We start from the raw sequence: 57,671 nt of genomic DNA on the forward strand, positions 1-57,671 counted from the left end.
ATCCTTTTGGTTTCCGCGAATTAAAAGACCTGCAAAGAATCCTGATTATCGGTTTTTTCCTTTCTGTTATCCTGTCATTTGTTGTAGGCTGGAAATTCTCCAACTATATGTTAATGCCGCTCCGGAATATCATTAAAAGTGTAAAAAGGATCAAAGCAGAGAATCTACACCTGCGGTTGGATGTAAAAAAAGGGAACGATGAAATGTCGCAATTGGCCCAAACCTTTAACAACATGCTTAACCGTTTGGAAACCGCTTTCGAAACGCAGAATAATTTCATTAGCAATGCTTCGCATGAATTAAGAACACCCCTAACCATTATCAGTGGCGAGGTGGAACTGGCCTTAAAAACCATTGATGACCAGCAGAAACAGGAGAAAGCTTTATCGAAAATTAAAGATGAGGCCGAAAGGCTCGAACATATTTTAACCAGCTTATTGGGATTGGCACAATCGGGTTTTAACGGCAAAAACCAGCCTTGGGAAGAAGTGCGTATGGATGAATTGCTGTGGGAAATTAAAGATTCAGTTAATCAGGTTCATCCCAATAGCAAAATTGAGATTGATTTTAGCAAACTTCCTGATGATGAAGAATTGCTTTCGTTAAGGGTTAATAAAAACCTGATCAAACTGGCCATCAGTAATATTGTAAGCAATGCATGTAAATACTCAAATGAAAATTTGGTAAGCATCAGCATAGAAAGTAATGCCAATATGCTTTCTATCGCCGTAACCGATCGCGGAATCGGGATCCCACAAACCGATATCCAGCACATATTCGAACCCTTTTACCGCGCATCAAATACCAACGATTTTAAAGGCTACGGCGTTGGTTTACCCCTATCTTTAAATATCATCCGTCTGCACCGGGGAAGTATCGCCATCAAATCGCAGGAAGGCGTTGGTACAGAAATTAAAGTTTTATTGCCTACGAAAAGTTAATGGTTAACTGGTTAATCGTTTAAATCGGTTAACTGTGGTTAGACGATTTGTACAGTTAACCAATTAACCAGTTTCTACAATTAACCAACATAGCAGTTAACCAATAATTATTCTAAAAAGGAGTACACTCTAATCTCATTCTAATCTCGCTCTTATTTCGCTGTAATAACATCACGCTAAACTTGTATAAATAATAGTTCAGTTCATTTAAACAAGATATAGCCATGAAAACAGTATTAATACCAACCGATTTTAAATTAGAAAGCATTAAAATCATCGATGCGCTTGTTCAGCACCAATCAAATGAAAAGTTAAATATCATTTTTGTACACGCATTTAAATTATCAGATTCTATAACAGATATGTTAATGCTTAGTCGCCGCAGCCGCGATTACGAAAATGTTAGCGACGAATTTTATCAGCAGCTAAATCAGGCTAAGACAAAATACCCTAATCAGATCAATACCATAGGCATTGAATATTTTTATGGAAGTACAGTAGCTGCCTTCAAAAACTTTATAGAAGCATTTGATGTATCGAGCATTGCCTACTTAAAAACCTATTCCTTTACACCGATCAACAAATACAGTATCGATCCCAAATTCTTAACAGAACGGGCAGGTTGCGAAGTGATCCAGTTAAATACCTTAACAATACACAGCAAAGAAAACCTGATCGATACCAAAATACAGGAAGCGCAGTTGCAGGAAGCAAACGCTTAATTATTACACCTATAAAAATTTAATATCATGCTGTTACGAAATAATATTCCGCTCACTTATATATTCGGAAAAATCAAAAAAGAACTCCTGTTTGTGATAGGCTACTCAGTAGGTATTGTGGTGTTATATGAGAATTTTCATGTTACCCGCATATCAATTCCTGTGGCGGTGCCGGCATTATTGGGAACCATTATTTCCCTTTTACTGGCCTTTCGTTCTAACCAGGCATACGATAGATGGTGGGAGGCGAGGATTCTTTGGGGCGCCATAGTTAACGATTCGAGAACCCTCTCCCGCCAGATATTGTCTTTCGTTGAAAATCCTTATGGATTGGATGAAATTGAGGAATTTAAGGCCCGTTTTATCAAAAGACAGATTGCCTGGTGTTATGCCTTAAGTCAATCGTTAAGAGGTTTTAATGCCCGAAAAGGTCTGGAAGAATACGTGAGTGCAGAAGAAATTGCTTTTATCAAAAAACGTAAAAATGTAACCGCTACCATATTGGAGTTGCATGCCATGGATTTGAAAAAGGCGTTACAAGAAGGCTGGATCAATAAATACCAACAGATAGAAATTGATAAAACCATTACTGGTTTATGTAACCACATGGGTGGATCGGAAAGGATTAAAAACACCGTTTTCCCGGTTACTTATAGCAAATACATCAACATGTCTATCCATTTGTTTATTGTATTGCTACCTTTTGGCCTGATTGAATATTTTGGTTACATGGAGGTACCTTTAGTGGTAGCCATTGCGGCATTCTTTTTACTGGTTGAAAAAATGGCCGTTCATCTTCAGGATCCTTTTGAAAATAAACCTACGGATACGCCAACCACAACCATCTGCAGAACCATTGAGCGCGATCTTTGCCAAATGCTCGATGACAATAAAATATATGAAGACAAGCCACAAACAGAACTGGCTCCGGTTGGGTCTTACTACATTTTGTAGTAGCCCTTCGTTAAGATAAATCTCATTAATTTGAGGTGGTTAGTTAATGCCATTAGCTTTCTTTTTGGATAAAAAGAATCTGTGGACCAATAGTGTATAAATGAGACAAAAGCCATTCGAATTTGAATGGCTTTGTTTTTTATCGTGAAGTCAGATGTTACCATCTGACTATTCTAAAAATTAATTCGACGTGTCTCCAGTGTCAGTTGGGAACAGCTGACACCACAATAAAATCTTAAAACGACCGCTCGGTGAAGTCAGATGTTACCATCTGACTTATTACAACTAAATTTATCCAAACTAGAAAATTCAATATAGTGTAAGATGGCAACATCTTACACCAAGATAGAACAAAAAACCCTCTTCAAGACTTTTAACTTGAAGAGGGTTCTTATATTAAAGTCCCTTTAGGGAATTTAGCGCTTAAGCATCAATTTTTGCATATTTTGCATTACGTTCAATAAATTCTCTGCGTGGAGCAACCTCATCACCCATCAACATCGAGAAAGTATGATCACATTCTGCAGCACTTTCGATAGTAGCCTGCAATAAAGTACGTGTTGCCGGGTTTAAAGTAGTTTCCCACAATTGTTCTGCGTTCATCTCACCTAAACCTTTATAACGCTGGATGTGTACGCTATCTTCTTTACCTGCACCTTTTAAACGTTGTACAGCAGCATCGCGTTGCACATCATTCCAGCAATATTCAAATTCTTTACCTTTTTTAACCTGATAAAGTGGTGGAGAAGCAATATAAACATAGCCCGCTTCGATTAAAGCCCTCATATAACGATAGAAGAAGGTTAAAATCAACGTGGTAATGTGTGAACCGTCGATATCCGCATCCGTCATGATTACGATCTTGTGGTAACGCAGTTTCGTTAAATTTAATGCTTTATTATCTTCAGGAGTACCAATGCTTACGCCAATGGCCGTAAACATATTTTTGATCTCATCATTTTCGTAAATTTTGTGCTCCATCGCTTTTTCTACGTTCAGAATTTTACCTTTTAAAGGCAAAATGGCCTGAATGTTTCTGTCGCGGCCTTGTTTAGCGGTACCACCCGCCGAGTCACCCTCAACCAGGTAAATCTCGCATCTTTCCGGATCACTGTCTGAGCAATCGGCCAGTTTACCAGGTAAACCTGAACCACCCATTACACTCTTACGCTGTACCATTTCGCGCGCTTTACGTGCCGCGGCACGTGCAGTAGCCGCTAAGATTACCTTATTGATAATCATTTTGGCTTCTTTAGGATTTTCTTCCAGGTAATTACCCAAAGCCTCACCTACGGCAACATCTACAGATCCCATTACCTCACTGTTACCCAGTTTGGTTTTGGTTTGCCCTTCAAATTGTGGTTCTTGTACTTTTACCGAAACCACTGCGGTTAAACCTTCCCTGAAGTCATCACCGGTAATTTCCATTTTTACATTCTTTAACAAACCTTCCTTATCGGCATAGTTTTTTAAAGTACGGGTTAACCCCCTACGGAAACCGGCAATGTGTGTACCGCCCTCGTGGGTATTAATGTTATTTACATAAGAGTGTACATTTTCTGAATAACTATCGTTATACTGGAAAGCAAGCTCAACCGGAACACCATTTTTAATCCCCTCAATATAAATCGGCTCAGCCAGAATAGAAGTACGGGTATCATCTAAAAAGGCAACAAACTCTTTTAAACCACCTTCTGAATGGAAAGTTTCTGAAAAATAAGAACCGTCATCCAGTTTCTCACGCTCATCAGTTAATGTTAATTTAATCCCTTTATTTAAGAAAGATAACTCGCGCAAACGGCCAGCTAAAGTATCATATTTGTATTCGGTAGTTTGGGTAAAAATGGTATCATCCGGAGTGAATGTTACAATTGTACCACGTTTATCGGTAGTTCCAACTTCTTTAACATCATACTGTGGAACGCCAATTTTATACTCCTGCATCCAGATCTTACCTTCGCGGTGCACTTCTGCTTTTAAATCGGTAGATAATGCGTTAACGCAACTTACCCCTACACCGTGTAAACCACCCGAAACCTTGTAAGTATCTTTATCAAATTTACCACCGGCGTGTAAAACCGTCATTACGATTTCTAGTGCCGATTTGTTTTCTTTCGTGTTGATTCCGGTTGGAATACCACGACCGTTATCTTCAACCCTGATGGAGTTACCTTCTAAAATGCGAACGTCGATGGTATCTGCATGACCGGCCAAAGCCTCATCAATCGAGTTATCTACAACCTCGTAAACCAAATGGTGTAAACCTTTAACACCAGTATCACCTATATACATTGAAGGGCGCTTACGCACCGCTTCTAAACCTTCTAAAACCTGTATATTATCTGCCGAATAATTTGACTTTAAATCCTGTTCTTCGCTCATATTTTAATTAAAAACAATAAGTATCAAAAATACGGAAATTTTGGCATTTAAACTAATATGTGGATAAATTTTGAGCTGTTAAGAGATTACTGTTAAAGCGATTAAAACAGGTTTAAATCAGGTTTTGGAAAGCAAAACTTATGTTCCAATTCATGTCTCCTCCCGCTTTCCATTACTCCCGACTTTACATAGGGATTCATTTTGGGTTTAGGCGGCCTAAATAATGGTAAATATGAATGGATTATTCACCAAACGTTCCTCCGGAACGAAAAAACATTACATTTTTTTTCTACCGGGGATACGTCACATACGAGACGTTTTGTTTTAAAAGGCCGTCCCATTGGGGACGATTCATGGGTAGAAAACGCCAAATTGTTTAATTGGCGTTTTCGTTCCGTAGGAACGTTTGATGTTTTAAAATTTGCTATTGCCGCCCTGCAACCCCAGATAGTAGCACCCTGCCGTGCCACCTAAACCCGATGGAAGCGAACATGAAATAAAGCGGACAGCGGGATTAATAACCGTTTGAAACACCATCCTCGCTTTTCAAAACACAACTATTAGATGGAGTCTTTAGCATGTGTATTTAACGTTGGGCAAATTAAACGCTTAGTGCCCAAGGCAAAACCAATTTGCAGCAACATGTATCGCATAGGCCTTTCTTTAAATTGGATATAAAAACTAATTTATATAAGTTTGCTAAAATTTATTAAACAATAATGGAAAGAAGAACCTTTAAAACCTTTGGTTTACTTGCAACAGCAACTTTAATAACTGCTTTCTCTGCATGTCAGAACAAAGACACTAAAACTACTGAAACTAAAAAAACAGAGACTACTGCAGCAGTTTCTCCAACTGAGAAAATTGTGTATGTAAACTCAGATTCGTTACTTACGAAATATGAATACTTTAAAGATCTTAAAGTGAAATTTGAAGGAAAGACCAAAAATGCACAGGCAGATATGCAGGCTAAAGGTCAGGCTTTTCAAAGAGAAGTTGCTCAGTATCAACAATCGGCTTCTACCTTATCTGCCGACCAACGTAAAAGTACTGAAGAGCGTTTAGCACGTAAACAACAAGAATTACAAACTTATCAACAAAATGCAGGTGGTGCTTTACAAAATGAGCAGGCTACTGAAAACGAAAAATTGTATGATAAAGTTGCTCAATATTTAAAAGGTTATGCCAAAGAAAAAGGTTATAAAATGGTTTTAACTTACTCGAAAGGTAATAGCACTATTTTATTTGCTGATGAGAGCTTAGATGTAACATCTGAAGTAATTAAAGGCTTAAATGCAGAATACAGCAAAAAATAAGCTAAAAGATATTTAAATGAGGATGCCCCGCATAAAATCGGGGCATTTTTTTTGTGCTGTTATTTTGGAAATTTTAACGGCGAGGATACATTAATAAATTCAACATGGAGAATGAACATCAGGAATATATGCAGATGGCAATTGACCTATCTGTACAAAATGTAAGTGAAAGCATAGGTGGACCTTTTGGTGCTGTGGTGGTAAAAGATGGTAAATTAATTGCCAAATCTGCCAATAAAGTAACATCAACCAACGATCCTACTGCACATGCAGAAGTTTCGGCGATCAGGTTAGCCTGCACGGCGCTGAATACTTTCGATTTAAGTGGCTGCGTAATTTATACCAGTTGTGAGCCTTGCCCTATGTGCCTGGGTGCTATTTATTGGGCAAAAATTAACACTATTTATTATGCTAATACTAAGGCAGATGCCGAAAATATTGGTTTTAGCGATAAGTTTATTTATGAAGAGTTAGATAAACCGATGGAAAAAAGGAGCCTTCCGGTAATCCAAATGATGCGGGATGAGGCCTTGTCGGCTTTTAAATTATGGGAAACTTCTGCAATGCGGATAGATTATTAAACGAAAAAAGGTGCTGTTTAATCAGCACCTTTTATCATTAAATTGAGAGGTTTATTTACTCGATTCTTTAGGAGCCAACAAACTGATCATCGAATCTATTTCTTTCACCACACCATCATCAGAGCCTGAAAAACCCACGGCTTTAAACCTGATATTTCCATCACCATCGATTACGAACTTGGTTGGAATTCCATCCACTTTATAGGCGCTTACTACATCAAATTTTGAGGGATCTTTTGCATTTTTAGTATCGTAAAGCACGTTAAAATTGTATTTCTTTTCGGCAATAAAATCGGTAACCACTTTTTCTCTGTTATCCTCATTTTGCCAGGTATTTACAAACAAAAACACTACATTAGGATTAGCCGAATATTTCGCCATGGCTTTTTGCATACCCGGAAAAGAGGCTACACAAGGGCCGCACCATGTTGCCCAATAATCTAAAATCACAATTTTCCCTTTTAAGCTGGCTAAGCTTATTTTTTCGCCTTTAAGATTGGTTAAAGAAAACGCAGGCGCGGGGATACTGATCATTTTTTTGGTCCATTCTGCTCTTTCTTTTTCTAAAGCTGCTTTTTCTAAATTGGCAATATAGGTTTCGTAAGTTCCTTCTTTCTTTAAAGTGGCATAAAGCCTTTTAAAATCAGCTTTTAAAGAATCCGTTGCTTTACCATCTTTAATTAATTTTTCAGCTTCAATATAAGCTTTATCATTTTGCCCATCTTTAATCAGGTAGGTAATGTAGCGGGTTGATACATCAGGAGGAACACTTGCATACATAGGTATGGCTTTCTCCTGTGTGGTCAATGCTTCTTTAAATTTACCCTGGTGATAAAGCAATAAAGCATAAGTATCAGCATACATACCATAAGCACCATCTAAATATTTGAGGTAATCTTCTTTGCTGTTGTAATATGTTGGCATCTCATCATTTCTTGATGCTTCTATAAGTTCCAGCGACTGCTTAGAAAGTTGGGCAGCTAAGTCTACATTTTCTTTTTTCTCGGCAGCTGGCCAGGCAAAACTATTGTTATAAAGGCTTGCCCTTGTCATTTTATCGGTTACTTTCCCTGCATAAAGCTGAAATTTATCCAGATCCTTAGCTTTTACTGCACTATTTGCCAAAATGCCATAAACTGCATTAAGTTTGCTAGCATCAGCCTTTTTACTTTGATCGAGTTTAAATCTTGTGATTAATTCTTCCGCTTTTTGTGTTTGCGCAGCAAAATCTTTTGTGCCGTAAAGGGCATTCATCCCATCATTCCAGGCGTAATTTCCAGTAGGATATTTTTTAAGCACAATAGCTTTAACTGAATCGGCCTGTGTTTTTTTCTTTAACAATGAATATAGCCCAATAACAGTGCTCAAATCTTCTTCTTTAGGTTCTTTTAATTTAGATAAGGCCGAAATATTCTCGTTGATCAGCTTTGTTCCATTATCCTTATCAGCTTTGTACTCTAGCGACAGGTATTGATTTAGGTTTTTCTTTTTCAGTTCGGGCTTTAGGGCAAAAGCTTGTTTATACGAAGCAACAGCTTTTTCAGGATCCAGGGTAAGTCCGAGGTAGTAATTACCGGCCAATCCGTATAAAAAGGCTTCGTTAAGATAGGCTTCAGCCGGTACTTTTCCACCTTTGGTAAATTCAAGCACGTAACCCGCAGGCGCTTCATCTTTCTGATCGCCAACCGAAAAAGCAAGTCCAACTATGGTAACACTATCTGGAGTGGAAATTTCTCCTTTATAAACCGAACCGTCTTTAACGAGTTCTATTTTAGAATTTTTTGGATTGGTTTTCGAAAAAAAAGTATAACTGGCACATTTTACATCAGCCAGATTTTCCAGATTGGTTCCTTTTGGATCATAGGTAAATTTAACGGTACTTCCTGCCGCAGGTTTATCAGCAGAAAACTTTACCCCTTGAGCATTAGCAGCTCCCGCAGCCAATACCAGTAAACAGAACAATTTTAAGGTTTTCATAATGAAAGGATTAAGTTTTAATTAGGTAAACTAAATATATAGTTTATTATTCTTTTTTCATAGTTAATTTGTGTTAAATTTTAAGGAATAATTATTGCAGTAAATAAGCATGACTTACGAACAAAAAATAAATAGTGAATTGGATTTCTGGAAGTTTAAAACCTTACAGAAACCTTCTCTTTTTAATAAAGTGACAGACAAAGTTCAGAAGAAAATAAACAGCTACATTCCTGATAAGGTCCATAATGCCATTACAACTGCCATTAAACAAATGGTGAAGGCTGTACTTTTTGGCTCAACATTTACTACATCTAAACCCATTACCGATTTAACCTTATTACACCGCGAAGCGTTGGTGAAGCAAAAAATCGATAATTATAAAAAAACGGGCGCTGCGGAGGGTGGGATTACAGGTGCCGGAGGTTTTTTAATGAGTCTTGCTGATTTCCCTTTATTACTGGGCATAAAAATGAAGATGCTTTTTGATATTGCCGCGGTGTACGGATACGATGTGAAAGATTACCGCGAGCGTTTATACATTTTACACATTTTCCAACTGGCATTTTCGAGCAAAGAAGAAAGCCAGAATGTGTTTTTTAAAATGCAGAACTGGGATGATAAAGCACATCTGTTACCTACCAACATTGATGAATTTGATTGGCTTACCTTTCAGCAGCAATACCGCGATTACATCGACCTGGCAAAACTTGCTCAAATGCTTCCTTTTGTTGGCGCAGCAGTAGGAGCCGTTGCAAATTATAAACTGATTGAAAAACTGGGTAAAACTGCTATAATGAGTTATAGAATGAGGCATTTTAGTCTTCAATCTATAGTCTTGAGTCATGAGTCGACTAGCGATTTCCGACTTGAGAAAGGGAATTGAGTATTTTAGTTTTGAGTCTATAGGCATAAGTAGAACAGACTACCGACTTTGGACTCAAGACTTTGGACTAACAACTATTCCTCTTCAAACATTCCCCCAATTAAATCATCTGTTTCGCGACGGTCTTTTTTGGTCGGACGCCCTGTACCCCTATCGCGTTTTAAGCTAGGCGCATGGAACATCGATTTAAAGGCGTGGGTATCCTCAACAGGTGTTAAATCTTTATATTTTGTTAGGGCAGTAGGTGAATCAGTTCTGTTATACGAAAGTTCTACCACCTCTATAATTTTCTTCTCTATCCCTTTTGATACCTGATAAACCTCCCCAACTTTTACAATAGCCGATGGTTTAATATTCTGGCCTTTCAACTTCACCCTTCCGGCTTTGCAGGCATCAGTAGCAAGGCTTCGGGTTTTAAACAACCTGATCGCCCATAAATATTTATCTATCCTAAGTTTTTCTATCTCTGTCATAAAGCTTCAAAAGTAAAGAATTGTTAAATTGTTTTATTGCTTTATTGTTAAATCATTCTCATCATTTAAACCCGTTAAGGCCAGCAACCTGAACAATCGAACAATTCAACAATCTTTTGCACTAACCTAACTACAAAACAATTTAAACAATTAGCCCTTTAATAAACAAAAATTGATTTATTTTGCGTAAAATTTAAAAACATCATGTATTCAGATTTAAAGAAATTAATTGAAGCCGCCTGGGAAGACAGAACCCTTTTACAATATAGCAACTATTGCGAAGCCATCGAAACCGTAATTCAGGGTTTAGATAAAGGCGAAATCCGCGTTGCTGAACCAGTTTTAAACTCTTGGGGCATTAATGAATGGGTAAAAAAGGCGGTAATTTTATATTTCCCGATTCGCGAGATGAAAGAAATTAAAAGTGGTCCTTTTGTTTACCACGATAAAATGGAATTAAAAACTGACTATAAAGCAACTGGTGTACGTGTTGTGCCTATGGCAAGCGCACGTTACGGTTCGTTTTTGGCAAAAGGTGTAATCATGATGCCTTCGTACGTAAACATCGGTGCTTATGTTGATGAAGGTACAATGGTTGATACCTGGGCTACTGTTGGTTCTTGTGCACAAATTGGTAAACGCGTTCACTTAAGTGGTGGTGTGGGTATTGGTGGTGTTTTAGAACCTGTACAAGCTGCTCCGGTTATTATCGAAGATGATTGCTTTTTGGGTTCGAGAGCGATAGTTGTTGAAGGTGTTAAACTAGAGAAAGAAGTTGTTTTAGGTGCCAATGTGGTATTAACGGCATCGACAAAAATTATTGATGTAACTGGTCCAACCCCAGTAGAATATAAAGGTATTGTTCCTGCACGTTCGGTAGTAATTCCTGGCAGTTACACTAAAAAATTCCCTGCCGGAGAATATCAGGTTCCTTGTGCTTTAATTATCGGAAAACGTAAAGAAAGTACAGATAAGAAAACTTCACTTAACGATGCGTTGAGAGAAAATAATGTAGCCGTATAAAATTTGTTGAAAGGTTGGAATATTCAAACGTTGCAACATTCCAACCTGCAACTTTACAACAATGAAAATAGGATACGATGGCAAGCGTGCCGCGAATAACTTAACCGGATTGGGCAATTACAGCCGGTCGTTAATTGAACATCTGGCGAATCAGTTTCCCCAAAATCGTTATCTGGTATATTCTCCAAAAGTAAAAGCAGCCAAACAGATCGATGCCTTTCTTGAAAAAGAAAATATCGAACTAAAATTACCCCAAAACGGAAATTTTCTGTGGCGGAGCCTAAACATCTTAAAAGACCTTGTGCGTGATGAGGTTAAGATTTATCATGGCCTTAGTCACGAAATTCCATTAGCCATACAGCATACCCGCATCAAATCCATTGTTACCATTCATGATTTGATTTTCCTTCGTTTTCCTCAATACTATAAATTTATCGACCGGAAATTATACGCATGGAAAAGCAAATCGGCCTGTAAAAGGGCAAATAAAATTATTGCCATCAGCGAGAAAACAAAGGAAGATATTATTGATTTATACGGGATCAGTGCTGAAAAAATCGAAGTGATTTACCAAAGTTGTGATGATAGTTTTAAAACCCCATTCGCTGCAGCAACATTAAGTTGCATAAAAGCAACCTATAAACTGCCTGAAAAATACATCCTGAATGTTGGAACCATTGAAGAACGCAAAAACCTTAAATTGGCTGTACAGGCTTTAAAAGAGGTTAGTGATGAACATAAGTTGGTGGTAATTGGCAAACAAACAGCTTACTTTAAAACTGTAGAGAAAGAAATTGAAAAACTTGGCTTAAAGAACAGGATCGTATTTCTAAAAAATATTCCCTTTGCCGATCTGCCAGGTATTTACCAGATGGCCAGTGTTTTTATATATCCGTCATTTTACGAAGGTTTTGGCATTCCTATTATCGAAGCCTTATATTCGGGCATTCCGGTGGTTGCGGCAACAGGTTCCTGCTTAGAAGAAGCCGGCGGACCAGATAGCTTATATATTTCGCCAAATGATGCCAGCGGACTTGCAAAAGCCATTAATCAAATTCTGGAAAATCCTCAGCTGCAAAAAGAGATGAAGGAAAAAGGATTGGAATTTGTTCAAAAATTTAACAGTTCTCTTGTTACACAGCAATTAATGGATTGCTATTTAACACTTTAGTAAGTTATCTTTTATTCGCATTCATATCCTCTGAATGTGTAATTTACTCAGGTCGATTTACAGAAATTTAGCTTTTATATTTGAAAAGCAAGGTTGGTGTTGCTATTAAACGTTAGTCCTGCCAATGCTGCAAGTCCTCATCCGATGAAGGATCGGATTCCGGGCTTTCCGCGAATGTCAGGCTTAAATTGGTGCAGACTGTAGTAGTAATAAGGAATATTAGCTAAAAAACCACAAAAGAAAAAGGGCCGGAATTTATTTAAAATTCAACGGCCCTCTTGTTATCTTAATTTAATATTTACAACTTATTTAGCAGCAGTAACATTTGGTGGGTATTGCGCCAATATTTCTTTTACGCCGGTGTACAAACGTTGTTCTCTTTTATTAAAGTTATCGAGGTTAAAACCTGATCCCTGTCCGTGCCAGAATAAAATCTTTTTAGCCGGATCAAGAAAATCGATGATAATGGTACCATCAATATACTGGTTAACGTAGGTTCCGCCGCCGCCCCAGCCACCTCGCCAGCCACCCCAGCCCCAACCCCAGCCACCGTAGTAACCTGGGCCGTAAACATCAGTTTTTTCTCTGGCCACTACTACCAAATTCACCAATAAATCAGGTTTTGCTGATTTGGTAAATCCTTTAGCATTCATTTCTGCCTCTACAGCAGCCAAAAGCCTGCGCTTATCAAGGTTATTCAATTTAACCCGCTCTATGCCTTTATCGTAAAAATTATAAGTTTTGTAACCGCTTAAATCAACATTTTTATCATAATCTGATGCGGTGCGGAGTGTTGTACATCCTGCTAATGCCAATACCACTGTAAAAAGCATTAGTAATTTTTGTGTTGTTCTCATTTTGTGCGCTGTTGTATAAATAACCTGACATAAATATAACGATTTTGGGAACCAAATGGCAAATCATTTAACATTTTTTACAATCAGATTGTTATCTGTACAACGATTTCTATTTGATTATGTTTTGACGTTATATCACTCAGACTAAATATTTTACAATTGGATTAAATCGATCGATTAGTAAATTGGCGGATATTCTGATAAGATTTGCTTTACAGCCGAATTTATCCTTTCCTCTCTATTCTCATAATCATCAAAATTAAAACCCGATCCTACCCCATGCCACATAATGGCTTTGGTCTCAGGATTCAAAAAATCAATGATAATGGTACCCGTTTGATATTGTTTGCTGGTATTGAGCGGACCGAATTGCGAATCTCTCCATTGATATGAAGATGAAGTTGCATCCCATTGATAACCTCCTCCGCTGTAACCCCAATCGGCCCTGGCTTTAATGCTGCTCAACACCGCAATATTGATTAAAAAATCTGGCCGATCTGTTTTATCGAAACCTCTTTTTATCATCGCACTTTCAACGGCATTCAACATCCGCGGTTTGTCGAGATTGTTCAGTTCTAACCTTTCAATTCCCTTTTCGAAGTAGGCAAAGGATTTTAATTTGGAAAAATCGATTTTTCTGTCGTAATCTGATGCAGTAAGCACAGAAATACAACCGGTAAATGCCATTACAATAGTAAACAGCATACCCCATTTAAGTGTGTGTTTCATTTTATGTTTTATTTAATAACCTATTACTAAAATACTAGTTTATTGTATTAAATCACATCAGTTGAGGTAAATAAAAGATAAAGAATATGTTACGAACATAAAAATTCCTTTATCTATATTTATGAGTGTCAGATAGAAATATCTGACAGGATAGGAAATACACATTAAGATTATTTAACTTCCTCTTAATAAATTAACTTTGTAAAATGCTAAGAGATGAGATTAACAAAGCTTTTGAAGTATTAAAATCAGGCGGGGTGATCCTCTATCCTACCGACACCATTTGGGGCATAGGCTGCGATGCCACCAATCCTGAAGCCGTAGATAAAGTGCTTAAAATAAAAAACCGTCCCGCCGAAAAAAGCCTAATTGTTTTATTGGATGTAGACAGCAAATTGCAAAGTTATGTTGCCGAAATACCCGATGTGGCTTACGATCTGATCGAATATGCCGAAAATCCGCTGACTATTATTTTTTCGGATGCAAAAAACCTGGCCCAAAATGTAATCAATTCCGATGGCAGTGTGGGCATCAGGATTGTTAAACACGATTTTTGCACCCCTTTAATTCAGCGTTTCCGGAAACCTATCGTATCAACCTCTGCAAATTTAAGCGGACAGCCTTCGCCAAAATTCTTTGATGATATTGATCCGGCTATTCTTGATGCAGTTGATTACGTAGTAGATTTTGAGCAGGAAAACCGAACCAGCAGAAAACCATCAACCATTATGAAACTTTCTCCGGGCGGGCAGTTTGAGTTTATCCGCAGATAAATCCCAACCCCTTGAGGGGCTTTTAATTCCAGGTAGTCTTTACCGACCAAATGTTTTGCTTAATTTTGAACAATTGAATTACCCTTATATATGCAGTCTGATTTAAACGAAGGGAACCCCAAGTCCCTTTCAGGGGATTTAGGGGTTCACCTACAAAACCCTATATTTAAAACCTTATCAACAATAGCAGATAAGAACAATACCGAAGCTTATGTAATCGGCGGCTTCGTTCGCGATTTATTTTTAAACCGCCCATCAAAAGATATTGATGTGGTGGTGGTAGGCAGTGGAATCGAATATGCGGAAGCTGTAGGCAGAAAATTAGGAACAAAAGTGGCTGTATTTAAGAATTTTGGTACGGCAAACATCAAACATCAGGATTTAGAAGTCGAGTTTGTAGGTGCTAGAAAAGAATCATACCGGTCAGATTCGCGCAAACCCATTGTTGAAGATGGCACTTTAGAAGACGACCAGCTCCGCAGGGATTTTACCATCAACGCCCTGGCCATTAATTTAAATGCCGATCATTTTGGCGAACTTTTAGATCCCTTTGATGGCGTTAAAGATTTAGAGAATAAACTGATCCGTACGCCGCTCGATCCGGAAATTACTTTTTCTGATGATCCGTTACGCATGATGCGGGCCATCAGATTTGCCTCACAACTTAATTTCGATATCGATCCGGCAGCACTTCATGCCATTAAAACACAAAAACAACGCATCAGCATTGTATCAAAAGAGCGTATTACCGATGAGATGAATAAAATCATCCTATCTAAAAAACCATCGGTGGGTTTTAAGCACCTTTTCGATACGGGTTTATTGCACCTTATTTTCCCTCAAATGGCACAGCTCTATGGCGTGGAGATCATTAAAGGGAAAGGTCATAAAGATAATTTCTACCATACTTTAGAGGTACTGGATAACATTTGTGCAGATACCGATGACTTATGGTTACGCTGGGCAGCTATTTTACACGATATTGCCAAACCGGCAACCAAACGTTTTGAGGAGGGCCATGGCTGGACCTTTCACGGACATGAGGATCGTGGTGCACGCATGGTCCCGAAAATATTTTCGCAATTAAAACTTCCTTTAAATGAAAAAATGAAATATGTGCAAAAACTGGTACAGCTTCATTTAAGGCCAATTGTGCTTGCACAGGAAATTGTAACCGATTCGGCCGTTAGAAGATTACTTTTTGATGCAGGTGAAGAAATTGAAAGCCTGATGTTACTTTGCAATGCCGATGTAACCACAAAAAACGAATACAAAAAAACAAAATACAGAAACAACTTTGAGCTGGTAAAACAAAAGCTGAAAGATGTGGAAGAACGCGATAAAATCAGAAACTGGCAACCCCCTATCTCCGGTAACGATATTATGGAAACTTTCGGACTTGAAGCGGGTAAAGAAGTCGGCATGATTAAAAATGCTATCCGCGAGGCTATACTAGAGGGCGAAATCACAAACGATTATCAGGAAGCATTCAATTTTATGCTCGATCAGGCAAAACAAATGGGATTAAATCCTGTTAATAAATAATTTAATTGCCCTAACTCCAAAATTAACGTACCTTTTATGGTGCCTGATGTTTGTGGTAATTATAAATTAACTTTATTTTTACGGTTCCAAAATACAATAATGGCTATTTATAAATTTAGAATTACTTTCGAAGATTTTGATGATGTTGTGAGAGAGATCGACATTAAATCAAACCAAACATTTGAAGACCTGCACAAGGCCATTCACCGATCTACAGGTTATAATGCCGAAAAATCTTCGTCTTTTTACGTAAGCACTGATAACTGGTTAAAAGGGGATGAAATTGCTTATTTACCAAATGAACGTAAAAAAGACCGTGTAGTTTTAATGGAAAACTCTAAATTGAGTGGCTTTATTGAAGATCCGCACCAAAAGTTTTACTATATCTATAATTTTGACCGTCCGTACGATTTTCATGTTGAGCTTGTAAAAATAATCTTGGATGCCGATCCTAATATCGAATATCCATTTTTGGCCAAAAGCAGTGGCGAAGCACCTAAAATTTTCGAAAGCAGCAATGCGCCTATTACCGATCCAGGTGTAGCTGTTGGTGCAACCGCAAGTGAATTTGATTTCTTAAATGAAATGAATTTTGTACCGGAAGATACAGATGAACTGGAAGCCATGGGAGAAATGGGCATCAACGAGGAAGAAAGAGATGAAGATGAGGAAAGTGAAGAAGATGAATTTGGAGATGAATTTTCGGACAGTGATAACTTCGAAGATGATAGCCACAAAGATGACTATTAATCAGGAATAATATTTTTAATTTTCAAAAAGCTGTCAAATAAAAATTGACAGCTTTTATTTTATACGAATACTGCTATGCTCCATAAAAAAACCTTAATCTCTATTGTTGGTCCCACAGCAATAGGCAAAACGGCTTTGGCTATTCAAATTGCCCGGCATTTTGGCACAGAGATTATCTCTGCAGATTCGCGTCAGTTTTTTAAGGAAATGGCCATCGGCACGGCCAAACCTGATGCAGAGGAGTTAGCAGCAGCAAAACATCATTTTATCGATTCACATTCGGTATCGCAATTGTTCAGTACCGGAGATTTTGAAATAGAAGGTCTTAAAACCCTTGATGAGATCTTTCAAAATCATGATGTAGCCATTATGGTTGGAGGATCAGGCCTGTATGTAAATGCCCTACTAAATGGTTTAGACGAAATGCCTGATATCGATTTATCGATCAGGGAAAAATTAAATAAACAGTTTGAAGAAGAAGGTTTAGCTGTTATACAAAATCAACTGGCTAAATCAGATCCTGAATATTTTGCTAAGGTAGATCAGCAAAATCCACAAAGAATGATCAGAGGCCTGGAAGTTTTCCTTTCAACCGGGCAGAAACTTTCATCCATGCTATCGGCTACCAAAAAAGAAAGACCTTTTAACATTATCAAAATCGGACTAAATACGGATAGGGCCATTTTATACAATAGAATAAACCAAAGGGTTGATCAAATGATTGCCAATGGATTATTGGAAGAAGTGAAGTCTTTAACACCTTTTAAACAGTATAATGCTTTAAATACCGTCGGATACAGTGAAATTTTCGATTATTTTGATGGGAAGTTATCATTAGAGGAGGCTATAGCTGCTATTAAACAGAATACCCGTCGCTTTGCAAAACGCCAGCTTACCTGGTTTAGAAGAGATGAGGAGATTAACTGGTTTGAGCCTGATGAAAGCAAGAAGGTGATAAACTATATCAGTGCGAACATCACAAATAGTAAGTAAAAAACTACAAAAACGTCATTTTAAAAGATGTTAATAATCTAGTTACACTTACATTATCAACAGAAAAATATTTAAGTTTGGTCAGGAAAACTTAAATATGAACCTATGAAAAACAAAAATCATCCCCTTAGGCTTTTGGCCGTATTATTTTTAAGCCTAACATTCTTAGCATCCTGTAAAAAGAACGAAACTTTAGCTGAAGAATCAAAGCCCGACATCTACAAAAACATCAAATTTATCAACGATTGGATTCCCCAAGAAGGAGTAGCGTTAGCTAAGGGTCCAAACAAACTTGCCGCCATTAAGGGCAGTCCATTAAACGACATTTTAACTTCCTGGGTAGCGCAGGGAAATATTTTCCAGCCCGGTAAAAATTTAAAAGTCGGTTTTCTAAATAACCCCAGCGTAATGAATGCTGAAACAGCAAGAGATCAGGTTTTTAATGGCATCAGGGCATGGTTTGCAATTAATGTTCCAAACATCAGTGTAAGTATCAGTTATATTACCAACGTTCAATCGGCAGATGTTAAAGTTGGATGGTATAAAGGCAATCATGGTGATGGTGCAAATAATGCATTCGACGGTCCGGGAGGAACACTTGCCCATGCTTTTTATCCAACAAACGGCGTTATCCACTTTGATGATGATGAAAATTGGTCTGCATCTTTATTTGGGCCAGAGCCTGGCACCATCGATTTAGCATCAGTGGCTGCGCACGAATTTGGTCATACAATTGGATTAAATCACTCAGAATGTAGTAATGCGACCATGACCCCTTATTATTTTGGATTAGCCATGCGAACCTTAAGTATTGACGATGTAGTGGGATCGAGAACCATTTATGGCAATAACCCGAATTATGAGAATGGAATGATCGGCAACCTCGATATGCCCGTTGGTCAGGAAGTTACCTTTACACTGTTTTACGGGTACGATTTTATATTCTCTCCTATCGGCAATCCACCTATCATGACATACAATCCCAATAACCAGCCACCTTTTAGGTATTCATCCTTAAATTGGGTAATGCCTCCGGGTGTTGATCTGATCAGTGGTCAGGTAACTTCTCAGGTTGTGATCAAACCAAACGGACAATTTACCGGAGATGTAATCATGAAAGCTTACATTTCTGATTGTAATGCAACAACTGAAATCAAATCAATGGTTGCAAATATTCATTATTAATTCTCAAAGTGATTAAAACAAATAAAGCCAATTCTGAATTCAGAACTGGCTTTATCATTACAGTGATGTAATAAGCTTACTTATCAGGAAATTTCACAGCCCTGTATTGAGTAATATCAATTGTTGGAATGGTAGAACCATATTTTGCATTAATCGCATCAATAAATACATTGGCAATTACTGCATTTCCGCGTGGGGTTAAATGGATACCATCTAAAGAGAATGCACCGCCCGTAATAAATGCTGCATTGATACCAACTCCCTGAAGATTTATTCCTGTTTTAACCTGGTTAAAATAAGTATAAGTATCAGCTATGGCTAAGCCTTTACTTGTAGCTAAAGATTTAATACTGCTGTTATAGCTGTTTACATAATCTTTTACTTTTATTACTTCATCTTTATCCAATACCCAGTTATTTGCAATTGGGTTTAATGGGTGTAAACCATAAGGAATAGCACCTGTGCCAAACAAACCAGCCGATTGGAAAGGCAAACGGATTAAATCTTCTGAAGTTGCTGCCCTTACCGCACCTGTTCCAGTTTGGATGTAAATTGCTGCCGCTGCCGGGTTAATGGCTTTAGCTGCATTTAACAAAGCTGCAGGGGTAACAGTATTAAAATATGGCACAGCAGTTACATCTGGAATGGTTGCCACAATACCTTTCTGACCACCAGCGGTTAAGGCATTTAACAAATTAGAATATAATGATGAAAATGTTACTTTATCTGTTAATACAGTAGTCGGATCACCAGTAACAGTAACTGCACCATTGGTGGCATAACCCAATACATCATTATTTCCTAACCAAAGCGAGAAAAAAGTATGGTTTCTGCCTTGAATAAACTGAAAATAATTGGTTTTACCTACCTGAGCATCGGTTAACAAACGCTCAAAATATGGATTGGCGGCACTAAAAGTAAGCGTTGGGTCGAAAGATAAATCGACGCGCATACCTGGAATACCTAGATTCTGTACTTCACCCGAATATTTAAACAAACGACTATTTGTTGGCGCATCTCGCCAACCATTACCTAATACTGGAGTTAAAGTTGGTGTACCATTTACTAAAGCAGTAAGTGAAATATATCCCGAACCGTTAGCTTGCGCATCAGTAAAAAACGGAGAGGTAAATGCTCCGCCACCAACTGAAGCCATTTTAGCTGCAATTAAATTTGGATAAGCGACTTTTTGGCCTTCTAAATATAAACCTCCATCAGCAAAACCTGAAGTCAAGGAGTTACCTACGGCAATGTATTTGCTAAAGTTAGCTTGTCCGGCAGTTGTACCTGCTGGTGTTTCAATTTCTGGTTTACAAGCTGCTGTAAAAAGAATGGCAGCAGCTACGAAACTATTTAATATATATTTTTTCATTTGTAATTTCTCCTACCATTTATAAGTTAACGAAATACCTGGTGCATAAACCAAAGTTTTAAAAGTACCATCTAAGCCAGTTTCGATGTTTTTCTGTTTACGTGATTTTACATCTTCAAAGAAAAAAGATGCATTCACCTCGAAATGACTTGTTGGCGTATAACCTAAACCCGCACTTAAAATATAACGATCAGCATCTGGTGCTTCTGGTGTTACGTAACCATCCTGTACCGGAGAAAAAGCATAACCTACACCGGCTCTTAATGCCAGTTTTTCTGAGGCCTGATGATTGATACCTAGTTTAAATGATGAACCATCACGGTAATTACGTGCCGATTTTGTATCAGCCAATGCAGAAGTATTTGTTGCATAATCAAACGCCAGGTCTTTGTAAATATGCCATTGTACCCAGCTAGCATCAAATGCTAAAACGGTACTTTTTGATAATGGTATACCTACACCTAAGCTAGTGGTTGCAGGCAAAGGTAATTCAGCATTAAAGGTATTACCTGCAGGGAAAGAAGATCTCAACGAATTTGGAACATCGAATTCTGCTGTACCACCATCTAACTTGGTAATTACTTTAGATTTATGTACGATGGCAAAAGAGATATTGCTTAATGTTTTAATGTATAAACCTGCATTCCATCCATAACCTGTTCCGGTACCATCTAAAGTAACATGACCAGAACGACCATCAGGATAGTTTACCGGAAGCGCCCTTTGAAGGTTTACATCACCATGGTTGTAAACAAAACCTGCTCCAATACCAATGCGATCAGTAATTTTAATACTTAAAGTTGGCTGAAAATAGATTGCTTTTAAATTTAATGAAGTTAGCGCATATTTACCCGACCAGTTATCGCCCCAATCTACCAAACCACCAAATGGTGTATAAACCCCCAGGCCTAGCTTCCACTTGTTTGATTTTGGTCCCCAAACGGCATAAAACTCGAAAGGCGGAGCAATTTTGTTTTTTACATCTTCTGTAACATTCGAACCGCTTTGTTTAAAAGCTGATTTAAATAATAATGGGTTTACACCTGCGGAAACTGAGTTTTTCTCTAAGAAAGTTACTGCACCGGGATTGTAAAATACAGAAGCCTCATCTAAAGCCAATGCAGAACCTGCACCAGCCATACCAATTTGTTTCTGACCTTGTAAATTAACCTGGAAACCCTGCCCCAAAACCCAAAGTGGGGCAGAAAGTAATACGCTCAATAAAATTTTTTTCATTTATAAATGGTTATATCACAAATATATACTATGCTAACATAGTAAGCAAATATTTGTTTGTAAGAATTTTATGCGTTTTAGGCTTGGGCAGTCGGCCCACCAAAACCCATTGGGAAAGGCGGTTCTTCTTGTGCTTTAATCCTGCCGTTTACAGCCTCGAATTTCTGAATGTTGTCTTCTAACGCTGATAATAAACGTTTTGCATGTTCCGGTGTCAAAATAATCCTCGATTTTACTTTTGCTTTAGGTATTCCGGGCATTACACGGATAAAATCCAATACAAATTCGGTATTAGAATGAGTAATAATGGCCAGATTAGAAAAAATTCCTTCTGCAATTTCTTCTGATAACTCTATGTTTAGCTGATTTTCGTTTTGTTGTTCTTCCATAATAGTTCAAAAATAAAAAATTCCGCTGCTTAATGGCTGAATTAAAAATATAAAGTGCTAAATAAATAAACCCGAGGCGCAAAGAGTTTCTTACTTCTCTAAAAAATCAAGCTCAGCAATTGCCAGGGTCTTTTTATTGCCTGCAATTGTAGTTGCCTTTAGCTGTATGTACTTTGTCGAAATTACATTTTTAAAGTAATGTGTTCTAGGTGTAGGGTCGTTAATCAGGTTACCAAATCCGAAGGTTTCAATATCTTTCCAGTTTTTACCATCATTACTGGTTTGCAGTATGCCTTTTTCAAGCATCCCATCGGCAAAATCGGTAGGTGGCGTATAAATAAAGCCTGTTAAATTGTGGTTACTGCCTAAATCAACAGCGATTTGATGTTGGCCATCATCATTTGATAACCAATAAGTTTCTTTTTCCGCATCTATAGCCATTGAAGCGGTATGATTTGCTTTCTCACTATCGCTGGTCAATAATATCCAGTCTTTCTTCACTATTCCAAATGTTTCAGTAGCCAAAGGCCCTTTTTCCTTATTGGTGATGGCAATCGCTTTTATCTCGCCTTTTGTAATCTGAAACGGTACGCTGTATTTCTTTGCTGATACATTGGGTACACTCCCATCGGTGGTATAATAAATTTCGATGCCTTTATTCAGGTTGGCCGTAGCATTTTCTCCGTGGGGTTTCCAGCCAAATTCATGTGTTTTTGGCGAAATGGTGGTTAAACCGTTTATGTCCTGGGCAAATTGCAATTGCGGTGGACGGGTGCGATAATAATGTGCCGATATGGTAGCTATGGCAGGATTAGCCCTCGATGATAAAATTGTTAAACGAAGTTTTGAGGTGGTTACTTCAGGGAAACGCAAAATGCGTTTATAGCCAATATTTGTTGCTTCAGCAATTTTTTGCCATTTGTTATTAATCCACGCCTCTATCTGGTGCTGCTCTACCCGTTCGCTATAGGCAGCAATTGCTTCCTGTAAAACAATCCGGTTTATTGTAATGGGTTTAGCAGTACTTATTTCTATGCTTTTCTGTTTATCATTTAACAATTGAAAGGTATTAATATTCTGATCTAATATTGCTTTCGGTCCATTTGCACCGGTAAATAGATTTTTACCATAGGTTTCGCTGATCCGTTTACCCACTTCATTGAGTACACTTACATCTTCATCAGAAAATTTTCCGTTCCGGTTAGGTGGAATATTGAGCAAAAACGTAGAGTTCCCTCCTACCGAGCGTTCGAAAATATCAAATACATCATCAGCACTGCGTACTTTTTGTTTCTCATCGTCACGGTAAAACCAGCCTTCTCTTATTGATGTATTGGTTTCGGCCTGTTGATAATGCAGGTATTTAGCTTTATAGAGTTGATTGTTGCTACCCAAATCTTTAGCTGTCAAATCCGGAAAATGTGCTGCTGTATCAGGATTTTCGCTATAGGGTAATACATTCCATTCTGTTTCGCGTGTTCCTCCAGCTTCGTTTCCACACCAACGGATATCTTCTTTACCAAAAATTACCGCTTTTGGTGCCAGGGTATGAATGAGTTTTTTCCAGGCCTGATAATTGTATTTCTGGCCGCCTTTGGTTTTAGGATGTGCACCATCAAACCATACCTCATCAACCGGACCGTATTCGGTTAACACTTCAAATAACTGGTTCAGAAAATATTCGTTATAATCGTCAACTTCGAACTTAAATTTGGTTTGGTTTGCAAAAGGCCGCCCAGCTACTTCGCGTGGAATAGTTCTGGTAGTTATTTTACTCAAATTGCCATACAATCCTTCAGGATTTTCAATCTGGTATAAATCTGCCGGAGATAAATAAATACCCAGTTTAAGACCATATTTTTTACAAGATGCAGATAGTTTTTTTAAAATATCACCTTTACCATTTTCAAAGTTTGAAGACATGATGCCGTGCTTGGTATACCTGCTCTGCCACAGTACAAAACCATCGTGGTGTTTTACGGTAATGATTACCATTTTCATGCCCGCCGATTTCATGCTCTGGCACCATTGATCGGTATGCAGTTCTTTTAAATCAAAAACCGTTGGATCTTCTTTTCCATTGCCCCATTCCATCTTTGTAAAAGTATTTGGGCCCATGTGAATAAATGCAATAAATTCATTTTTTAATGCACTTAACTGATTGGATGTGGGTACTACATGGCTTGCTTTCGCAATGATAGTGGCTTTACTATCTCCGGGGGTAACCGCAATAGTATTCTGTAATTTTAAGTTACTACTTTGCGCTACCGCAGTGGCAATAAATGACGCCATTAAAGCCGATGTAAAAATTAGTTTTCTCATTAAATTGTTTTGTACCTAAAATTACGTCTTGATTACAGCTGAACCATAAAGCATTTTGGCTGTTTATTAAGGTAAATTATCAAAAATCGATTTTCAGATCACTTATTTTTTAAGCGCTAAAATTTTTCGGATGACCTTTTCATAAGCATCTGCATATTGCATCATACCAAAATCGTTTGGGTGTGTACCATCAATCGTGCTATTATCGGTAAAGCCGATCTCCTTCGCTGTTAGGATATAAAGGCCTTTAATCCCCGATTGCTGCAATTTTTGATAGGTATTATTTAAAATCCCGGAGGTCCAGATGTATCTTCCTGTTAATTCGCTATCTAAATTCACCTGTGGTAAACCAGAGCTATGCTCAACCAGTAAAATAGGCGTATGAGGATGTTTTTCTTTTAAACTTTGCACAGAACTGGTAATTCGCTTCTCAATTTCTGCAGCAGGATAAATCTTTTGATCATACAGGTTAGGCTGGCAATCGAGTACAAAGAGCCTGGCATCTGTTTGATTCATTAAATCAATCAATGGGTTTTCTAACCGGCCATTACCTGAAAAACCTAAATTGATCACTTGCAGATTTAATTTCCTGCCCAAAATATTGAGCCAGGCCATTCCTGGCCTGCTTGCACTGGCTCCCTGCATAATAGAGGTCCCGTAAAATACTAAAGGTTCTTTTTCATTGGCGTCTTCTACCTTAAATTCATCATTTACACCCACTCCTATTTTTAACCATTTTGGCGTGTTGTAAAGCGGCAGATACAAGCGGAATTTCTTGATTTTTACTGCCAAATCAAAATTTGTATAACTATAAGTAACCGTATCTCTAAAGCTGTATGCGGCTTTTACCCAATGCCAGTTATTCTGCATATCCTGTGCATATAAATCGAGGCCGCTTACCCCCAGGGTTGGCATGTTATCTAAACTTTTGCCTCCTTTGAGCTGATATTTTACCACAATTTTCTTTGCAGTAGTTTTAAAGTCGAGGTATTCGCCTGCTGTATTTTTAGCTAATTCCCATACCTCTTTTCTCACCAACTGCTCTGCGGCTGTGAGTAAACGGTTATAATAATTTGCACTGTCGGTATTTTGCCAGGCTTTGCCTTTTAATTGAGAATTGATGCTGGCCTGTGGGTTAAACCATTTGAGATCACCTTGCGCATAGCTGGCTTTACAGTAGAGCATAGTAACAAATAACCCGGGCAAAATAACATTTAGTCTCATTTGTTATTGATTAAGCAGTGGTTTAACGCGTTGTAACATTTCATCAGCCGTAACGGTAGATAAGGATTTAATATTAAAATTTTCGAGTGCTTTATTTAACTCGGCAAGTGCTGCTGAATTTTTATTTTTGGTATATAATTGTTGTAATTGCTTAATTTTCTCAAAATCTTGTGCACCTTCGATCATTTTTTCGAACCTTACAGATGTTAACGGCCCTGGATAAACCATATAGGTGTCGCCAGCAGGCCAGGCAGTGAAACGGGTATCGATTAATGGATTTTTTGTCCAGCTGTTATAGGCCCAGCGTAAATAACCATTCATGTTTTTGCTGGCGGTGTACCAGCCCATCCATACCTGTTCTGCCGGAGAAGAAAAACTGAATGCATTTGGATAAGGTTCTGTACAGCAAGTGTACCAGGTACTGGTTTTACCTTCTGCATTACGTTTTTGTAGAACATCATCCGGAAATTCCCATTTAGATGCAATGCAATAATTATCGATATCTTTTTCTATTTCCTGGTGATATTCTCCTGCCAAAGCAAGTTTCCAATCTTTATCAACACTTTTTAATAGTTTGATTATAGCCTGCATGGCTTTCATCGGACGTTCGTCCATAGCAATATAGGTCTTCTGAAACCAGTTTTTTGATTTTAAATGTTTGGTGAAATCCGTAAGCATCGTTCTCCAAAAGGCATCGTAGGCAGGTGTACCTATGGCGTCAGTAAAAACTGCCTCTTTTTGGGAGGCTTCATCCCAATAGCTAAAAGCAATTTTCCATGGCACCATACTATAACAATTGATTCGCTGATTGATACCTGTGGTCATTACGAAAGAAACGTATTTATCAAATAAACTATAATCATAACTCCAGGTGCCATCCTTTTTCTTCGTCCATTTAATTAAACTTGGGTAATCATCAAAAGTTTGGTGCCCCCAGGGTTCGTTTACAATACTTGCGGTAATGGTTTTCTGGCCGGCATTGGCCAACATTGTATATATGGCTTCATTAAGGTAAAATGTTCATCGCTCCACAACTTAACCTGATGCTTACGGGCGATAGCCGCCGGGTGCTGCCATAAATCGAGGTCATATTTCCATAACGCAGGAGCGGGTAAAGTTTTATCAAGTACCTGAATCTTAATCGGCAGATCATATTCCTTTTCAGCTCTAATTTTGATCACCCCTGAGTAAATCCCTGCTTTAGTGGTGGAAGGAATTTTTATGCTCAACCAAACCGGTTGCGTATTCCTGGCATTAACGGCAATATTATTTGTTTTTGTATCAATGAGGTCGGCCACATAAGATGAATCAAAATCTGCGGCTTTACGGTATCCACAGCCATCTTTAAACTCATCGGTAATGACATATTTGATTATGCCTACGGTAATATTTTCTTTTTTAATGTCGTTGCCTTTTTGATCTTTGAGATCAGACAATTGTATACTTAAGTTTGCAACATTATTGTTTGCCCATAGTAACAACTGGGTGTGTATTTTTTCGCCTTTCCAGGCCGAGGCATTCCATGTATTTTGAACTGAAACTTCTGGAGGTACTTCTTTCGCAAACCTTACGTTACTGCTGGTGAAGCTAACATTTAACCCTTTAGTGGTGTTTTCCCATTGTTTGTTTAGGGTTTCGCTGCCTGGTCGTTTTGGTTTTTGAAGAGCCAAACTTACATCCTGGGCGGCACTTGTTAAACCTAAGCCCATCATTAATATCACTGATAAAAACTTCATAAACCTAAGTTAATGAAACCGATCAGAATAAGATTAAGAGATTGAAAAGCGGCGCTTACGCAAACGTTTGACGGATTGTAACGATATGGATAGATAAGATATCGATAGTAAAATAGAAAGAATTATTTAATCATAAAATTTACAATTCCTATCACAGATCCGATAATGGCTAAAAATTGAATTAACCCTACAACATAAATTGTTTTCTGCATACTAGCTATATCTTCTTTAGTAGCTAAAACATCACGTTTATTATCAAATTCATATTTAACCTCGCCTTTTAAAAAAGAAACCAATTGCCCTGCTTCTTGTTCGCCTAGTTTAGCTTTTAAGATCTGGAAAAGTTGAATTTCTGTAACACTCATGGATATAAATTTACATTAAAATACAAAATTTAAGGCAAAAAAAATCCCGATGTTTCACATCGGGATTAAAATTACTATTAGATTAAAATCTAAGCTTCTACTTCTTCTTGTTTCGAAGCTAATAATTTATCGTATTCTTCCTGAGAACCAACGATGATTCTTTCGTAACCACGTACACCAGTACCTGAAGGGATTAAGTGACCAACGATCACGTTTTCTTTCAAGCCTAACATATTATCGCGTTTACCTGCAATTGCTGCCTCATTTAATACTTTCGTAGTTTCCTGGAACGAAGCCGCAGAAATGAACGATTTAGTACCTAATGATGCACGTGTAATACCTTGTAAGATAGAACTTGCAGTTGCTGGTCTTGCATCTCTAACCGTGATCTGTTTTAAATCTTTACGTTTTAACTGAGAATTTTCGTCTCTTAATTTACGTAATGAAACAATCTGACCTGGTTTGATTTCTGTAGAATCACCTGCATCTTCAACAACTTTCTTGTCGTACATTGCATCGTTCTCATCGGCAAAATCCCAACGGTCAACAGCATTGTTTTCTAAGAAAATAGTATCACCCGGATCTTCAATGTGAACTTTCTGCATCATCTGGTGAACAATTACCTCGAAGTGCTTATCGTTAATTTTCACACCTTGTAAACGGTAAACCTCTTGAATACCATTTACCAGGTATTCCTGAACCGCTGCAGGGCCTTTAATTGATAAGATATCAGCAGGAGAAATTGAACCATCTGATAATGGCATACCCGCTTTCACAAAGTCATTATCCTGTACAAGGATGTGTTTAGACAATGGAACAAGGTATTTTTTAACTTCACCATCTTTTGATTCGATTGTGATCTCACGGTTACCACGTTTAACGCCACCTAAAGTTACCACACCATCAATCTCAGTTACTACCGCTGGGTTAGATGGGTTACGCGCTTCAAATAATTCCGTTACACGAGGTAAACCACCCGTAATATCCCTGGTTTTACCAGTTGCACGAGGAATCTTAGCGATAATCTGTCCAGTTTGGATAGTCTCACCTTCATCAACTGAAACGTGGGCTCCTACCGGAATGTTATAACCTTTGATGAATTCACCTTTCTTATCAACGATCTGAACTGAAGGGTTTTTCGTTTTATCACGTGTATCGATAATTACTTTTTCACGGTGACCAGTTTGCTCATCTGATTCTTCACGGAAGGTAACACCTTCAATAATGGCATCAAATTGTGCTTTACCGGCAAATTCTGATAGAATAACCGCGTTGTATGGATCCCATGAACAGATTTTATCACCTTTTGAAAGTTTATCACCTTCTTTTACGAATAAAAATGCACCGTAAGGAATGTTATTGGTTACAATGATACGTCCGGTTCCTGGTTCAACAATTTTGAACTCACCTGAACGACCTAATACGACCTGAACTGTTCCTTCTTCTGTTTGTGTATCAACAGTACGAATGTTTTCGAATTCGATTACACCGTCAAACTTAGCTACGATGTTTGATTCTGCAGCAATGTTTGATGCAGTACCACCCACGTGGAAAGTACGAAGTGTTAACTGTGTACCCGGCTCACCGATTGATTGTGCTGCAATTACACCAACTGCCTCACCTCTTTGAACACGTTTACCAGATGCTAAGTTACGACCGTAACACAATGCGCAAACACCACGTTTGTTCTCGCAAGTTAATACCGAACGAATTTCGATACCTTCTAAAGGAGACTCTTCAATCAGTTTAGCAACTTCTTCGTTAATATCTTCACCAGCACTTACTAATAATGTGTTATCCAAAGGATTGTAAACATCATGTAATGAAGTACGGCCTAAAATCCTGTCGTATAATGGCTCAACAATATCTTCCTGATCTTTTAACGCAGTTGTGTACATACCTCTTAAAGTACCACAATCAACAGAGTTAACAATCATATCTTGTGCAACATCATGTAAACGACGGGTTAGGTAACCCGCATCAGCTGTTTTTAACGCCGTATCCGCCAAACCTTTACGCGCACCGTGAGTAGAGATAAAGTACTCTAATACCGATAAACCTTCTTTAAAGTTTGATAAGATCGGGTTTTCAATGATATCACCACCTGAACCGGATTTTTGAGGTTTTGCCATCAAACCACGCATACCGCAAAGCTGACGAATCTGCTCTTTAGATCCACGTGCTCCAGAATCAAGCATCATATACACCGAGTTAAAACCTTGGTTATCGCTTGATAACTGGCTCATTACGAACGTAGTTAACCTGTTATTGATACGTGTCCAGATATCGATGATTTGGTTGTAACGCTCGTTGTTGGTAATGAAACCCATGTTATAGTTGTTTCTTACCTCTTCAACTTCGTTAGCAGCCTGCTCTAATAAAGTATGTTTCTCAACCGGAATGTTAACGTCTTGTAAGTTGAACGATAAACCTCCCTGGAATGCCATACGGAAACCTAATTCTTTGATATCATCCAAGAATTGAGAAGAACGTGCCATACCAGTCATTTTAACTACCTCACCGATAATATCTCTTAACGATTTTTTAGTTAATAACTCGTTGATGTAACCAACTTCTTCAGGAACCATCTGGTTAAACAATACCCTACCAACAGTAGTTTCAGTTAATTTATTAACGATAGAACCGTCATTTTGCTTAACATTTACCCTTACTTTGATAAAAGCATGAAGATCTAATTCTTTCTCGTTATAAGCGATAATCACTTCTTCCGGAGAATAGAAATTTGAATCCTGTCCTTTTACAACCCTTGTTTCGTCAGTTCTACGGCCTTTAGTAATGTAATAAAGACCCAAAACCATATCCTGAGATGGTACTGTAATCGGCGTACCGTTTGCAGGGTTCAAGATGTTGTGTGCAGCTAACATTAATACCTGGGCTTCCAAAATTGCTGCGTTACCTAGTGGTAAGTGGACAGCCATCTGGTCACCATCAAAATCGGCGTTGAATGCGGTACAAACTAATGGGTGTAACTGGATTGCTTTTCCTTCAATTAATTTTGGCTGGAAAGCCTGAATACCTAGTCTGTGTAGTGTAGGTGCACGGTTTAATAATACCGGGTGACCTTTTAATACATTTTCTAAGATATCCCAAACTAACGGATCTTTTCTATCAACAATTTTCTTAGCAGATTTAACTGTTTTTACCACACCACGTTCAATCATTTTACGAATGATGAATGGTTTGTAAAGCTCAGCAGCCATATCTTTAGGAATACCGCACTCGTGTAATTTCAGGCTAGGCCCTACAACAATTACCGAACGAGCTGAATAATCCACACGTTTACCCAATAAGTTCTGACGGAAACGACCTTGTTTACCTTTCAGGATATCTGAAAGTGATTTCAAAGCACGGTTACCTTCAGTTTTTACCGCGTTAACTTTACGTGAGTTATCAAATAACGAATCTACAGCTTCCTGCAACATACGTTTCTCGTTACGTAAAATTACCTCTGGTGCTTTAATCTCGATCAAACGTTTTAAACGGTTGTTACGGATAATTACACGACGGTATAAATCATTTAAATCGGAAGTAGCGAAACGGCCACCTTCTAATGGAACCAAAGGACGTAATTCTGGTGGAATAACCGGAACGATTTTAACAATCATCCACTCTGGGCGATTCTCGATACGTGTATTGGCACCACGGAAAGCTTCAACAACCTGAAGACGTTTTAAAGCCTCATTTTTACGTTGTTGAGAAGTTTCGTTAGCAGCCTGGTGACGTAGATCGTAAGACAAAGTATCTAAATCAATACGTTTTAATAAATCTTCTAATGCTTCAGCACCCATTTTGGCGATGAATTTATTAGGATCTTTATCGTCTAAATATTGGTTTTCTTTAGGTAATTTATCTAAGATATCTAAATATTCTTCCTCTGTTAAGAAGTCCATATAGTTGATACCTTCTTCAGCCATTAAACCTGACTGAATAACTACGTAACGCTCGTAATAGATAATTAAATCTAATTTTTTAGTAGGTAAACCTAATAAATAACCGATTTTGTTTGGTAAAGAGCGGAAGTACCAGATGTGCGCAACAGGAACCACTAAAGCAATGTGTCCCATACGCTCACGACGTACTTTTTTCTCCGTTACTTCAACACCACAACGATCGCAAACAATACCTTTATAACGGATACGTTTGTATTTACCGCAATGACATTCGTAATCTTTTACCGGACCAAAAATACGCTCACAGAACAAACCATCACGCTCAGGTTTGTAAGTACGGTAGTTAATGGTTTCTGGTTTCAACACCTCACCGCTTGAACGTTCCAAAATAATTTCTGGAGACGATAAGCTAATCGTGATGGATGTGAAATTGCTTTTTAATTTATTATCCTTTTTGTAAGACATACTTATGTAAGGTTAAAGGCGTAGGGTTTAAGGTTTAGGGCGTAGGGTTTAAAACCTTTCACCTTATACCTTAAACCTTCTACCTTATTTAATCTAATGTAATATCTAAACCTAAACCGCGTAACTCATGTACCAATACGTTAAACGATTCTGGCACACCTGGAGTTGGTAGGTTTTCACCTTTAACAATGGCTTCGTAAGTTTTGGCCCTTCCGATCACATCATCCGATTTAACGGTTAAGATCTCCTGAAGGATATTAGCTGCACCAAATGCCTCTAATGCCCAAACCTCCATCTCACCAAAACGCTGACCACCAAACTGAGCTTTACCACCCAAAGGTTGTTGTGTAATTAATGAGTATGGTCCGATTGAACGGGCGTGCATCTTATCATCAACCATGTGACCTAGTTTCAGCATGTAAATAATACCTACTGTTGTAGTCTGATCGAAACGCTCACCTGTTAAACCATTGTATAAGTAGGTTTTTCCTGAAGCAGGAACACCGGCTTTAGCAATCCATTCTTCCACTTCGTCATGAGTAGCACCATCAAAAATCGGGGTTGCAAATTTAACACCCAACTCCTGGCCTGCCCAAGCTAAAATGGTTTCGTAGATCTGACCAAGGTTCATACGTGAAGGTACACCCAGTGGGTTCAACACGATATCAACCGGACTACCATCAGCTAAGAAAGGCATATCTTCGTCACGTACAATACGTGCAACAATACCTTTGTTACCGTGGCGACCCGCCATTTTATCACCTACTTTTAACTTACGTTTTTTAGCAACATAAACTTTTGCCATTTGTACAATTCCCGATGGAAGCTCATCACCTACACTAATCGCGAATTTATCACGTTTGTAAGCACCAAGTTCTTCGTTAACACGGATACCGTAGTTGTGAAGCAACATTTTAATCAACTCGTTTTTATCATCATCAGTAGTCCATTTGTTAGGGCTGATGTGGTTATAATCAAGTTCTGCTAAAATTTTCTGCGTAAATTTAGCGCCTTTAGCAACCAATAATTCTTTGTAAATGTTAAATACACCTTGTGATGTTTTTCCGTTTACGATAGTGAATAATTTGTCTACTAATTCTGCTTTTAATTTCTCAGTGATATTGTTATATCCTTTATCTAATTTCTCAATTGCCGATTTTTCTTCAGCTTTTGTAGTTTTCTTAGCACGGCTGAATAATTTAGTATCAATTACTACACCCTGGATTGAAGGAGGAGTTTTTAAAGACGCATCTTTAACATCACCTGCTTTATCACCAAAAATTGCACGTAGTAATTTCTCTTCCGGTGAAGGATCAGATTCTCCTTTTGGAGTGATCTTACCAATTAAAATATCACCTTCTTTTACATCAGCACCAATACGGATAATACCATTTTCATCAAGGTCTTTAGTAGCCTCTTCAGAAACGTTAGGGATATCTGGTGTTAATTCCTCTTCTCCACGTTTAGTATCACGTACTTCTAATTCAAACTCTTCAATATGCAGTGAAGTGAAAACGTCATCACGAACAATACGCTCGTTGATTACAATCGCATCCTCAAAGTTGAAACCTTGCCAAGGCATGAATGCCACTTTCAAGTTTCTACCTAAGGCCAATTCACCGTTTTGAGTTGCATAACCTTCGCAAAGCACTTGTCCTTTAGTAACTTTCTGACCTTTTCTTACGATTGGCTTTAAGTTGATACAAGTATTCTGGTTGGTTTTTTTGAACTTAATTAAACGGTAAGTTTTGCTGTCACCTTCAAATGAAACCAAACGATCATCTTCGTTACGCTCATATTTAATGGTGATTTCATTAGCATCTACATATTCTACAACACCATCGCCTTCTGCATTGATCAAAGTTCTCGAGTCACGTGCAACGCGACCTTCTAAACCTGTACCAACAATTGGAGCTTCAGGACGTAACAAAGGCACGGCCTGACGTTGCATGTTCGATCCCATCAAAGCCCTGTTCGCATCATCATGTTCTAAGAACGGAATTAACGAAGCCGCAATTGAAGTAATCTGGTTAGGCGCAACGTCCATTAAGTCTAATTTCTCAGGCTCAATAATCGGGAAGTCACCCTCATAACGTGCTTTAACACGTGGTGTAGTAAAGTTACCTTTATCATCATACTCTGCGTTGGCCTGAGCGATGGTTTTACCATCTTCATCCTCAGCAGATAGATAAATAACGTCTGAATCTACAACTACTTTACCTTCTTCAACACGTTTGTAAGGTGTTTCAATGAAACCTAAATTGTTGATTTTTGCATGCACACAAAGTGATGAAATCAAACCAATGTTCGGTCCCTCAGGAGTTTCAATAGTACATAAACGACCATAGTGAGTATAGTGAACGTCACGTACCTCGAAACCGGCACGTTCACGCGATAAACCACCTGGACCTAAAGCCGATAAACGGCGTTTGTGAGTGATCTCTGCCAATGGATTTGTTTGATCCATAAACTGAGATAACTGGTTAGTACCAAAGAACGAGTTGATAACAGATGATAACGTACGGGCGTTGATCAAATCAGTCGGTGTAAAGACCTCGTTATCGCGGATATTCATACGCTCACGGATGGTTCTGGCCATACGGGCTAAACCTACACCAAATTGTGCGTACAATTGCTCACCTACCGTACGTACACGACGGTTAGACAAGTGATCGATATCATCTACTTCTTCTTTTGAGTTGATCAATTTGATCAGGTATTTCACAATTGCAATAATATCTGCTTTTGTTAATACTTTAACCTCATCAGGGGTATTCATTTTTAATTTACGGTTGATGCGGTAACGACCAACATCACCTAAATCATAACGTTTATCCGAGAAGAACAAACGATCAATGATACCACGAGCAGTTTCCTCATCAGGTGGTTCTGCATTACGCAAAGCACGGTAGATGTTTTCAACAGCTTCTTTTTCTGAGTTCGATGTATCTTTCTGTAATGTATTATATATAATGGTATAATCAGCCTGACTTGCGCCATCTTCTTTTGATAAGATGATGCTTTTTACGCCAGCCTCAATAACCATATCGATGTGTTCGTCTTCTAAAACGGTTTCTCTTTCAAGAATCACTTCATTACGGTCGATGGAAACTACCTCACCAGTATCTTCATCAACAAAATCTTCAACCCATTTTTTCAATACTCTTGCAGCCAGTTTACGACCGATGTATTTCTTTAAACCTGATTTGCTAACTTTTACTTCATCAGCAAGATCAAAAAGTTCCAAGATATCTTTATCAGAATCGTAACCGATAGCACGTAATAAAGTGGTAACCGGGAATTTTTTCTTACGATCGATATAAGCATACATCACGTTGTTAACGTCTGTAGCGAACTCGATCCATGAACCTTTGAAAGGAATAACACGTGCCGAATACAATTTGGTTCCGTTAGTGTGACGGCTTTGGCCGAAGAACACTCCTGGAGAACGGTGTAATTGGGAAACGATAACACGTTCCGCACCGTTGATAACAAACGTACCTTTTGGTGTCATATACGGGATAGTACCTAAGTACACGTCCTGGATAATGGTTTCAAAATCTTCATGTTCTACATCATTACAAGAAAGCTTTAGCTTTGCTTTTAATGGAACATTGTAGGTTAATCCACGCTCAATACACTCGTGTATATCGTAACGTGGCGGATCAACAAAATAATCAAGAAACTCTAATACGAAGATATTTCTTGAATCTGTTATTGGAAAGTTTTCAGCAAACACTTTGAACAAACCTTCGCTTGAGCGATCGTCTGATGTGGTATCTATCTGGAAAAATTCTCTGAATGATTGCAATTGCACATCCAGAAAATCCGGATAGTCTATAATGTGCTTACTAGTTGCAAAATTTACTCTTTGTTCGACTGTCTTTGCCAATGGACTAAAAGATTTTAGTTTAAGAATAAACTATTTGTTTGGTTTCGTTTCTTAACCATGCTCATTAACCAAACAAAATGAGATGTTTATAAACAGGTAAAGACACCGACATTTTCAGTCGGTGTCTAATACATTTTTAGCTTAGCTAAGTTAAGTGATTACTTAATCTCAACTACTGCTCCAGCTTCTTCTAATTGTTTTTTAAGAGCTTCTGCTTCGTCTTTAGCAACACCAGTTTTTAATTCTTTTGGTGCTCCGTCTACTAAGTCTTTAGCTTCTTTCAAACCTAAACCAGTTAAGTCTTTAACAAGTTTTACAACTGCTAATTTCTGACCACCAGCTTCTTTTAAGATTACATCAAAAGATGTTTTTTCTGCAGCAGCAGCAGGTGCATCACCACCAGCAGCAGGACCAGCAACTACAGCAGCAGCTGCAGGCTCAATACCATACTCATCTTTTAAGATTTGAGCTAATTCATTAACTTCTTTTACTGTTAAGTTTACTAATTGCTCAGCAAACGCTTTTAAATCTGCCATTTTATTAAGATTTTAAAAATTTACGTGTGTAATAATTTTGTTTAATTTGCGAACTTAAGGTGTTCGTTAACCTTCTCTTTCCTGAAGAGTTTTAACAATTCCTGCAATTTTGTTACCGCCTGATTGAAGCGCAGATAGCACATTTTTAGCTGGTGACTGTAGTAATCCAACGATATCGCCAATAAGCTCTTCTCTTGATTTCAAGCTTACCAGGTTATTCAACTGGTCGTCGCCAACATATACTGATGAATCTATAAATGCTGCTTTAAGCACAGGTTTATCAGAAGTTTTTCTCAAAGCTTTAATCAACTTAGCCGGAGCGTTTGCTGTTTTTGAGAATAATAATGATGATGAACCTTTAAGCGCTTCGTATATCTCAGAAGCATCGCCTTCTAAACCTTCAATCGCTTTGCGGATTAAAGAGTTTTTAGCAACCTTCATTACGATATCACCTTCGAAACATTTGCGGCGGATGTTATTGATCTGCTCAACAGAAAGGCTAGAAGTATCAGCAATATAAAAATTGCCAAACTCTTGCATTTGTCCTTGTAGTTCTAAAACTACTTCGTTTTTTTCTTCTCTGTTCATGATTAGATCCCCGCTACTGATTTTGTTTCAATTGCAATTCCAGGACTCATTGTAGAAGACACGTGAATGCTCTTAAAATAAGTTCCTTTTGCAGCAGATGGTTTTAATTTAGAAATTACCTGAATGATTTCAAGTGCATTCTCATAAATTTTATCTGCTGGGAATGATACTTTTCCTATCGAGGCGTGTATGATACCCGTTTTGTCTACTTTAAAATCAATTTTACCTGCTTTAACCTCTGTTACAGCTTTACCAACTTCGTTGGTTACTGTTCCAGATTTTGGATTAGGCATTAAGTTCCTTGGACCTAAAACACGGCCCAATTTACCTACCTTAGCCATACAAGCTGGTGTAGTGATAATAATGTCTACATCGGTCCAACCACCTTCAATTTTAGCTACATACTCGTCTAAACCTACGAAGTCTGCGCCAGCTGCTTTTGCTTCTTCTTCCTTATCAGGAGTTACTAAAGCTAAAACACGTACAGTTTTACCTGTTCCGTGTGGTAAAGTAGCAATACCACGTACCATTTGATTGGCTTTACGTGGATCTACACCTAAAGATACATCAATATCAACTGAAGCATCGAATTTAGTAGTAGTGATTTCTTTTACCAAAGCAGCAGCATCCTTCAAAGTATAAGCTTTACCAGCTTCTATTTTAGCATGTGCCTTTTTTTGATTTTTAGTTAATTTCGCCACTGTTGTAAACTGTTTTTTAATTAATTGTTCCAGGGTGCGTCACCAGAAACGGTGATTCCCATACTGCGTGCTGTACCGGCAACCATACTCATTGCAGATTCGATTGTAAATGCATTTAAATCAGGCATTTTATCTTCAGCAATAACTTTAATCTGGTCCCAGGTCACCGATCCAACTTTTTTACGGTTAGGCTCAGCAGAACCACTCTGTAATTTAGTAGCATCTTTTAACTGGATAGCTACAGGAGGGGTTTTGATGATGAAATCGAATGACTTATCAGCATAAACAGTAATTACAACTGGCAATACTTTACCTGCTTTATCTTGGGTACGAGCGTTGTACTGTTTGCAAAACTCCATAATGTTCACCCCTTTAGCACCTAATGCAGGTCCTACTGGTGGCGATGGATTTGCCGCTCCGCCTTTGATCTGTAATTTGATCATTGCACTGACTTCTTTTGCCATTTTGTGTTTTTTGTTTATTTAAAACTCAATGTTAAATATTGGAAGCATGTAACATTTATTTTCCTTAGGGCTCCTATAAAGCTTAAAGGACTGCAAAGATATGGATTAACTTACAGTAAAACAATAGTATCGACAAAAATTAATTATTAATTATTTGTGATCTTGTTAAACGATAATCCTTATTGAAAGATTAGTTAAGAACTTACTGATATTTAACGGATAGCAAGCTTGGGTTATTGTTTATATCTTATAAAGATTAGAAATAGTAGCAAATAAGATGTGCATGTTGTTTTATAACATAGGCGGTTTAACAACTTTTTTAGGCTGCTTTACGAGCGGTCTGTCCATTATATATTTTTTTAAATCCATAGCCTGCTGAAAGTTAAACCGGACTACGTCTTCTTCTTTACTAAAATATTCTTTTGACAAATCGTATGTTGAAGGATAAATTACAAAATCAGTAATTCCTGTATTGATTTTATATGTTATTTCTGAGGTTATCCTCCCAAAAGAATAGCCATTTGGTTCTATGGGCTTTAAATTTGTCCAGTAATTAATAATTCCTTTTTGCTTATAAATTTTGCTAATATACCATTTATCATAATCCAAAAATAAATCAAATGGAGCTAGTGTAGTGGTATCATTAATCGTCTCTTTACGTATCGAATCCATATATTTTTCAGTATAGGGCTTATCAAAAAGATTTAACTGAAATTTATTGGAGAACCGGGTATATTGAGGGAAATATTTATGGTCGGCAATTAAACTAAAAGCCTGCCCAAATACTTCGTTATGGGCAAACTGTAAATACATGTTGTTAATTTTAATTACAGGTTCAAACTCGTAGTATCTATTGTTCCTATCATCCAAAAGATATTTTTCTAATTCATTTATATCTTTTAATTTATAATTAACTATAGTATTAGTATCATTAACCTTGAAAAAGGCAAGTTTATCCTTGCCTGGGAAAATATAAAATGTAAATATAAAGTCTGCTTTTTCTCCATTATATTTCCTTCTGATGTCGTCAGTTTTATATCTAATATTTAGTATATAAGCTGTTTTCCCCTTACTATCGCTTGTTTTAAAAAAAGTATAGCCTAATACATCACTTTTAGTATCATCCAAATTAAGTATTACATACTTATTTTTATCATCATATTCGCTTTGGGCTGATAGACTAATAAATATTAAATTTAAAATACAGAAAAGTAATAGGAATCTTGCTTGGTTGGTCTTCATCCTTTATTTTATCTAAATAATTATAATAAAAATTTGGATATTTTTTTATGTTCTGTTAAAATGAGAAGGGATAAATTCAACTACAAATGATAATGTAACAATCAATTCTTGTCAAAATATATTTTAAATAACTGCTCTATTTTCAATATACTTTTCCTACCTAATCGTCCCGGACATTTTTTATCATAAAACGCAGGAGCATAAAAGTATAGCCGTCTGATTGTATCTTTTGTAATTAAAAACAGCCTAATGCTTCCACCATCATAAATACCATAATCACCTTGCACCCTAAGGTTGGGACATCCTTCTCCATCAATAGCATCGTCTGCCATTTGCCAGGGATGAAAAGCTATGGTTTTCTTCCAGAGTTCTTTTGCCTTTTTAGGAATAATATATTTCGCATTAAAATAAGCATTTGTATCAATCTTTAGCCGGTTAATTTCTAAATCTCTTTTTTGAAATAAATTTCTAATCTCTCGGGGTATTTCCTTTACTCCCCTTCTGTCATACGGCGAACCATACAAGTAAAGTGTAATCAGATCCAGTTTCTTACTTAAAATAAAGTGCGTAACGGGATAATCGGGAATTTGATCATAAGTTAGCACTAAGGCACTATCTGTACTATTTTGCAAATACTTATATAAGGGAGGAGTATTTCCCTTGAATTCTTGTGCAGAAACCAATTGAACTGTCAACATCAAAGAAAGCAATACGATTTTCAGTAATAATCTGTTTTTCATATAAAATAGTTTATATTATTATTATTGGGGGCAATTTGGCGTTCCTTTTGCACCAGCATTTTTATCCGTATGATTATATGGCGCCATGCTGGAAATTATTTCATTTTTCGTCATAGTTTCTCCTGGTTCTGTCTGAAAAGCTGTATTATCATCTGCAGCATTAAACACATCCCCCATTCCTGCCCAAGCTAAACCCCAAGCATCAGTAGATGGCATATTGTACTTGCTCTTTAAATATCCCGCAATATCCTTTACAAAATTGGTAAATAGATAATTATGCTGATCTTCTTTAGGTAATGCCTTGTAAGCATTATTAGTTTTTAAAAGATAGGCGTGAACAACTTCATGAATTAAAGTTGCTACTACGGCCTCCTTCGTTACATCATCGTAATGTCTATTCTTAAATGTAATATTAGCTGTAAATACTCCATTCTCTAATTTAGAGCTTGTTCCAGCAGGCAGGTTAATATCGCCATTATAGAGATTAATTATAATCCCATTATTTAATCCTGAGAATTTATTTATCACTTCACTAAGAAAACCTTTAACATCTTTATTGCTAGCCAATGCCTCATTAATGGTATTTTTTAAACATGGATCGATTATTTTATTAATAATTTCTTTTTTCTTTGAAGTGTTACTTTCTCCTCCTCCTCCTCCTCCACTACCACCGGCATTTCCACCGCCTGCACAAATAGTATATAAATAAGTAGCACTATAGACGATTGCTGATTTTGTATCAGAAAGAACGTAGTAATAATCTACACAAGTTTCTTTTCTTGTAGACCCCACATCACCCATTAGTAACCGAGACATTAAATCTTTGGGTGTAAGAAGATTTATTTTTCTATAAGTCATTCCATTTACTAGAGCACTACCACTAATAAATTTATGATTAACATCGAAAAGTAATATATTAATGCTTAAATCTTTTGCACCATTTAATTTCTCCTTATATAATAAATATTTACTTATAACTTCCTCATTTAAAAAATCTCCTTCAGAATCTTTAGTTCTAAAAAGCTCTATCAGATTTCCCTGAATTTCATTTTCAGAAATATCGACTGCTAAATAAGAGTTTATGATAATTTCATCACTAGATAGAGACATGTTTGATGGTAAGATAACGAAATTGTGCCCGTTCAAATGAGTTACATTTGCTTTATCCCAACTTGGGATATAGGAAAGATTAGGTTTAGCACTAAACCATTCTTTAGCCATTTGAATCAATTCTACATCGCTATTTTTTCCAGTGTCCTTTTTACAGCTATACACTAAGAAAAGTGTGATAGTGATTAATAAGAGTGAAACCTTGAGTAGGCTTTCGTTAAATAGATTGTTTTTCATCCTTTATTTTATTTAAATAGCTACAATAAAACCGGGGATGATTTTTTTCGGAATCCTGTGTTAAACAAAAATCTTAGAACAATATACAAATAAATTTAATTGCAAAGTATACCTAAAAAAATTGGCGCAAAAAAAAGCCCCGAATCAAATTCGGGGCTTTCTAAATATTTTTAAGAATTTATTATTCTTTTTCTACCTGCATGTAGTTAAGCTCAAGCGGGGTTTTACGTCCGAAGATTTTAACCATTACTTTCAGTTTTTTCTTCTCTTCGTTTACCTCTTCGATAATGCCTGAGAAACCGTTGAAAGGTCCGTCCATTACTTTGATGCCTTCGCCAACATAATAAGGAACATTCATGGTTTCGCCCTGTTCGCTCATCTCATCAACTACACCTAAAATGCGGTTAACTTCTGCCTGGCGCATCGGGATCGGGTTACCAGCTTTATCGCCTAAGAAACCGATAACACTGTTAATGCCTTTAATAATGTGCTCTAACTCTCCATCTAATGTAGCTTCGATTAAAACATAACCAGGATAAAAGTTACGTTCTTTGGCAATTTTTTTACCATCTTTCATCTGGTAATATTTTTCCATAGGAATTAATACCTGCGGAACCAAATGAGAGAAACCTAAACGGCTGATCTCAGCATCAATGTACTGCTTTACCTTCTTCTCTTTACCGCTAACAGCTCTTACAACGTACCACTTTAGATCGCTCATTAGAAAAAATTAATTAGAAAGTGATTTATAAAAAGTATCCAATACAAAGGTAGATCCTTTATCCATTGCAAAAATTACCAATGCAATAATCAGGGAAGCTACCAAAACAAGAATTGCAGAACTTTGAAGTTCGCCCCAAGTAGGCCAGGTAACCTTATTGGTCATTTCATCGTACGATTCTTTTATAAACTCAACTACTTTAGCCATATCAAATTATTGAAAGAGTGAATGAGTAAATGAGTGAATGATATTATTCGAAAGCTAGGCTTCAAATTCAATCATTCACTCATTCTAATACTCAATCATTATGTTAAGCACGGGAACAAGGATTCGAACCCTGATCAAAGGTTTTGGAGACCTCTATTCTACCGTTGAACTATTCCCGTGTGTATAAAAAAGAGCTAGCCTAAACCAGCTCTTTTTATATTATTATAGCTTAAAATTAAGCTAAGATTTCAGTTACCTGACCAGCACCTACTGTTCTACCACCCTCACGGATAGCGAAACGTAGACCTTTTTCCATTGCAATCGCGTTAATTAATTTAACTGTGATTGTAACGTTATCACCTGGCATTACCATTTCAGTTCCTTCAGCTAGTGAGATCTCACCAGTAACGTCTGTAGTACGGAAATAGAATTGAGGACGATATTTGTTGAAGAATGGAGTGTGACGACCACCTTCTGCTTTTGATAATACATAGATCTCAGCTTTGAAATCAGTGTGAGGAGTTACTGAACCTGGTTTACAGATTACCATACCACGACGGATATCAGTTTTCTCAATACCACGTAACAATAAACCTACGTTATCACCAGCTTCACCATAATCTAAGATCTTACGGAACATCTCAACACCAGTTACTGTAGATTTTAAGTTCTCAGCACCCATACCTAAGATTTCAACCGGATCACCAGAGTTGATTACACCACGCTCAATACGACCAGTTGCTACAGTACCACGACCAGTGATCGAGAATACATCTTCAACAGGCATTAAGAATGGAAGATCAGTTAAACGTGGAGGAATTGGAATGTAGCTATCAACAGCATCCATTAATTCCATAATTTTTGCTACCCATTTAGCATCTCCGTTCAAACCACCTAAAGCAGAACCTTGAATAACAGGAATATCATCACCAGGGAAATCGTAGAACGATAATAATTCACGAACTTCCATTTCTACTAATTCTAATAATTCAGGATCATCAACCATATCCACTTTGTTCATGAATACAACCAATGAAGGTACACCAACCTGACGAGCCAATAAGATGTGCTCACGAGTTTGTGGCATTGGACCATCAGTAGCAGCAACAACGATAATAGCACCATCCATTTGAGCCGCACCTGTAACCATGTTTTTAACATAATCCGCGTGACCTGGACAATCTACGTGTGCGTAGTGACGGTTTGCAGTTGAATACTCAACGTGCGCAGTATTAATTGTAATACCTCTTTCTTTTTCCTCAGGAGCTGAGTCAATTGAATCGAATGAACGTGCCTCAGATAAACCTGCATCAGCTAAAACTTTTGTAATAGCTGCTGTTAAAGTTGTTTTACCGTGATCGACGTGACCGATTGTACCGATGTTTAAGTGCGGTTTACTACGGTCAAATTTTTCTTTTGCCATTTTATTTATAACTAATTAGTAGGTTAACTTTTTATTAATTTTATTTATTGTTTTGATGCAATGCAACACAAAAAACCTTGTCTACCCTGCATATTAAACAGATTTAACAAAGCTTTATTATCCTGAGCCAACTATGGGAATTGAACCCATGACCTCTTCCTTACCAAGGAAGTGCTCTACCGCTGAGCTAAGTCGGCTTTTTAGTTTCCAGTTCCAGCCTTTTGTTTTAACTAAATTAAAACCGCAACCAATAACTGCCCACTTTTCTAATTTTATTGGAGCGGAAGACGAGGTTCGAACTCGCGACCTATAGCTTGGAAGGCTATCGCTCTACCAACTGAGCTACTTCCGCTTTTAAAAACTAGTGATTGATTAAATGAAAGAATGAGAGATTTATTCTATCATTAAAACATTTGGTCGTTCATTTAAAGTGTGGGGAGAGAAGGATTCGAACCTTCGAAATCTTGCGATAACAGAGTTACAGTCTGTCCCATTTGGCCGCTCTGGAATCTCCCCATTTTTTACTTCAAAATGCTAACACTTTAAAATAAAAAGAGCCTCCTATCGGAATCGAACCAATGACCTACTGATTACAAGTCAGTTGCTCTACCAGCTGAGCTAAGGAGGCTTTAAATTTTGTGCAATGATACGAAAAATCTTCATTTCTCATACTATTAACGTGTTTTTTTAAAACTTTTATCTTTTTAAAGAACAACCTTTTCTTCCTGGCTTAACACCGTTTCCGAAAGGGAATGCAAATATACACACTTATATTTCACTTCAAAATAAATTTGAAAAAAAATAGTGAAGTTATTTTGATTAGCTGCCATTATACCTATGAAGGAGCTTAATAATCAATCTCTTAAAATCGAATATTTTTTTTCATTTTTTTATCTTTATTACCCTAAAAAACAGCATCAGGATTACCAATAACAAGAAGCGATCGAAAATAACACCTGAATTAATTTTAAGAAAAATTAAAATTTACGCTTCAAGCATGATTTTTTTGGCAAGAATTAGTTGAAAAATTAAAATTGATTTATAAAAAATACCAGGAAATTAAATAAAACAGCATTAATGTGAAGCATAAATTTCATCCTATAAGTTAAATTTATTCGAGGTGCGGGAAGAAATTAAAACAAAAAGGGGCGGAACAATTAACTGTCCCGCCCCTTTTGCATTTATATGTTTATGCTTTTATTAGTAGTCAGCAGCTTCGCTTTCGCTTAAAATTGCCTTATGCTCACTTAATTTTGCACGCGTTTTATCTTTATGTTTAGTGATCTGCTTCCTCAACGACTCGATGGCCAGATCGGTAGCTTCTTCAAATGATTTACATTGTTCTTTAGCAAACAGGGTACCTCCCGGCACAATAAGTTTAATCTCACTGATTTTATTGGCCTCGTCCTCTACGTTCTCTAACTTTAAATACACTTCGCCGCTAATGATCTGGTCAAAAAACTGATCAAGCTTGTTTGCTTTCTTCTGTATAAAATCTAACAACTTACTGTCTGCACTGAAGTGGATTGATTGAACTCCGATTTTCATTTTTCCTCCTTTTTTTACGCCTTTGGATGGGCTTGTTTATAAATTGTTTTTAATCTTTCGATTGAATTGTGCGTGTAAACCTGGGTTGCCGCTAAACTGGCATGACCCAAAAGTTCTTTAATCGCATTTAAATCTGCTCCTGCATTTAGCAGGCTTGTGGCATAGCTATGCCGCAACACGTGGGGACTTTTCTTTTCATTGGTTGATATGTGGTTTAGGTATAAGGTAACAATACGGTATATTAATTTGGGATATGCCGCTGCACCTGTATTGGTAACGATTAATATAAGTAAATTGTTATTAAAGTTTTGCAACTTTTTTAGCTCGATATAGGTATTTACCTGATTAATAAGCTGTTTATTTATGGGGATAATCCGTTCCTTATTTCTTTTGCCCAGCACCTTTATTGTTCCTGAATAAACATCGATATCAGTATCTTTCAATTGCAACAGCTCAGTTAAACGCATGCCGGTTCCAAACAGCAGTTCGATTACCAGATGATCACGAACGGAAGGAAAACTTTCATCAAAATAATGCTCCGAATCCAGCAAATGATCCATTTTCTGTGCATCAATAAATACCGGTAGCCTTTTAGGGATTTTAGGTGCTTTAATTAAAACACTTGGGTTTTGATCGATCTTTCCGGAACGGTGTAAAAACTTATAAAAACTTCTTAATGTGGAGATTTTTCTGTTAATGGTATTTTCTGAATTTTCCTTTTCCATCAGCTCCACCAGATAACTTCTGAGGTGAGTGTGTTTAACTTCAAGAAAATCCAGTTCTAATGCCTTAATAAATACTTCAAACTGATCTAAATCCGTTTGATAAGAAGTAACGGTGTGCTGAGAATAGCGCTTCTCGTGGGTTAAATATGTGATAAAACTTTTTAGCAACATTCAATATCTTTTTGCGAGGCATTGATATGAAGTTACAAATTGTTTTGATATAAAGAAATCATTAATTAATTGTTTATTGTAAAGTTTTGGATGGCACCAAAAACAAAAAAGCCTTCCCGATGTAAAATCGGGAAGGCTTTAATATATTTATATCGTGAACAACTATGAAGTTGTATCTAGATTCATATTCTGAATGTAAACAGCATGTTTAATTTCAGTACGGCGAGCAACGGATTTTTTCTCGTATGCTTGGCGACTACGTAGTTCTCTCAATACACCAGTTTTTTCAAACTTTTTCTTGAAACGTTTAAGGGCTTTATCTAATGATTCGCCGTCTTTAATGTTGATAATGATCATAACGCTGAAATACCTCCTCTCGTGGTTTTTAAATTTTCCCGTGTTAACGGGCTGCAAATGTAAGCAAAATATTGAAAACGAGAAAGATTTATAAAAAGAATTTTTATTTAAATCATTAATTGAACTTATGTGTTGTTTAGCTACATTTATATATACATAATCATATATGACAACAGGCAAAAAAGTAGGTTCAATTATCGCAGTTATAGTTGTTATCGCATTAATCGCAATCTGTTACTACCGTTATTTCTTTGTTTTTGGCGAAGGTGTTAAAGCAGGAGAGCTAAACTATGTAGTAAAAAAAGGCTACGTATTTAAAACATATGAGGGCAAATTAATCCAGAGCGGAATAAAATCACGACAAACAGGCACGCTGCAGAATAATGAATTTGAATTTTCTATCGCTAACCAGGAAATTGCAGAAAAAATGATGGCCAATAGTGGTAAGTTTTTTGAATTACACTATAAAGAATACAAACATACATTACCATGGCGTGGATTTAGCGTTTATGTGGTAGATAGTATTTTAACTACGAAAGATTTACCGCAGTAAAGCTGAAAGTCTGGAGACTAAAGCTAAAAGCATTGCAGGCACGAAACAGAATTACTGATAAGTAATCCTCTTTGGTCTTTTAGCTTTAGTCTTTTAATCTTTCTTAGGTACCTTCGCTCCTTCTTTCCTTGCTTCTGACAATCCGATGGCAATTGCTTGCTTTTTGGATGTTACTTTTTTACCTGAACCGCTTTTAAGCTTACCTTCTTTCATTTCGTGCATGGTTTTTTCTACCTTCTCACCAGCTTTTTCTGAGTACTTTGCCATTGCTTTAGTCATTAGTCATTAGTCATTAGTCATTAGTCATTAGTCATTAGTCATTAGTCATTAGTCATTAGTCATTAGTCATTAGTCATTAGTCAAAACACTGATTCCAGCCAGGAGGTTTTGAAAATTTTAAACAAAAAAATCCGGAGGTGGTTAAACCGTCCGGATTACTCATAATATATTTGGTTTTTAATAAGGTTGAAGGCGGAAGGTTTAAAAGATATAAGGTTCAATGCATAAAGCCCTAAACCTTCTACCTTAAAACCCTCTACCTTGATAATATTTCTCTGGCGATCACAATCTTCTGGATTTCGGATGTGCCCTCGCCTATCGTACATAATTTACTGTCGCGGTAAAATTTCTCTACCGGAAAATCTTTAGTGTAACCATATCCGCCAAATATTTGCACAGCATCTGTAGCTACCCTTACCGACACTTCTGAAGCAAAATATTTAGCCATGGCCGATTCTTTGGTCATTGGCAAGTGCCTGTTCTTTAAATCAGCTGCCTGGCGGATCAATAATTCTGCCGCTTCAATTTCGGTTGCCATATCAGCCAATTTAAAACTGATGGCCTGGAAACTTGAAATCGGCTGACCAAATTGCTGACGTTGTTTCGAATAAGCTACTGCTGCATCAAAAGCACCTTTTGCAATACCTAAAGCCAATGCAGCAATAGAAATTCTTCCACCGTCTAAAACTTTCATGGCCTGTTTAAAGCCTTCACCAACATTTCCCAATAAATTGGCTTTCGGTACACGGCAGTTATCAAAAATCATCTCAGTGGTTTCTGATGCACGCATACCCAATTTATTTTCCTTTTTCCCTGCTGTAAAACCAGGTGTACCCCGCTCTACCACAATGGCCGAAATCCCTTTCGAACTTCCCTGCTCCCCCGTTCTTACCATTACTACAGCAATATCGCCGCTTTTGCCATGGGTAATCCAGTTTTTGGCACCATTTATAATGTAATCATCGCCATCTTCAACAGCGGTTGTCATCATTCTTAAAGCATCCGAACCGGTGTTTGCTTCGGTTAAACCCCAGGCACCAATCCATTCGGCTGTTGCCAGTTTAGGTAACCATCTTTGTTTTTGCTCTTCATTGGCAAAGGCTAAAATATGACCTGTACATAAAGAGTTGTGTGCCGCTAATGATAAACCGATAGAGCCACATACTCGGGCCACTTCTACAATTACATCAACATATTCCTGATAGCCCAAACCCGAGCCACCATATTCTTCGGGAACCAAAACGCCCATCAGGCCCAGTTCTCCAAGTTGCTTAAACAGCTCTACCGGAAAATGCTGTGCCTCATCCCATTCCATAATATTTGGACGAATGTTTTTCTCTGCAAAATCGCGGACCATGGCCTTTACATTCTGCTGAGTTTCTGTTTCTGAAAAATCGAAGCTTACGCTCATTAAATTTTATATTTTAAGTTAGTTCGAGGCAATTATAATCAATTATTTGATAGTTAGTTACCATTAAATATTTGTGTAATTACAGAATGAAATGGTATTCGGTTCAATTAGTTTATGGGTTAATTTTAAACCTTGCAATTGATTGGGAAAGTTTTTTATATTTTTTTTCAAAAAAATCTGTTTAGAATTAGGAAGACGGTGATTTTTGATTAATATGGTGGAAATTCCACGAAACGTTCCTACGGAACGAAACGCAAACAACCAATGGTTATTTGCTACCTGGGAATCGTCCCTAACGGGACGATCTAAGCCAGCTATATATCGAGCTGCCCCCTTCTTCATCCTGAGGTGTAATTTATTACCTAAAAATGAATATAAAAGACTGATTTTGGCAAACGGTAGGCTGCGTGAGATCGTTATTCCCAACTCGATTGGGATGACGACCGTGTTAATGGGCTCTGTTAATGGCAGGCACAAAGCATCTCTTACTAGAACACCTTCGTTTTTAACATAGAAACAATTAAAAAGAAATATAAGGCGCAATTTTATCGATCACCTGCTGGTTTAAGATGGCTATCTTTTTTAAATCAGCTATATTTGAATAGTTGCCATGTTGTTTACGGTATTGAATAATGGCATTAATCTGTTTATAAGAAAGATATGGATTCCGTTTTAAATCGTCAAAAGCTGCCGTATTGATATTGATTGTTTTTAAAGGGGCATTACTTATTGAAATCTGATCTTTAATTTCGGCATACTTAACAGAATCTAAACCGTAAACTTCCATTAACTGTTCTTTTTTATAAAAACCGCCTAAACGCTCACGATATTTAATGATCCTTTTCGCAAAAGCAGCACCGATTCCTTTTATTTCATCAAGTTTCGCAGAATCAGCCTGATTTATGTCAACAATTACAGGTGCTTTTTTAACATATTCTTTCTTCTCGAAAGGGATATATTTTTTTGAGGTATTTAGCTCTTTGACAGCGATTTTAACATAGGGCAAAATCTTTTTATACATCTCCGGAGAAATGGTGTACATTTTCTGAAGATCCTCAGGTTTATAAAATTTTCCGCCTTTGCTGGTATAATTAATAATTGCTTTTGCCTGTTTTGGTGATAAACCTAAAGTTTGCCAGCCATCAGCATCCAGGGTATTTGGATCGAAATTAAAAAGCCGAGCTGTTTTTTCAGGAGAAGAATTTTCAATCTTTTCGCGGAGATTATTGGCATATTTTTCATCTGCAACCGTTATTTTCTGAATCTGCGTTAAAAGATTTGGGTCATCTTTTTCTATCGGCCGGGTATAACCATATATAATAGGTATTGCCTTAAGCACCATAATAATCAATATCAGCAACAACAATCCGTTGAACTCACCTTTACTAAAACCGAAATATTTATTCAGCCAAATTCTCATTGATACGATATGACATGTGTATTATAAATATAAATCTTATTTTTGGGATTGCAAAACTGAGCAGGTTTTGCCTATCAACAACCTAAGAATTTTATATGAAGATCATAACGACGTCTGAATTTGCTAAAGCAACGAAGATAGATAAGCTAGGTGTACCGGGTTTGGCAGGTTTGATGATGGAGATCATGAAACTAAATGATATTAATGATGTATTCGCTCAAAATCAACACTTTAAGGGTTTAGAGTTTGTAGATAAAATATTGGAAACCATTGGTGTTTCGATCGAATTTGATGATGACGATTTAAACAGTATCCCTAAAACGGGTCCGTTTATTGCCATTGCAAACCACCCTTATGGCGGTGTAGAAGGTTTGGCTCTGGTTAAACTTTTATGTACGGTAAGGCCGGATGCAAAGGTGATGGTAAACTTTATCCTGAAAAAAATACCTAACCTTGATGAGTTTTTTGTTGCGGTTAATCCTTTCGAAAATGTTCAGCATTCATCAAGCATCAGTGGTTTAAAAACAACTTTCGATCTGCTTAGAAATGGAACCCCGATCGGTATTTTTCCGGCCGGAGAGGTTTCTACCTTTAAACTGGATGCCCAGCAGGTAACCGACAGGATGTGGCACCCGGTGGTTGGAAAACTGATTGCAAAAGCAAAAGTACCGGTTGTACCAATCTATTTCCATGGCAATAATGGTGTTTTCTTTAATATTTTGAGTTTTATACACCCAACTCTACGTACAGCAAAACTACCATCTGAGTTTTTAAATAAACACGGACGTACCATTAAAGTAAGGATTGGTAAGCCGATTGCGATTTCTGAAATCTCGCACATGAACAGCAGCAATAAGTTAATGGACTTTTTAAGGGCCCGTACTTATGCTTTAGGTGTTGGACTGGATACAGAGAAAAAACTTTTCAATCCGTTGAATTTATTTAAAATTAAAAAGAAACCGGTTGAGGTGATTGAAGAAACTTCGAGGGTTCTGATTAAGGAAGAAGTAGAAAAATTAGAAGATTTTAAAGTTTGGACGGAAAAAAACTATGAAGTTTACATCGTACCAACGCTAAAAATCCCAAATATTTTAAGAGAAATTGGCCGTTTACGTGAAATCACCTTCCGTGAAGTTGGTGAGGGAACGAATAAAAAAATCGATCTCGACAATTACGACATTTATTATAACCATTTATTTATCTGGGATAGGGATTTAGAAAATATAGTTGGTGCTTACCGCATTGGTAAAGGTGATGAGATTTTAGAAAGCATGGGCCGCCGTGGTTTCTACCTTTCGGAGCTTTTTAAAATGAAAGATCAGTTTTACCCGATGTTGAGACAAGGGATTGAATTGGGCAGATCGTGGATCAGAAAAGAATACCAGGGCAAACCACTTCCGTTATTCCTGCTCTGGAAAGGGATTTTAAAATACCTGATCGATAACCCACAGTACCGTTATATGTTCGGACCGGTAAGCATTAGCAACAATTTTTCGAAATTTAGCAAGGCTTTAATTGTTGATTACATTACCAAAAACCATTTCGATTACGAGATGGCGAAATACGTTAAACCCAGAAACAAATTTAAAGCCGACTTATTACCTATTTCAACTGATACCCTGGTAGATAGCAGCGAATCTTTTAAAGATTTAGACAGTATTATTGGTGATATCGAAAATTCACACATTAAAATCCCGGTATTGTTACGGCAGTATATGAACCTGAATGCGAAGATTATCTCTTTCAATATAGACCCTAAATTTTCAGACTGTTTGGATGGTTTCTTAGTGGTAGATACACACAACATTCCACCAGAAATGTTGGAAAAACTTGGCAAGAACCTATAATAAAGGCAATAAAAAAACCCAGACATCCATCTGGGTTTTTTATTATCAACTAACCTAAACTTTATAAATACTAACCAAATATTTATGCCACAAAAGTATAGTTAGCTTGTTAAATTGGTATTAATGAAATGTTATTTATAGAATTTTCGCCATCACAATTTCTTAACGGATAAATAGCCCTTTGTTCATATTATTCTGTTATCTTTAGGTACTCTGTATGAGCTATGATTGACATTCTTCTTTTCCAAGAAAAGGATGTTTCCCCTCTCTTATATTTAGCTCAAATAAAAAATCATTTATCGAATTGGCTTCAACGTGAAACCAGTTTTGAAACATCATTTATGACAGTCATTTCTAAAGAAAATTTTTCAAAAGCAACAGGTATCTGTAATATCCCTATTCCTGGTCTCGCTTCTTTTTTAATGCGGTTTTTGAAGATTAATGATTTTAACGGAATTATTAAAAACGCCGATACTTTAGAAGGTGAAAAATTTGCGAACCACATACTCCATGTTTTGGGTGTTACCATCGAGATCAGCAATGAAGATCTGGCCAATATTCCAAAAGAAGGTGCGTTTATTGCTATTGCGAACCATCCTTACGGTGCAATAGAATCGCTGGCCTTATTAAGTACATTAGCCAATCAGCGGCCCGATACCATGTTTATGGGGAATTTCTTATTAAAGAAGATCCCAAACCTCGAGAAATGCATTATTGCGGTAAATCCTTTCGAAAAAGTACAGGATGCATCGAGCATCAGCGGATTAAAAACTACTTTAAAGGTTTTGAAAGACGGAAGTCCTGTTGCCATTTTTCCAGCCGGCGAAGTTTCTTCTTATAAATTTAGAAAAAACCAGATTACTGATCGCGAATGGCATCCTGTGGTGGGAAAAATCATCTCTAAAGCTAATGTACCCATCTTGCCGGTATATTTTCATGGCAACAACGGTATCTTTTTTAGCCTGTTGAAATTCATCCATCCTTCCTTGCAAACGGCAAAACTGATTTCAGAACTGTTTAACAAAAACGGTCATAGGTTAAAAATCAGCATTGGAAAACCCATCATCGTGAGTGAAATAGCTTGTAAAAACTGCAACACATCACTCCTAAAATACTTAAGAACAAGTCTTTACGCGCTAAGAAAAAATCAGATCTAATTTATTCATGTTAATTTCTTATTAAGCACCGCGCCAATTGTTCACATAAATAAATTGTTGATTTTATGTTAATAATAGGTAAATTTAATGTAACCAAATAGGATGCAGCTTGAAAAGAGGGATCTACATATATTTTTTGAACATCTTTTTGTTCGTTTGCCTGATGATGAGTACCACCATCGCAAATGGACAGAATTACACTTTCGATTTTTACAACGGAACTTTCAATTTCAGTGCCGATTCAACAGTTAATCTTCTGGTATCAAAAACAGCAAATGCAACTGAAGTTTCTAAATTCTACACTGAAATATCTTCGGGTAATTATACCCCATTGATTTCTTCACTTAAAAAATATCAGGAAAAGTATAATTTAAATGATTGGATCTATTATCAGCTGATCCGCAAAACTGCAGAACTGATCAGTCCAAAGGCCGATAATTATTTCCGTTATACTTTATATAAATGGTTTTTGCTCAGCAAGTGCGGCTATGATGCGAGGTTAGCGGTGGGCAACGAGCAGGTTATCTTTTACGTTAGGAACGAAGAGAACATCAATGATATTCCATTTTTCATGATCGATGGCAAAAAATATATGTGCCTTAATTACCATGATTATGGAAAACTATTTAAAAAAGCAGATGCTTATATCCCTGTTAATATTTCAATACCCGAAGCCAAAAACGCTTTTTCTTATAAAGTTACACGCATGCCGGATTTTAAACCGGAAAGTTATGAAGAGAAAGACGTGGAATTTAGTTATCGTCAGAAAATCTATCATTTTAAGCTGAAAGTGAATGAAGATGTGCAAACGATTTTTAAGAATTATCCGGGTGTAGATTTCGAAAGTTATTTTAACATTCCCTTAAGCCGCGAAACGTATAGCTCGTTAATTCCTATTTTAAAGAATAATTTAAAAGAAATGGACCAAAAAAAAGGGGTTGATTATTTGATGCGTTTTACCCGTTATGCTTTTCTTTACGAAAATGATGAACAGAATTTTGGTGCTGAAAAAAGACTGTCGCCGGAACAAACGCTGTTAAATAAATATAGCGACTGCGATGACCGGGCAGCTTTATTTTTCTATCTGGTAAAAGAAATTTACAACCTGCCCATGGTGGCCTTGCTCTACCCTACCCATTTAACCATGGCTGTACAGTTTGATAAACCTGTTGGCGAATTTATTGTTTACAACGGTAAAAAATACTCTTTTTGCGAACCTACGCCCCAGAAAGAGAATTTAAAGATCGGTCAGCTTTCTTCTACTCTAAAAAACATCAAATATGAGGTGGTGTATGCTTATGAGCCTGTTAAGCGGTAAAACAGAAATTCAATATTAAATTAATATTAATTAATTATAAAATAAATGTTATCTTATAGATAACACACTACAAGTAACGGCTATTTGCAGTATTTTTATTTTTAAACTGTTGTTTAAATTTTAAAAGAATCCTTATGTCTGCAATCATTTATACCGTTTTAAAAGAGTTTTTTGTTGAGATCCATCAACACCAGGTAAAGGCAAGGATTATGTCGCCGGTTAATGATAACAGCGTTTTCGTTTTCCAGACAAGTTTATATTACAAGAACAAAAGTGATTCTGACCCTAATCAGCCGGCCTCAACATTTACCTCTTATGCCAATGCTGAAAGGCATTTGCTACAATACCTGGAAGAATTTCAAAATACGATCGATCTTGGTGGCCATGTAGCAGAAGGAACTAAAATCTAGCTATCAATCAACGGCTTATAGTCAAAATATTTTATATGTTAACTCAATTTCAACGAGTTAACATAATCATAATATTGATTTAATTTTCTGATAACATATCTTTGGGCTATATCCATTTTAAGTTCGATGAAAAAAAATAAATCAAAATCAAGAAACCATTCAGCAGGCAAGAAAGTACGTAAAGAGTTAGAAACAAAATTGGCAGCAGCTTTCGGCGAAGTGGTATCAGCTTATGGCAAAGCAAAAAAAGCAGACAAAGTAATCGGAAAATTCGCCAAACAACTGGCTAAAAAAGTTACAATTTCAGCTGCACAGGATTCGATAACTCCATTTATTAAAGAAGAAAAAGCTGCACCTGTAGCTACCAAAACAAAGCCTGCTAAAACTGTTGTTGTAAAAAAGGCCAAAGTAGAGGTTAAAGAAGAAAATATTTAAAATATTTATAAAGAAAAACAGGTCTTCATCTATATTATGTTGTATCCGCTTTTTTTCCCTATTTAAGAAATTTTAAAAACAAAAAAGCTAGAATTGATCTAGCTTTTTTGTTTTTATTAGAGATAAATAATTTTAGTAAACGTTGGTTTGAGGTGTAAAATTAGCCCAACCAGTAGTCCAATCTGTAGTACCAAAAGCACCACGGTAAGTTACAGTCTCAAAACCGGTAAGTCCTGTAAAGCTTGCGCCAGCCAATAATATAGATCCCGTGTTTAATGTAAATTTCGGTGTTGCACCTAAGTCGAAAATGGTACCATCAATACCCAGATCTTCCCACTTCGGATAAGTTTCGTTTGCGAATGCCGCAGTTTTAAACCAAACATCAACTGCTTGTGTACCTACGTTACCCGTTGATTTTATTTCAACACCGATTGGATTTGGGAAAGTTGTAGTACCACCAGTACCATAACCATTTGCACCCCAACCATCTACACCAGCAAGTACATTATTTTTAAGTACCAATTCTCCAGCTGCTGCATTGGCTAAAGTTGTAGCACCATCGATAAATAAACCGTTTGGATAGGCAGTGAATACCGAGTTATAAATTTTGATTTTGTTATTTCTTCTCAAATGCATTGCATTTTGAAATTGAGTTGAAATTGTTTTGTTTCTATCTTTCTTTGGACCAATAATGGTTACGTTTGAGAATTGAGGTGATGTAAATGGTGTAAGACTTGAACCTGCACCGTCGTTATCTACTTCAAAACCATTCGAACCTGACTGATCTGCAGAGTTCGCATCACGGATACCGATAGCGAATTGAACAGTACCACGGAATCCGAAATCAACGTCGAAATCATCATCAAGGCCGCGGTAAGCAATTAGGTGTTTTGCATTAACAGTTCCACCAAACCACTCAAATGCATCATCTAAACCATATGAACACTGTACATAATCAATTACTGTTCCTGAACCTACAGAACCCATTGTTAAAGAGTTTACCTCCTGGTTTGGGTTTATTGGTGTACCAGCATAGTCAATTCTTACATATTTTAATATGCCAGAGTTATCTGCATCGTTGGTACCACCATGCCAGCCACCATAAGCACCCTCTAATTCAGCTTCGCCACCTGGCTGGTTATTAGCAGCCTTTCCACATATTACCACGCCACCCCAATCTCCAGGCTCGCGTAATCCGGTACCACGCTCTGAGGTAAAAATAATTGGCTGTGCAGAAGTACCTTCGGCAATAATTTTATTACCTCTTTGTATTACCAATGTACCTTTTGTTTCCCTGTCGCCAATAATAACAGTACCCGCTTCAATGGTTAAGGTAACACCCTCAACTGCTGCTAAACCGCCGCTGTTTTTGGCATCTCTACCAACCCTTACAAAACCGTTAAGTCGGTAAATATTACCTTTTGTCCATGTTGTATTAGTAGTAATGTTACCACTTGCCACTTCTACAACCGGTTTAGTAAATCCAGTTGAAGGATTAGGGGTTGTTCCTGAATTCGATCCTGCCTCATTATATTCGATGATGGTAGTTTTTTTACATGAACTAAAAATTAAAGTTCCGGCCAAAACAAACATCATTGTTTTAAGGGCGTTTGTACCAAATTTTGGCGTGTAAAGCTTTTTCATATTCATTTTTTTGTTTTTTATATCCTTAAATGTTTTTATTAAAATACTTTGTAAGAAAGTGTCAGCCCAAATTGGCGCCCGCTTTTATATTGTACGGTTACCTGATCTGTTGACTGATCGAATTTACCATCCTGGTTTCCATCCTGCATTAGCGTAAAGTTTTGGTTCAACAGATCGTTAAAGTTGGCTTTCAATGATAGTTTGTTGGTAAAGTTTTTAGTTACAACCAAATCAATCACATTTCGTGGCATCTCATATAT

Annotated in this window: 50 protein-coding genes, 5 tRNA genes and 1 pseudogene (2 of these 56 cut by a window edge); 19 read left to right on the plus strand and 37 right to left on the minus strand. The window is 37.2% G+C overall.

Annotated elements, in window-relative coordinates; all coding sequences use genetic code 11:
- The 3 genes from U859_RS0109925 to U859_RS0109935 form a co-directional block, all read left to right on the plus strand.
- A protein-coding gene (locus tag U859_RS0109925) for a sensor histidine kinase (RefSeq protein ID WP_025143230.1) crosses the window boundary here: on the plus strand, nt 1–941 show its 3' portion. Its footprint begins 412 nt before the window's first position; the window shows 941 of its 1,353 coding nt (coding positions 413–1,353); the start codon falls outside the window, past its left edge; its stop codon occupies nt 939–941.
- A 224-nt stretch (nt 942–1,165) separates the two neighbouring features.
- A complete protein-coding gene (locus U859_RS0109930; protein WP_025143231.1) occupies nt 1,166–1,663 on the plus strand; it encodes a hypothetical protein in 498 nt (165 codons plus the stop codon).
- Nucleotides 1,664–1,690: 27 nt separating this feature from the next.
- Complete coding sequence (locus U859_RS0109935) at nt 1,691–2,617, plus strand: bestrophin family protein (RefSeq protein WP_025143232.1); 927 nt, start codon at nt 1,691–1,693, stop codon at nt 2,615–2,617.
- A 423-nt stretch (nt 2,618–3,040) separates the two neighbouring features.
- Here the strand turns inward: U859_RS0109935 and gyrB are convergent, their stop codons facing one another.
- Nucleotides 3,041–4,999 (minus strand): DNA topoisomerase (ATP-hydrolyzing) subunit B, encoded by a 1,959-nt coding sequence (gene gyrB / locus U859_RS0109940; RefSeq protein ID WP_025143233.1) that lies wholly within the window; start codon nt 4,997–4,999, stop codon nt 3,041–3,043.
- A 719-nt stretch (nt 5,000–5,718) separates the two neighbouring features.
- On the opposite strand from gyrB, the gene U859_RS0109950 reads away from it, so the two are divergent.
- Nucleotides 5,719–6,315 carry an OmpH family outer membrane protein gene (locus tag U859_RS0109950; RefSeq protein WP_025143235.1) on the plus strand — a complete coding sequence of 199 codons (597 nt, stop codon included), beginning with the start codon at nt 5,719–5,721 and terminating at the stop codon, nt 6,313–6,315.
- Nucleotides 6,316–6,419: 104 nt separating this feature from the next.
- Nucleotides 6,420–6,896: a nucleoside deaminase gene (locus U859_RS0109955; protein WP_025143236.1), complete on the plus strand. Its 477-nt coding sequence runs from the start codon at nt 6,420–6,422 to the stop codon at nt 6,894–6,896.
- Nucleotides 6,897–6,947: 51 nt separating this feature from the next.
- Here U859_RS0109955 and U859_RS0109960 read toward each other — a convergent pair whose 3' ends face one another.
- On the minus strand, nt 6,948–8,873 hold the full coding sequence (locus U859_RS0109960) for a redoxin domain-containing protein (protein WP_025143237.1): 1,926 nt from the start codon (nt 8,871–8,873) through the stop codon (nt 6,948–6,950).
- 109 nt (nt 8,874–8,982) lie between these two features.
- Here U859_RS0109960 and U859_RS0109965 point away from each other — a divergent pair, with 109 nt between their 5' ends.
- Nucleotides 8,983–9,756: an EcsC family protein gene (locus tag U859_RS0109965; RefSeq protein ID WP_025143238.1), complete on the plus strand. Its 774-nt coding sequence runs from the start codon at nt 8,983–8,985 to the stop codon at nt 9,754–9,756.
- Nucleotides 9,757–9,830: 74 nt separating this feature from the next.
- On the opposite strand, the gene U859_RS0109970 is transcribed toward U859_RS0109965, so the two are convergent.
- Entirely contained in the window at nt 9,831–10,229 is a 399-nt protein-coding gene (locus U859_RS0109970) for an RNA-binding S4 domain-containing protein (protein ID WP_025143239.1), read from the minus strand.
- Between the two features lie 204 nt (nt 10,230–10,433).
- Here U859_RS0109970 and U859_RS0109975 point away from each other — a divergent pair, with 204 nt between their 5' ends.
- Together U859_RS0109975 and U859_RS0109980 are read left to right on the plus strand one after the other, a co-directional pair.
- A complete protein-coding gene (locus U859_RS0109975) occupies nt 10,434–11,252 on the plus strand; it encodes a 2,3,4,5-tetrahydropyridine-2,6-dicarboxylate N-succinyltransferase (protein WP_025143240.1) in 819 nt (272 codons plus the stop codon).
- Nucleotides 11,253–11,313: 61 nt separating this feature from the next.
- A complete protein-coding gene (locus U859_RS0109980) occupies nt 11,314–12,423 on the plus strand; it encodes a glycosyltransferase family 4 protein (RefSeq protein WP_025143241.1) in 1,110 nt (369 codons plus the stop codon).
- Between the two features lie 305 nt (nt 12,424–12,728).
- On the opposite strand, the gene U859_RS0109985 is transcribed toward U859_RS0109980, so the two are convergent.
- Together U859_RS0109985 and U859_RS0109990 are read right to left on the minus strand one after the other, a co-directional pair.
- The gene (locus U859_RS0109985; RefSeq protein ID WP_025143242.1) at nt 12,729–13,280 is read right to left on the minus strand and encodes a DUF4136 domain-containing protein; all 552 of its coding nucleotides are present in this window, start codon (nt 13,278–13,280) and stop codon (nt 12,729–12,731) included.
- Between the two features lie 177 nt (nt 13,281–13,457).
- Complete coding sequence (locus U859_RS0109990) at nt 13,458–14,009, minus strand: DUF4136 domain-containing protein (RefSeq protein ID WP_025143243.1); 552 nt, start codon at nt 14,007–14,009, stop codon at nt 13,458–13,460.
- A 206-nt stretch (nt 14,010–14,215) separates the two neighbouring features.
- Between U859_RS0109990 and U859_RS0109995 the strand changes: the two genes are divergently transcribed.
- From U859_RS0109995 to U859_RS31015, 5 genes are all read left to right on the plus strand, one after another.
- Complete coding sequence (locus U859_RS0109995) at nt 14,216–14,782, plus strand: L-threonylcarbamoyladenylate synthase (RefSeq protein ID WP_025143244.1); 567 nt, start codon at nt 14,216–14,218, stop codon at nt 14,780–14,782.
- A gap of 90 nt (nt 14,783–14,872) precedes the next feature.
- Entirely contained in the window at nt 14,873–16,327 is a 1,455-nt protein-coding gene (locus U859_RS0110000; protein WP_025143245.1) for a CCA tRNA nucleotidyltransferase, read from the plus strand.
- A gap of 99 nt (nt 16,328–16,426) precedes the next feature.
- Nucleotides 16,427–17,077 carry an IS1096 element passenger TnpR family protein gene (locus tag U859_RS0110005; RefSeq protein WP_025143246.1) on the plus strand — a complete coding sequence of 217 codons (651 nt, stop codon included), beginning with the start codon at nt 16,427–16,429 and terminating at the stop codon, nt 17,075–17,077.
- A 75-nt stretch (nt 17,078–17,152) separates the two neighbouring features.
- Nucleotides 17,153–18,070: a tRNA (adenosine(37)-N6)-dimethylallyltransferase MiaA gene (miaA, locus tag U859_RS0110010; protein WP_025143247.1), complete on the plus strand. Its 918-nt coding sequence runs from the start codon at nt 17,153–17,155 to the stop codon at nt 18,068–18,070.
- 105 nt (nt 18,071–18,175) lie between these two features.
- Complete coding sequence (locus U859_RS31015) at nt 18,176–19,255, plus strand: matrixin family metalloprotease (RefSeq protein ID WP_025143248.1); 1,080 nt, start codon at nt 18,176–18,178, stop codon at nt 19,253–19,255.
- 76 nt (nt 19,256–19,331) lie between these two features.
- Here the strand turns inward: U859_RS31015 and U859_RS0110020 are convergent, their stop codons facing one another.
- The 27 genes and pseudogenes from U859_RS0110020 to rpsU form a co-directional block, all read right to left on the minus strand.
- Complete coding sequence (locus U859_RS0110020; protein ID WP_025143249.1) at nt 19,332–20,627, minus strand: SGNH/GDSL hydrolase family protein; 1,296 nt, start codon at nt 20,625–20,627, stop codon at nt 19,332–19,334.
- A gap of 12 nt (nt 20,628–20,639) precedes the next feature.
- Complete coding sequence (locus U859_RS0110025; RefSeq protein ID WP_025143250.1) at nt 20,640–21,863, minus strand: OmpP1/FadL family transporter; 1,224 nt, start codon at nt 21,861–21,863, stop codon at nt 20,640–20,642.
- A 77-nt stretch (nt 21,864–21,940) separates the two neighbouring features.
- The gene (locus U859_RS0110030) at nt 21,941–22,252 is read right to left on the minus strand and encodes a DUF3467 domain-containing protein (RefSeq protein WP_025143251.1); all 312 of its coding nucleotides are present in this window, start codon (nt 22,250–22,252) and stop codon (nt 21,941–21,943) included.
- A 90-nt stretch (nt 22,253–22,342) separates the two neighbouring features.
- Nucleotides 22,343–24,574 carry an alpha-L-fucosidase gene (locus U859_RS0110035; protein WP_025143252.1) on the minus strand — a complete coding sequence of 744 codons (2,232 nt, stop codon included), beginning with the start codon at nt 24,572–24,574 and terminating at the stop codon, nt 22,343–22,345.
- Between the two features lie 102 nt (nt 24,575–24,676).
- Nucleotides 24,677–25,798, minus strand: coding sequence for an SGNH/GDSL hydrolase family protein (locus U859_RS0110040; protein WP_025143253.1), 1,122 nt, complete (start codon nt 25,796–25,798; stop codon nt 24,677–24,679).
- 3 nt (nt 25,799–25,801) lie between these two features.
- Nucleotides 25,802–27,534 (minus strand): annotated as a pseudogene (locus tag U859_RS32645) (glycoside hydrolase domain-containing protein).
- Nucleotides 27,535–27,656: 122 nt separating this feature from the next.
- Nucleotides 27,657–27,899, minus strand: a complete 243-nt coding sequence (locus tag U859_RS0110050; RefSeq protein ID WP_025143254.1) for a hypothetical protein — start codon at nt 27,897–27,899, stop codon at nt 27,657–27,659.
- Nucleotides 27,900–27,988: 89 nt separating this feature from the next.
- Entirely contained in the window at nt 27,989–32,275 is a 4,287-nt protein-coding gene (rpoC, locus tag U859_RS0110055; protein WP_025143255.1) for a DNA-directed RNA polymerase subunit beta', read from the minus strand.
- Nucleotides 32,276–32,363: 88 nt separating this feature from the next.
- Nucleotides 32,364–36,167 carry a DNA-directed RNA polymerase subunit beta gene (gene rpoB / locus U859_RS0110060; protein ID WP_025143256.1) on the minus strand — a complete coding sequence of 1,268 codons (3,804 nt, stop codon included), beginning with the start codon at nt 36,165–36,167 and terminating at the stop codon, nt 32,364–32,366.
- Between the two features lie 158 nt (nt 36,168–36,325).
- Nucleotides 36,326–36,703 carry a 50S ribosomal protein L7/L12 gene (gene rplL / locus U859_RS0110065; RefSeq protein WP_025143257.1) on the minus strand — a complete coding sequence of 126 codons (378 nt, stop codon included), beginning with the start codon at nt 36,701–36,703 and terminating at the stop codon, nt 36,326–36,328.
- Nucleotides 36,704–36,769: 66 nt separating this feature from the next.
- Nucleotides 36,770–37,291 (minus strand): 50S ribosomal protein L10, encoded by a 522-nt coding sequence (gene rplJ, locus U859_RS0110070; protein WP_025143258.1) that lies wholly within the window; start codon nt 37,289–37,291, stop codon nt 36,770–36,772.
- 2 nt (nt 37,292–37,293) lie between these two features.
- Nucleotides 37,294–37,992: a 50S ribosomal protein L1 gene (rplA, locus tag U859_RS0110075; RefSeq protein ID WP_025143259.1), complete on the minus strand. Its 699-nt coding sequence runs from the start codon at nt 37,990–37,992 to the stop codon at nt 37,294–37,296.
- 20 nt (nt 37,993–38,012) lie between these two features.
- Nucleotides 38,013–38,456, minus strand: coding sequence for a 50S ribosomal protein L11 (gene rplK / locus U859_RS0110080; protein ID WP_010601094.1), 444 nt, complete (start codon nt 38,454–38,456; stop codon nt 38,013–38,015).
- A gap of 291 nt (nt 38,457–38,747) precedes the next feature.
- Entirely contained in the window at nt 38,748–39,698 is a 951-nt protein-coding gene (locus U859_RS0110085; RefSeq protein WP_025143260.1) for a hypothetical protein, read from the minus strand.
- Between the two features lie 101 nt (nt 39,699–39,799).
- The gene (locus tag U859_RS0110090; RefSeq protein ID WP_025143261.1) at nt 39,800–40,438 is read right to left on the minus strand and encodes a hypothetical protein; all 639 of its coding nucleotides are present in this window, start codon (nt 40,436–40,438) and stop codon (nt 39,800–39,802) included.
- Between the two features lie 21 nt (nt 40,439–40,459).
- Nucleotides 40,460–41,785 carry a hypothetical protein gene (locus U859_RS0110095; protein WP_025143262.1) on the minus strand — a complete coding sequence of 442 codons (1,326 nt, stop codon included), beginning with the start codon at nt 41,783–41,785 and terminating at the stop codon, nt 40,460–40,462.
- 181 nt (nt 41,786–41,966) lie between these two features.
- On the minus strand, nt 41,967–42,506 hold the full coding sequence (gene nusG / locus U859_RS0110100; protein ID WP_025143263.1) for a transcription termination/antitermination protein NusG: 540 nt from the start codon (nt 42,504–42,506) through the stop codon (nt 41,967–41,969).
- A gap of 9 nt (nt 42,507–42,515) precedes the next feature.
- Nucleotides 42,516–42,713 (minus strand): preprotein translocase subunit SecE, encoded by a 198-nt coding sequence (gene secE / locus U859_RS0110105; protein ID WP_025143264.1) that lies wholly within the window; start codon nt 42,711–42,713, stop codon nt 42,516–42,518.
- Between the two features lie 108 nt (nt 42,714–42,821).
- Nucleotides 42,822–42,892 (minus strand) — tRNA-Trp (locus tag U859_RS0110110).
- A gap of 56 nt (nt 42,893–42,948) precedes the next feature.
- Nucleotides 42,949–44,136: an elongation factor Tu gene (tuf, locus tag U859_RS0110115; RefSeq protein ID WP_025143265.1), complete on the minus strand. Its 1,188-nt coding sequence runs from the start codon at nt 44,134–44,136 to the stop codon at nt 42,949–42,951.
- Nucleotides 44,137–44,261: 125 nt separating this feature from the next.
- Nucleotides 44,262–44,333 (minus strand) — tRNA-Thr (locus tag U859_RS0110120).
- A gap of 79 nt (nt 44,334–44,412) precedes the next feature.
- Nucleotides 44,413–44,488, minus strand: a tRNA-Gly gene (locus U859_RS0110125).
- 81 nt (nt 44,489–44,569) lie between these two features.
- Nucleotides 44,570–44,652 (minus strand) — tRNA-Tyr (locus tag U859_RS0110130).
- 39 nt (nt 44,653–44,691) lie between these two features.
- A tRNA-Thr gene (locus U859_RS0110135) sits at nt 44,692–44,764 on the minus strand.
- 572 nt (nt 44,765–45,336) lie between these two features.
- A complete protein-coding gene (gene hpf / locus U859_RS0110145) occupies nt 45,337–45,684 on the minus strand; it encodes a ribosome hibernation-promoting factor, HPF/YfiA family (RefSeq protein WP_025143266.1) in 348 nt (115 codons plus the stop codon).
- Nucleotides 45,685–45,698: 14 nt separating this feature from the next.
- On the minus strand, nt 45,699–46,580 hold the full coding sequence (locus tag U859_RS0110150) for a tyrosine-type recombinase/integrase (RefSeq protein ID WP_025143267.1): 882 nt from the start codon (nt 46,578–46,580) through the stop codon (nt 45,699–45,701).
- 162 nt (nt 46,581–46,742) lie between these two features.
- Nucleotides 46,743–46,937, minus strand: coding sequence for a 30S ribosomal protein S21 (gene rpsU, locus U859_RS0110155; RefSeq protein ID WP_025143268.1), 195 nt, complete (start codon nt 46,935–46,937; stop codon nt 46,743–46,745).
- A gap of 166 nt (nt 46,938–47,103) precedes the next feature.
- Between rpsU and U859_RS0110160 the strand changes: the two genes are divergently transcribed.
- Entirely contained in the window at nt 47,104–47,490 is a 387-nt protein-coding gene (locus U859_RS0110160; RefSeq protein WP_025143269.1) for a hypothetical protein, read from the plus strand.
- 93 nt (nt 47,491–47,583) lie between these two features.
- On the opposite strand, the gene U859_RS32185 is transcribed toward U859_RS0110160, so the two are convergent.
- The 3 genes from U859_RS32185 to U859_RS0110180 all read right to left on the minus strand — a co-directional run bounded on the left by U859_RS32185 (nt 47,584) and on the right by U859_RS0110180 (nt 50,600).
- Entirely contained in the window at nt 47,584–47,757 is a 174-nt protein-coding gene (locus U859_RS32185; protein ID WP_167293272.1) for a DUF6496 domain-containing protein, read from the minus strand.
- Between the two features lie 268 nt (nt 47,758–48,025).
- Nucleotides 48,026–49,180: an acyl-CoA dehydrogenase gene (locus tag U859_RS0110170; protein ID WP_025143270.1), complete on the minus strand. Its 1,155-nt coding sequence runs from the start codon at nt 49,178–49,180 to the stop codon at nt 48,026–48,028.
- Nucleotides 49,181–49,700: 520 nt separating this feature from the next.
- On the minus strand, nt 49,701–50,600 hold the full coding sequence (locus tag U859_RS0110180; protein ID WP_025143271.1) for a ComEA family DNA-binding protein: 900 nt from the start codon (nt 50,598–50,600) through the stop codon (nt 49,701–49,703).
- 95 nt (nt 50,601–50,695) lie between these two features.
- Between U859_RS0110180 and U859_RS0110185 the strand changes: the two genes are divergently transcribed.
- The 5 genes from U859_RS0110185 to U859_RS0110210 all read left to right on the plus strand — a co-directional run bounded on the left by U859_RS0110185 (nt 50,696) and on the right by U859_RS0110210 (nt 55,767).
- Complete coding sequence (locus U859_RS0110185) at nt 50,696–52,447, plus strand: lysophospholipid acyltransferase family protein (RefSeq protein ID WP_025143272.1); 1,752 nt, start codon at nt 50,696–50,698, stop codon at nt 52,445–52,447.
- Nucleotides 52,448–52,788: 341 nt separating this feature from the next.
- Nucleotides 52,789–53,604 carry a 1-acyl-sn-glycerol-3-phosphate acyltransferase gene (locus U859_RS0110195; protein ID WP_025143273.1) on the plus strand — a complete coding sequence of 272 codons (816 nt, stop codon included), beginning with the start codon at nt 52,789–52,791 and terminating at the stop codon, nt 53,602–53,604.
- Between the two features lie 136 nt (nt 53,605–53,740).
- On the plus strand, nt 53,741–54,922 hold the full coding sequence (locus U859_RS0110200) for a hypothetical protein (protein ID WP_316931563.1): 1,182 nt from the start codon (nt 53,741–53,743) through the stop codon (nt 54,920–54,922).
- A 134-nt stretch (nt 54,923–55,056) separates the two neighbouring features.
- On the plus strand, nt 55,057–55,332 hold the full coding sequence (locus U859_RS0110205) for a hypothetical protein (protein WP_025143275.1): 276 nt from the start codon (nt 55,057–55,059) through the stop codon (nt 55,330–55,332).
- 126 nt (nt 55,333–55,458) lie between these two features.
- Nucleotides 55,459–55,767, plus strand: a complete 309-nt coding sequence (locus tag U859_RS0110210; RefSeq protein ID WP_025143276.1) for a hypothetical protein — start codon at nt 55,459–55,461, stop codon at nt 55,765–55,767.
- A gap of 132 nt (nt 55,768–55,899) precedes the next feature.
- Here U859_RS0110210 and U859_RS0110215 read toward each other — a convergent pair whose 3' ends face one another.
- Together U859_RS0110215 and U859_RS0110220 are read right to left on the minus strand one after the other, a co-directional pair.
- Nucleotides 55,900–57,411: a hypothetical protein gene (locus tag U859_RS0110215; RefSeq protein ID WP_064774713.1), complete on the minus strand. Its 1,512-nt coding sequence runs from the start codon at nt 57,409–57,411 to the stop codon at nt 55,900–55,902.
- A gap of 38 nt (nt 57,412–57,449) precedes the next feature.
- Nucleotides 57,450–57,671, minus strand: the end of a protein-coding gene (locus U859_RS0110220) for a TonB-dependent receptor (protein ID WP_025143278.1). It continues 2,586 nt past the right edge of the window; only the last 222 of its 2,808 coding nucleotides appear in the window; the start codon falls outside the window, past its right edge; its stop codon occupies nt 57,450–57,452.

Source organism: Pedobacter jeongneungensis (assembly GCF_000633455.1).
GTDB classification, from domain to species: domain Bacteria; phylum Bacteroidota; class Bacteroidia; order Sphingobacteriales; family Sphingobacteriaceae; genus Pedobacter; species Pedobacter jeongneungensis_A.

Bases quoted from the DNA above. Each gene is read 5' to 3' on its own strand.
- U859_RS0109930 (WP_025143231.1), top strand. From the start codon at position 1,166: ATGAAAACAGTATTAATACCAACCGATTTTAAATTAGAAAGCATTAAA.
- U859_RS0109935 (WP_025143232.1), top strand. From the start codon at position 1,691: ATGCTGTTACGAAATAATATTCCGCTCACTTATATATTCGGAAAAATC.
- gyrB (WP_025143233.1), bottom strand. From the start codon at position 4,999: ATGAGCGAAGAACAGGATTTAAAGTCAAATTATTCGGCAGATAATATA.
- U859_RS0109950 (WP_025143235.1), top strand. From the start codon at position 5,719: ATGGAAAGAAGAACCTTTAAAACCTTTGGTTTACTTGCAACAGCAACT.
- U859_RS0109955 (WP_025143236.1), top strand. From the start codon at position 6,420: ATGGAGAATGAACATCAGGAATATATGCAGATGGCAATTGACCTATCT.
- U859_RS0109960 (WP_025143237.1), bottom strand. From the start codon at position 8,873: ATGAAAACCTTAAAATTGTTCTGTTTACTGGTATTGGCTGCGGGAGCT.
- U859_RS0109965 (WP_025143238.1), top strand. From the start codon at position 8,983: ATGACTTACGAACAAAAAATAAATAGTGAATTGGATTTCTGGAAGTTT.
- U859_RS0109970 (WP_025143239.1), bottom strand. From the start codon at position 10,229: ATGACAGAGATAGAAAAACTTAGGATAGATAAATATTTATGGGCGATC.
- U859_RS0109975 (WP_025143240.1), top strand. From the start codon at position 10,434: ATGTATTCAGATTTAAAGAAATTAATTGAAGCCGCCTGGGAAGACAGA.
- U859_RS0109980 (WP_025143241.1), top strand. From the start codon at position 11,314: ATGAAAATAGGATACGATGGCAAGCGTGCCGCGAATAACTTAACCGGA.
- U859_RS0109985 (WP_025143242.1), bottom strand. From the start codon at position 13,280: ATGAGAACAACACAAAAATTACTAATGCTTTTTACAGTGGTATTGGCA.
- U859_RS0109990 (WP_025143243.1), bottom strand. From the start codon at position 14,009: ATGAAACACACACTTAAATGGGGTATGCTGTTTACTATTGTAATGGCA.
- U859_RS0109995 (WP_025143244.1), top strand. From the start codon at position 14,216: ATGCTAAGAGATGAGATTAACAAAGCTTTTGAAGTATTAAAATCAGGC.
- U859_RS0110000 (WP_025143245.1), top strand. From the start codon at position 14,873: ATGCAGTCTGATTTAAACGAAGGGAACCCCAAGTCCCTTTCAGGGGAT.
- U859_RS0110005 (WP_025143246.1), top strand. From the start codon at position 16,427: ATGGCTATTTATAAATTTAGAATTACTTTCGAAGATTTTGATGATGTT.
- miaA (WP_025143247.1), top strand. From the start codon at position 17,153: ATGCTCCATAAAAAAACCTTAATCTCTATTGTTGGTCCCACAGCAATA.
- U859_RS31015 (WP_025143248.1), top strand. From the start codon at position 18,176: ATGAAAAACAAAAATCATCCCCTTAGGCTTTTGGCCGTATTATTTTTA.
- U859_RS0110020 (WP_025143249.1), bottom strand. From the start codon at position 20,627: ATGAAAAAATATATATTAAATAGTTTCGTAGCTGCTGCCATTCTTTTT.
- U859_RS0110025 (WP_025143250.1), bottom strand. From the start codon at position 21,863: ATGAAAAAAATTTTATTGAGCGTATTACTTTCTGCCCCACTTTGGGTT.
- U859_RS0110030 (WP_025143251.1), bottom strand. From the start codon at position 22,252: ATGGAAGAACAACAAAACGAAAATCAGCTAAACATAGAGTTATCAGAA.
- U859_RS0110035 (WP_025143252.1), bottom strand. From the start codon at position 24,574: ATGAGAAAACTAATTTTTACATCGGCTTTAATGGCGTCATTTATTGCC.
- U859_RS0110040 (WP_025143253.1), bottom strand. From the start codon at position 25,798: ATGAGACTAAATGTTATTTTGCCCGGGTTATTTGTTACTATGCTCTAC.
- U859_RS0110050 (WP_025143254.1), bottom strand. From the start codon at position 27,899: ATGAGTGTTACAGAAATTCAACTTTTCCAGATCTTAAAAGCTAAACTA.
- rpoC (WP_025143255.1), bottom strand. From the start codon at position 32,275: ATGTCTTACAAAAAGGATAATAAATTAAAAAGCAATTTCACATCCATC.
- rplL (WP_025143257.1), bottom strand. From the start codon at position 36,703: ATGGCAGATTTAAAAGCGTTTGCTGAGCAATTAGTAAACTTAACAGTA.
- rplJ (WP_025143258.1), bottom strand. From the start codon at position 37,291: ATGAACAGAGAAGAAAAAAACGAAGTAGTTTTAGAACTACAAGGACAA.
- rplK (WP_010601094.1), bottom strand. From the start codon at position 38,456: ATGGCAAAAGAAGTCAGTGCAATGATCAAATTACAGATCAAAGGCGGA.
- U859_RS0110085 (WP_025143260.1), bottom strand. From the start codon at position 39,698: ATGAAGACCAACCAAGCAAGATTCCTATTACTTTTCTGTATTTTAAAT.
- U859_RS0110090 (WP_025143261.1), bottom strand. From the start codon at position 40,438: ATGAAAAACAGATTATTACTGAAAATCGTATTGCTTTCTTTGATGTTG.
- U859_RS0110095 (WP_025143262.1), bottom strand. From the start codon at position 41,785: ATGAAAAACAATCTATTTAACGAAAGCCTACTCAAGGTTTCACTCTTA.
- nusG (WP_025143263.1), bottom strand. From the start codon at position 42,506: ATGAGCGATCTAAAGTGGTACGTTGTAAGAGCTGTTAGCGGTAAAGAG.
- secE (WP_025143264.1), bottom strand. From the start codon at position 42,713: ATGGCTAAAGTAGTTGAGTTTATAAAAGAATCGTACGATGAAATGACC.
- tuf (WP_025143265.1), bottom strand. From the start codon at position 44,136: ATGGCAAAAGAAAAATTTGACCGTAGTAAACCGCACTTAAACATCGGT.
- hpf (WP_025143266.1), bottom strand. From the start codon at position 45,684: ATGAAAATCGGAGTTCAATCAATCCACTTCAGTGCAGACAGTAAGTTG.
- U859_RS0110150 (WP_025143267.1), bottom strand. From the start codon at position 46,580: ATGTTGCTAAAAAGTTTTATCACATATTTAACCCACGAGAAGCGCTAT.
- rpsU (WP_025143268.1), bottom strand. From the start codon at position 46,937: ATGATCATTATCAACATTAAAGACGGCGAATCATTAGATAAAGCCCTT.
- U859_RS0110160 (WP_025143269.1), top strand. From the start codon at position 47,104: ATGACAACAGGCAAAAAAGTAGGTTCAATTATCGCAGTTATAGTTGTT.
- U859_RS32185 (WP_167293272.1), bottom strand. From the start codon at position 47,757: ATGGCAAAGTACTCAGAAAAAGCTGGTGAGAAGGTAGAAAAAACCATG.
- U859_RS0110170 (WP_025143270.1), bottom strand. From the start codon at position 49,180: ATGAGCGTAAGCTTCGATTTTTCAGAAACAGAAACTCAGCAGAATGTA.
- U859_RS0110180 (WP_025143271.1), bottom strand. From the start codon at position 50,600: ATGAGAATTTGGCTGAATAAATATTTCGGTTTTAGTAAAGGTGAGTTC.
- U859_RS0110185 (WP_025143272.1), top strand. From the start codon at position 50,696: ATGAAGATCATAACGACGTCTGAATTTGCTAAAGCAACGAAGATAGAT.
- U859_RS0110195 (WP_025143273.1), top strand. From the start codon at position 52,789: ATGACAGTCATTTCTAAAGAAAATTTTTCAAAAGCAACAGGTATCTGT.
- U859_RS0110205 (WP_025143275.1), top strand. From the start codon at position 55,057: ATGTCTGCAATCATTTATACCGTTTTAAAAGAGTTTTTTGTTGAGATC.
- U859_RS0110210 (WP_025143276.1), top strand. From the start codon at position 55,459: ATGAAAAAAAATAAATCAAAATCAAGAAACCATTCAGCAGGCAAGAAA.
- U859_RS0110215 (WP_064774713.1), bottom strand. From the start codon at position 57,411: ATGAAAAAGCTTTACACGCCAAAATTTGGTACAAACGCCCTTAAAACA.